Origin of the sequence: Neorhizobium sp. R1-B (assembly GCF_004368875.1) — a bacterium.
GTDB lineage: Bacteria > Pseudomonadota > Alphaproteobacteria > Rhizobiales > Rhizobiaceae > Neorhizobium > Neorhizobium huautlense.
Window position 1 is genome coordinate 1 of record NZ_SOEM01000026.1, and the last position, 54,338, is coordinate 54,338.

At 60.3% G+C, this 54,338-nt stretch carries 64 protein-coding genes; 20 read left to right on the forward strand and 44 right to left on the reverse strand.

Annotated elements, in window-relative coordinates; translation table 11 throughout:
• Positions 1-149: 149 nt before the first annotated feature.
• Positions 150-749 carry an NAD(P)H:quinone oxidoreductase type IV gene (gene wrbA, locus EDE05_RS23275; RefSeq protein WP_105374595.1) on the reverse strand — a complete coding sequence of 200 codons (600 nt, stop codon included), beginning with the start codon at positions 747-749 and terminating at the stop codon, positions 150-152.
• 249 nt (positions 750-998) lie between these two features.
• Between wrbA and EDE05_RS23280 the strand changes: the two genes are divergently transcribed.
• The 7 genes from EDE05_RS23280 (at position 999) to EDE05_RS23310 (ending at position 11,677) form a co-directional block, all read left to right on the forward strand.
• The gene (locus EDE05_RS23280; protein WP_105374567.1) at positions 999-1,778 is read left to right on the forward strand and encodes a competence/damage-inducible protein A; all 780 of its coding nucleotides are present in this window, start codon (positions 999-1,001) and stop codon (positions 1,776-1,778) included.
• 111 nt (positions 1,779-1,889) lie between these two features.
• Complete coding sequence (locus EDE05_RS23285; RefSeq protein ID WP_105374566.1) at positions 1,890-2,729, forward strand: universal stress protein; 840 nt, start codon at positions 1,890-1,892, stop codon at positions 2,727-2,729.
• A gap of 71 nt (positions 2,730-2,800) precedes the next feature.
• Complete coding sequence (gene gpt, locus EDE05_RS23290; RefSeq protein WP_105374565.1) at positions 2,801-3,298, forward strand: xanthine phosphoribosyltransferase; 498 nt, start codon at positions 2,801-2,803, stop codon at positions 3,296-3,298.
• Between the two features lie 257 nt (positions 3,299-3,555).
• Complete coding sequence (locus EDE05_RS23295) at positions 3,556-5,376, forward strand: HAMP domain-containing methyl-accepting chemotaxis protein (protein ID WP_112796743.1); 1,821 nt, start codon at positions 3,556-3,558, stop codon at positions 5,374-5,376.
• 59 nt (positions 5,377-5,435) lie between these two features.
• Positions 5,436-6,017: a hypothetical protein gene (locus EDE05_RS23300; protein WP_112796741.1), complete on the forward strand. Its 582-nt coding sequence runs from the start codon at positions 5,436-5,438 to the stop codon at positions 6,015-6,017.
• A 794-nt stretch (positions 6,018-6,811) separates the two neighbouring features.
• Entirely contained in the window at positions 6,812-10,633 is a 3,822-nt protein-coding gene (locus tag EDE05_RS23305; protein ID WP_112796739.1) for a vitamin B12-dependent ribonucleotide reductase, read from the forward strand.
• Between the two features lie 108 nt (positions 10,634-10,741).
• The gene (locus EDE05_RS23310; protein WP_162712218.1) at positions 10,742-11,677 is read left to right on the forward strand and encodes a DUF4238 domain-containing protein; all 936 of its coding nucleotides are present in this window, start codon (positions 10,742-10,744) and stop codon (positions 11,675-11,677) included.
• 680 nt (positions 11,678-12,357) lie between these two features.
• Here the strand turns inward: EDE05_RS23310 and EDE05_RS23315 are convergent.
• The 3 genes from EDE05_RS23315 to EDE05_RS23325 all read right to left on the reverse strand — a co-directional run bounded on the left by EDE05_RS23315 (position 12,358) and on the right by EDE05_RS23325 (position 13,773).
• Positions 12,358-12,756 (reverse strand): hypothetical protein, encoded by a 399-nt coding sequence (locus EDE05_RS23315; RefSeq protein WP_245423012.1) that lies wholly within the window; start codon positions 12,754-12,756, stop codon positions 12,358-12,360.
• A 59-nt stretch (positions 12,757-12,815) separates the two neighbouring features.
• Complete coding sequence (locus tag EDE05_RS23320) at positions 12,816-13,187, reverse strand: hypothetical protein (RefSeq protein WP_112796794.1); 372 nt, start codon at positions 13,185-13,187, stop codon at positions 12,816-12,818.
• A gap of 76 nt (positions 13,188-13,263) precedes the next feature.
• Positions 13,264-13,773 (reverse strand): hypothetical protein, encoded by a 510-nt coding sequence (locus tag EDE05_RS23325; RefSeq protein WP_105374558.1) that lies wholly within the window; start codon positions 13,771-13,773, stop codon positions 13,264-13,266.
• A 333-nt stretch (positions 13,774-14,106) separates the two neighbouring features.
• On the opposite strand from EDE05_RS23325, the gene phnC reads away from it, so the two are divergent.
• The 4 genes from phnC to phnE (EDE05_RS23345) all read left to right on the forward strand — a co-directional run bounded on the left by phnC (position 14,107) and on the right by phnE (EDE05_RS23345) (position 18,502).
• Positions 14,107-14,958 carry a phosphonate ABC transporter ATP-binding protein gene (gene phnC, locus EDE05_RS23330; RefSeq protein WP_112796735.1) on the forward strand — a complete coding sequence of 284 codons (852 nt, stop codon included), beginning with the start codon at positions 14,107-14,109 and terminating at the stop codon, positions 14,956-14,958.
• A gap of 83 nt (positions 14,959-15,041) precedes the next feature.
• Positions 15,042-15,947 (forward strand): phosphonate ABC transporter substrate-binding protein, encoded by a 906-nt coding sequence (phnD, locus tag EDE05_RS23335; RefSeq protein WP_112796732.1) that lies wholly within the window; start codon positions 15,042-15,044, stop codon positions 15,945-15,947.
• 78 nt (positions 15,948-16,025) lie between these two features.
• Positions 16,026-16,985 (forward strand): phosphonate ABC transporter, permease protein PhnE, encoded by a 960-nt coding sequence (gene phnE, locus EDE05_RS23340; protein WP_112796730.1) that lies wholly within the window; start codon positions 16,026-16,028, stop codon positions 16,983-16,985.
• Positions 16,986-16,996: 11 nt separating this feature from the next.
• Complete coding sequence (gene phnE / locus EDE05_RS23345) at positions 16,997-18,502, forward strand: phosphonate ABC transporter, permease protein PhnE (protein ID WP_134102979.1); 1,506 nt, start codon at positions 16,997-16,999, stop codon at positions 18,500-18,502.
• A 19-nt stretch (positions 18,503-18,521) separates the two neighbouring features.
• Here phnE (EDE05_RS23345) and arsB read toward each other — a convergent pair whose 3' ends face one another.
• The 5 genes from arsB to EDE05_RS23370 form a co-directional block, all read right to left on the reverse strand.
• Positions 18,522-19,595, reverse strand: a complete 1,074-nt coding sequence (gene arsB / locus EDE05_RS23350; protein ID WP_112796726.1) for an ACR3 family arsenite efflux transporter — start codon at positions 19,593-19,595, stop codon at positions 18,522-18,524.
• Positions 19,596-19,654: 59 nt separating this feature from the next.
• Complete coding sequence (arsC, locus tag EDE05_RS23355) at positions 19,655-20,089, reverse strand: arsenate reductase (glutaredoxin) (protein WP_132413033.1); 435 nt, start codon at positions 20,087-20,089, stop codon at positions 19,655-19,657.
• Positions 20,086-20,613, reverse strand: a complete 528-nt coding sequence (locus tag EDE05_RS23360; RefSeq protein ID WP_112796722.1) for an arsenate reductase ArsC — start codon at positions 20,611-20,613, stop codon at positions 20,086-20,088. Before EDE05_RS23360 ends, arsC begins: the two co-directional genes overlap by 4 nt.
• The gene (locus tag EDE05_RS23365) at positions 20,610-20,963 is read right to left on the reverse strand and encodes a metalloregulator ArsR/SmtB family transcription factor (protein WP_112796720.1); all 354 of its coding nucleotides are present in this window, start codon (positions 20,961-20,963) and stop codon (positions 20,610-20,612) included. Before EDE05_RS23365 ends, EDE05_RS23360 begins: the two co-directional genes overlap by 4 nt.
• Positions 20,964-21,188: 225 nt before the next feature.
• On the reverse strand, positions 21,189-21,839 hold the full coding sequence (locus tag EDE05_RS23370; RefSeq protein ID WP_112796718.1) for an outer membrane protein: 651 nt from the start codon (positions 21,837-21,839) through the stop codon (positions 21,189-21,191).
• 356 nt (positions 21,840-22,195) lie between these two features.
• On the opposite strand from EDE05_RS23370, the gene EDE05_RS23375 reads away from it, so the two are divergent.
• A complete protein-coding gene (locus tag EDE05_RS23375) occupies positions 22,196-23,383 on the forward strand; it encodes an MFS transporter (RefSeq protein WP_134102982.1) in 1,188 nt (395 codons plus the stop codon).
• A 218-nt stretch (positions 23,384-23,601) separates the two neighbouring features.
• On the opposite strand, the gene EDE05_RS23380 is transcribed toward EDE05_RS23375, so the two are convergent.
• Positions 23,602-23,805, reverse strand: a complete 204-nt coding sequence (locus tag EDE05_RS23380; RefSeq protein WP_112796716.1) for a DUF1059 domain-containing protein — start codon at positions 23,803-23,805, stop codon at positions 23,602-23,604.
• 1,060 nt (positions 23,806-24,865) lie between these two features.
• Between EDE05_RS23380 and EDE05_RS23385 the strand changes: the two genes are divergently transcribed.
• On the forward strand, positions 24,866-25,777 hold the full coding sequence (locus tag EDE05_RS23385) for a hypothetical protein (protein ID WP_132413037.1): 912 nt from the start codon (positions 24,866-24,868) through the stop codon (positions 25,775-25,777).
• A 72-nt stretch (positions 25,778-25,849) separates the two neighbouring features.
• On the opposite strand, the gene ftsZ is transcribed toward EDE05_RS23385, so the two are convergent.
• Positions 25,850-26,875 (reverse strand): cell division protein FtsZ, encoded by a 1,026-nt coding sequence (gene ftsZ, locus EDE05_RS23390; RefSeq protein WP_105374430.1) that lies wholly within the window; start codon positions 26,873-26,875, stop codon positions 25,850-25,852.
• A gap of 229 nt (positions 26,876-27,104) precedes the next feature.
• On the opposite strand from ftsZ, the gene EDE05_RS23395 reads away from it, so the two are divergent.
• Complete coding sequence (locus EDE05_RS23395) at positions 27,105-27,323, forward strand: hypothetical protein (RefSeq protein ID WP_112796712.1); 219 nt, start codon at positions 27,105-27,107, stop codon at positions 27,321-27,323.
• Between the two features lie 81 nt (positions 27,324-27,404).
• A complete protein-coding gene (locus EDE05_RS23400; RefSeq protein ID WP_132413039.1) occupies positions 27,405-28,406 on the forward strand; it encodes a 2-dehydropantoate 2-reductase in 1,002 nt (333 codons plus the stop codon).
• Between the two features lie 96 nt (positions 28,407-28,502).
• On the opposite strand, the gene EDE05_RS23405 is transcribed toward EDE05_RS23400, so the two are convergent.
• Positions 28,503-29,444 carry an alpha/beta hydrolase gene (locus EDE05_RS23405; protein ID WP_132413041.1) on the reverse strand — a complete coding sequence of 314 codons (942 nt, stop codon included), beginning with the start codon at positions 29,442-29,444 and terminating at the stop codon, positions 28,503-28,505.
• 330 nt (positions 29,445-29,774) lie between these two features.
• Here EDE05_RS23405 and EDE05_RS23410 point away from each other — a divergent pair, with 330 nt between their 5' ends.
• Positions 29,775-30,089, forward strand: coding sequence for a DUF1883 domain-containing protein (locus EDE05_RS23410; RefSeq protein ID WP_105374426.1), 315 nt, complete (start codon positions 29,775-29,777; stop codon positions 30,087-30,089).
• A 15-nt stretch (positions 30,090-30,104) separates the two neighbouring features.
• Here EDE05_RS23410 and EDE05_RS23415 read toward each other — a convergent pair whose 3' ends face one another.
• Together EDE05_RS23415 and EDE05_RS23420 are read right to left on the reverse strand one after the other, a co-directional pair.
• On the reverse strand, positions 30,105-31,421 hold the full coding sequence (locus EDE05_RS23415) for a replication-associated recombination protein A (protein ID WP_105374425.1): 1,317 nt from the start codon (positions 31,419-31,421) through the stop codon (positions 30,105-30,107).
• Positions 31,418-32,821, reverse strand: a complete 1,404-nt coding sequence (locus EDE05_RS23420) for a DegQ family serine endoprotease (protein ID WP_112796706.1) — start codon at positions 32,819-32,821, stop codon at positions 31,418-31,420. Before EDE05_RS23420 ends, EDE05_RS23415 begins: the two co-directional genes overlap by 4 nt.
• A 240-nt stretch (positions 32,822-33,061) precedes the next feature.
• On the opposite strand from EDE05_RS23420, the gene EDE05_RS23425 reads away from it, so the two are divergent.
• On the forward strand, positions 33,062-33,421 hold the full coding sequence (locus EDE05_RS23425; protein ID WP_207914883.1) for a hypothetical protein: 360 nt from the start codon (positions 33,062-33,064) through the stop codon (positions 33,419-33,421).
• Between the two features lie 21 nt (positions 33,422-33,442).
• On the opposite strand, the gene ilvD is transcribed toward EDE05_RS23425, so the two are convergent.
• Positions 33,443-35,278 carry a dihydroxy-acid dehydratase gene (gene ilvD / locus EDE05_RS23430; protein WP_112796704.1) on the reverse strand — a complete coding sequence of 612 codons (1,836 nt, stop codon included), beginning with the start codon at positions 35,276-35,278 and terminating at the stop codon, positions 33,443-33,445.
• Positions 35,279-35,427: 149 nt separating this feature from the next.
• Positions 35,428-35,838 carry a DUF4112 domain-containing protein gene (locus tag EDE05_RS23435; RefSeq protein WP_112796702.1) on the reverse strand — a complete coding sequence of 137 codons (411 nt, stop codon included), beginning with the start codon at positions 35,836-35,838 and terminating at the stop codon, positions 35,428-35,430.
• A 208-nt stretch (positions 35,839-36,046) separates the two neighbouring features.
• Between EDE05_RS23435 and msrP the strand changes: the two genes are divergently transcribed.
• From msrP to EDE05_RS23450, 3 genes are all read left to right on the forward strand, one after another.
• Positions 36,047-36,988 (forward strand): protein-methionine-sulfoxide reductase catalytic subunit MsrP, encoded by a 942-nt coding sequence (gene msrP, locus EDE05_RS23440; RefSeq protein WP_112796699.1) that lies wholly within the window; start codon positions 36,047-36,049, stop codon positions 36,986-36,988.
• A gap of 2 nt (positions 36,989-36,990) precedes the next feature.
• On the forward strand, positions 36,991-37,629 hold the full coding sequence (gene msrQ, locus EDE05_RS23445) for a protein-methionine-sulfoxide reductase heme-binding subunit MsrQ (protein WP_132413043.1): 639 nt from the start codon (positions 36,991-36,993) through the stop codon (positions 37,627-37,629).
• A 78-nt stretch (positions 37,630-37,707) separates the two neighbouring features.
• The gene (locus EDE05_RS23450; RefSeq protein ID WP_245505224.1) at positions 37,708-38,079 is read left to right on the forward strand and encodes a hypothetical protein; all 372 of its coding nucleotides are present in this window, start codon (positions 37,708-37,710) and stop codon (positions 38,077-38,079) included.
• A 277-nt stretch (positions 38,080-38,356) separates the two neighbouring features.
• Here the strand turns inward: EDE05_RS23450 and rplQ are convergent, their stop codons facing one another.
• The 28 genes from rplQ to EDE05_RS23590 form a co-directional block, all read right to left on the reverse strand.
• A complete protein-coding gene (rplQ, locus tag EDE05_RS23455; RefSeq protein WP_038585860.1) occupies positions 38,357-38,782 on the reverse strand; it encodes a 50S ribosomal protein L17 in 426 nt (141 codons plus the stop codon).
• Positions 38,783-38,917: 135 nt separating this feature from the next.
• Entirely contained in the window at positions 38,918-39,928 is a 1,011-nt protein-coding gene (locus EDE05_RS23460; RefSeq protein WP_105374417.1) for a DNA-directed RNA polymerase subunit alpha, read from the reverse strand.
• A 185-nt stretch (positions 39,929-40,113) separates the two neighbouring features.
• A complete protein-coding gene (gene rpsK, locus EDE05_RS23465) occupies positions 40,114-40,503 on the reverse strand; it encodes a 30S ribosomal protein S11 (protein ID WP_007766864.1) in 390 nt (129 codons plus the stop codon).
• Positions 40,504-40,623: 120 nt separating this feature from the next.
• Positions 40,624-40,992 carry a 30S ribosomal protein S13 gene (gene rpsM, locus EDE05_RS23470; protein WP_105374416.1) on the reverse strand — a complete coding sequence of 123 codons (369 nt, stop codon included), beginning with the start codon at positions 40,990-40,992 and terminating at the stop codon, positions 40,624-40,626.
• 244 nt (positions 40,993-41,236) lie between these two features.
• Positions 41,237-41,887: an adenylate kinase gene (locus EDE05_RS23475; RefSeq protein ID WP_105374415.1), complete on the reverse strand. Its 651-nt coding sequence runs from the start codon at positions 41,885-41,887 to the stop codon at positions 41,237-41,239.
• Positions 41,884-43,224: a preprotein translocase subunit SecY gene (secY, locus tag EDE05_RS23480; protein WP_105374414.1), complete on the reverse strand. Its 1,341-nt coding sequence runs from the start codon at positions 43,222-43,224 to the stop codon at positions 41,884-41,886. The genes EDE05_RS23475 and secY overlap by 4 nt, the downstream gene beginning before the upstream one ends.
• 239 nt (positions 43,225-43,463) lie before the next feature.
• A complete protein-coding gene (rplO, locus tag EDE05_RS23485) occupies positions 43,464-43,943 on the reverse strand; it encodes a 50S ribosomal protein L15 (RefSeq protein ID WP_105374413.1) in 480 nt (159 codons plus the stop codon).
• Between the two features lie 16 nt (positions 43,944-43,959).
• Positions 43,960-44,169 carry a 50S ribosomal protein L30 gene (gene rpmD / locus EDE05_RS23490; RefSeq protein WP_006728669.1) on the reverse strand — a complete coding sequence of 70 codons (210 nt, stop codon included), beginning with the start codon at positions 44,167-44,169 and terminating at the stop codon, positions 43,960-43,962.
• 14 nt (positions 44,170-44,183) lie between these two features.
• Complete coding sequence (gene rpsE, locus EDE05_RS23495) at positions 44,184-44,753, reverse strand: 30S ribosomal protein S5 (protein WP_105374412.1); 570 nt, start codon at positions 44,751-44,753, stop codon at positions 44,184-44,186.
• A gap of 154 nt (positions 44,754-44,907) precedes the next feature.
• The gene (gene rplR / locus EDE05_RS23500) at positions 44,908-45,270 is read right to left on the reverse strand and encodes a 50S ribosomal protein L18 (protein WP_105374411.1); all 363 of its coding nucleotides are present in this window, start codon (positions 45,268-45,270) and stop codon (positions 44,908-44,910) included.
• Positions 45,271-45,282: 12 nt separating this feature from the next.
• Positions 45,283-45,816, reverse strand: coding sequence for a 50S ribosomal protein L6 (gene rplF, locus EDE05_RS23505; protein ID WP_134102985.1), 534 nt, complete (start codon positions 45,814-45,816; stop codon positions 45,283-45,285).
• A gap of 44 nt (positions 45,817-45,860) precedes the next feature.
• Entirely contained in the window at positions 45,861-46,259 is a 399-nt protein-coding gene (gene rpsH, locus EDE05_RS23510; RefSeq protein ID WP_105374409.1) for a 30S ribosomal protein S8, read from the reverse strand.
• Between the two features lie 12 nt (positions 46,260-46,271).
• Positions 46,272-46,577 (reverse strand): 30S ribosomal protein S14, encoded by a 306-nt coding sequence (rpsN, locus tag EDE05_RS23515; RefSeq protein WP_105374408.1) that lies wholly within the window; start codon positions 46,575-46,577, stop codon positions 46,272-46,274.
• 34 nt (positions 46,578-46,611) lie between these two features.
• Positions 46,612-47,169: a 50S ribosomal protein L5 gene (gene rplE, locus EDE05_RS23520; protein ID WP_105374407.1), complete on the reverse strand. Its 558-nt coding sequence runs from the start codon at positions 47,167-47,169 to the stop codon at positions 46,612-46,614.
• Positions 47,162-47,470: a 50S ribosomal protein L24 gene (gene rplX, locus EDE05_RS23525; protein WP_105374406.1), complete on the reverse strand. Its 309-nt coding sequence runs from the start codon at positions 47,468-47,470 to the stop codon at positions 47,162-47,164. Before rplX ends, rplE begins: the two co-directional genes overlap by 8 nt.
• A 13-nt stretch (positions 47,471-47,483) precedes the next feature.
• Positions 47,484-47,852: a 50S ribosomal protein L14 gene (gene rplN / locus EDE05_RS23530; protein ID WP_105374405.1), complete on the reverse strand. Its 369-nt coding sequence runs from the start codon at positions 47,850-47,852 to the stop codon at positions 47,484-47,486.
• A 235-nt stretch (positions 47,853-48,087) separates the two neighbouring features.
• Complete coding sequence (gene rpsQ, locus EDE05_RS23535) at positions 48,088-48,324, reverse strand: 30S ribosomal protein S17 (protein ID WP_071008864.1); 237 nt, start codon at positions 48,322-48,324, stop codon at positions 48,088-48,090.
• Between the two features lie 11 nt (positions 48,325-48,335).
• A complete protein-coding gene (gene rpmC / locus EDE05_RS23540; protein WP_037151107.1) occupies positions 48,336-48,536 on the reverse strand; it encodes a 50S ribosomal protein L29 in 201 nt (66 codons plus the stop codon).
• Between the two features lie 12 nt (positions 48,537-48,548).
• A complete protein-coding gene (rplP, locus tag EDE05_RS23545; RefSeq protein WP_105374404.1) occupies positions 48,549-48,962 on the reverse strand; it encodes a 50S ribosomal protein L16 in 414 nt (137 codons plus the stop codon).
• Between the two features lie 38 nt (positions 48,963-49,000).
• Positions 49,001-49,744 carry a 30S ribosomal protein S3 gene (rpsC, locus tag EDE05_RS23550; protein ID WP_105374403.1) on the reverse strand — a complete coding sequence of 248 codons (744 nt, stop codon included), beginning with the start codon at positions 49,742-49,744 and terminating at the stop codon, positions 49,001-49,003.
• Positions 49,744-50,133, reverse strand: a complete 390-nt coding sequence (gene rplV, locus EDE05_RS23555) for a 50S ribosomal protein L22 (protein ID WP_093000487.1) — start codon at positions 50,131-50,133, stop codon at positions 49,744-49,746. The genes rpsC and rplV overlap by 1 nt, the downstream gene beginning before the upstream one ends.
• A gap of 2 nt (positions 50,134-50,135) precedes the next feature.
• Positions 50,136-50,414 carry a 30S ribosomal protein S19 gene (gene rpsS / locus EDE05_RS23560; protein ID WP_029620128.1) on the reverse strand — a complete coding sequence of 93 codons (279 nt, stop codon included), beginning with the start codon at positions 50,412-50,414 and terminating at the stop codon, positions 50,136-50,138.
• An 18-nt stretch (positions 50,415-50,432) separates the two neighbouring features.
• Complete coding sequence (gene rplB / locus EDE05_RS23565) at positions 50,433-51,269, reverse strand: 50S ribosomal protein L2 (RefSeq protein ID WP_105374402.1); 837 nt, start codon at positions 51,267-51,269, stop codon at positions 50,433-50,435.
• Between the two features lie 11 nt (positions 51,270-51,280).
• Positions 51,281-51,574 (reverse strand): 50S ribosomal protein L23, encoded by a 294-nt coding sequence (locus EDE05_RS23570; protein ID WP_037151093.1) that lies wholly within the window; start codon positions 51,572-51,574, stop codon positions 51,281-51,283.
• The gene (rplD, locus tag EDE05_RS23575; protein WP_105374401.1) at positions 51,571-52,191 is read right to left on the reverse strand and encodes a 50S ribosomal protein L4; all 621 of its coding nucleotides are present in this window, start codon (positions 52,189-52,191) and stop codon (positions 51,571-51,573) included. Before rplD ends, EDE05_RS23570 begins: the two co-directional genes overlap by 4 nt.
• A gap of 14 nt (positions 52,192-52,205) precedes the next feature.
• Complete coding sequence (gene rplC, locus EDE05_RS23580; RefSeq protein WP_105374400.1) at positions 52,206-52,847, reverse strand: 50S ribosomal protein L3; 642 nt, start codon at positions 52,845-52,847, stop codon at positions 52,206-52,208.
• A gap of 37 nt (positions 52,848-52,884) precedes the next feature.
• The gene (rpsJ, locus tag EDE05_RS23585) at positions 52,885-53,193 is read right to left on the reverse strand and encodes a 30S ribosomal protein S10 (protein ID WP_003547547.1); all 309 of its coding nucleotides are present in this window, start codon (positions 53,191-53,193) and stop codon (positions 52,885-52,887) included.
• A 305-nt stretch (positions 53,194-53,498) separates the two neighbouring features.
• A partial coding sequence (locus EDE05_RS23590) for an elongation factor Tu (RefSeq protein ID WP_134102988.1) occupies positions 53,499-54,338 on the reverse strand: 840 nt, incomplete at its 5' end.

Below are 54,338 nucleotides of genomic sequence, written 5' to 3' on the forward strand. Positions count from 1 at the left end.
CGCCCTTCCGCAGTTGCGCTTCACTTCGCTCGCCATGACCAGCTTACGGTGGGACTTCCACCCACAAGAATGCGCCCATGCTGGGCGCACAACAGGAAAAGCGCGGTGATCGCTCACCGCGCTTTTTTTTGTCGTTGTCTTCGCGCGAATCAGGCGGCGAGCTTGGCCGCCAGTTTTGCGACATGCGCGCCCTGATACTTGGCGCCTTCGAGTTCGATTGCCGACGGCTGGCGGGAGCCGTCGCCATCGGTGATGGTGCTCGCACCATAAGGCGAGCCGCCCTTGATCTCATCGACACCCATCTGTCCGGCAAATGCATAGGGCAGGCCTGCCACGGCCATGCCGTGGTGAAGCAGCGTCGGGATGAAGCCGAGGATGGTCGATTCCTGTCCACCGTGCTGGGTTGCGGAGGACGTGAAGACGGAGCCGAGCTTGCCGACAAGCTTGCCCTGTGCCCACAGACCGCCGGTCTGGTCCCAGAAATTGCGCATCTGCGACGTGACGGTCCCGAAACGGGTGCCGGAACCGACGATGATCGCGTCGTAATTTGCAAGTTCGTCGACAGTTGCGATCGGCGCTTCCTGGTCCATTTTGTAATAGGACGCCTTGGCGACATCTTCCGGCACGAGTTCGGGCACGCGCTTCACTGTCACCTCCGCGCCTGCGGACCTGGCACCCTCCGCAACGGCATAAGCCATCTTCTCGATATGGCCATATGCGGAATAGTAGAGGACGAGAACCTTCGGCATGATCTTCTCCAATTGCGTTATCTTCTGAACGGGGCCGGATCCGGCCGGAAACCAAGCCGACATGTAGCGGCTCCGGAAACCGGATGCCAACCCCCGTCGAGGCAACGCACTGTTCAGTATTCGGAGACGCTTTTTCCCTTGCGGGTCATAAATTCGTGACGGTCGGCATTTCTTTGTCGATCCCCCAACAATTTGCTTCTGCCTCGAAGATTTTGGGCTTAGGAGTTTTCGCACCTGCAGAGGAATGCCATGCCTGAAATTTCGTCCTCGATCGTTACCGCCGCCATGCTCGCCATCGGCGACGAACTGCTGTCCGGCCGCACCAAGGACAAGAATATCGGTCATCTTGCCGATCTGCTGACGCTCTCCGGCATCGACCTGAAGGAGGTACGAATCGTCGCCGATGAAGAGGGCGCGATTGTCGAAGCGCTGGATGCGCTGCGCAGCCGGTACGATTACGTCTTCACCTCGGGCGGCATCGGGCCGACCCATGACGACATCACCGCGGATGCGGTCTCGGCCGCGTTCGGCGTCCCCTGCATCCATGATCCCGCTGCGATGAAGCTGCTTGCCGAGATGTACGAACGGCGCGGAATGGAATTCACCGAGGCCCGCCAGCGCATGGCGCGCATGCCGCAGGGAGCAACGCACATTCCCAATCCGGTCTCCACAGCACCCGGCTTCGTCATCGGCAACGTCTATGTCATGGCCGGCGTGCCGCAGGTCTTCCAGGCCATGGTCGACAACGTATTGCCGATGTTGCGCACCGGCGCGAAAATGTTGTCCCGGGCCATTCCCTGCCCCTATGGCGAAGGCGATATCGGAACGCCTCTCGCCGCCGTGCAAAAGGCGCATCCGGAGACAAGCATCGGCTCCTACCCGAAATATGACGGGCAGCGCTTTTCGACAGAGATCGTCGTGCGCGCGCGTGAGCCGCAGGCCCTCGATGCCGCCTCTGAGGCCGTCTCGGCAATGATTGCCGCAATCCGGAAGGCGAAAATCCCGACCAACCCGACGGCGGACGCCTGATCCGATTTCTCTTCATCTTGCAGATGCTTGACCAAGGTCAATGAGGACACCACCTTATCAATAGAGACTGGTTCCAACGCACGGACACCAGCCGATGAGGAGGTAACCGCCATGGCCTACAAGACCATTCTCGCCGTTCTCGACACTCCGCAGAATGCTCCTCAGATAACGGGTTTTGCGATGGCTCTCGCCGAGCAGTTCTCGGCTCACATCATCGGCGTGCATGCCGAAACGCTCGCCGCGGTTCCCCTCATTGCTCCGATGGAAATTCCCGATCCCGCCGCCGTGCAGGTGTTGCAGGAAGTGGCGCAGAAGGAAACCGCCGAAGTTGAACGGATCTTCAAGGAGCGGACGGCGCGCGAGGGTCTGTCGACCGAATGCCGCAGTTTCATCTCGACCGCCGGCTACAGCTCCACCTCGGTTCTTGAAACGGCGCGCGCCGTCGATCTGATCGTCGCGAGCCAGAGCGATCCCGCTCATGCCGATCATCGCGCCGATCTGGAGACCTTCCTTTTCGAGAGCGGCCGGCCGATGCTGTTCGTACCCTATACGATAAACGAACCCCCACCGATCCGTCGCGTGCTGGTCGCCTGGAACGGCTCACGCGAGGCTGCGCGAGCGACCTTCGATTCGCTTCCTTTCCTGAAAGCGGCGGAGAGCGTCGAAATTCTGGTGATCGATCCGCCTGACCGCGGCCATCATACGCACGAACTCGCCGGAAGCCAGATCGCGGCCACGCTCGCCCGCCACGGGATCAACGTGACGCTGACGCAGGAAACCGGCGGCGGAACGCCCACGGCAGCCGCAATCGAAAATCGCCTGGCCGATAACAGCATCGACCTCCTCGTCATGGGCGGCTACGGGCATGCCCGCTGGTGGGAATTCCTGTTCGGCGGCGTCACGCGCAGTATGCTCGACTCGATGACGGCCCTGACGCTGCTGTCGCGCTGACAATCTTGCCTTCCGGGGTGGAATACCGCTATTAGCGAGAGCCAACGCAGCTCTCGCTAACGGCAGAAAACATGTCCCTTCCCGAAAAAGCATTCCCCGTCTCCTGGGATCAGTTCCACCGCGACGCCCGTGCGCTTGCCTGGCGGCTCGCCGGCCTCAACGAGGATTTCCGCGCCATCGTCTGCATCACGCGTGGCGGCCTGGTCCCCGCGGCGATCATTTCGCGCGAGCTCAATATCCGGCTCATCGAGACGGTCTGCATTGCCTCCTACCACGACTACGTCAACCAGGGGGAAATGAACCTTCTCAAGGGTATTACTCCCGAGCTCGCCACCGACGGCGGATCGGGCGTGCTGGTGGTCGACGACCTGACCGACACCGGCAAGACGGCGTCGGAAGTGCGCGTCATGTTGCCCAAGGCCCATTTCGCCTGCGTATACGCCAAACCCAAGGGCGTTCCGACCGTGGATACTTTCGTCACGGAAGTCAGCCAGGACACCTGGATCTATTTTCCCTGGGACATGGGCTTCACCTATCAGGAGCCGATCGCCAAGGGATCGCGCGCTTAGCTGTCGATACGGCTCCCGCAAGGCACTCTCTTGTCTTCGCCAGCAGGTCGTCCCGGACAAACTGCACCCCCTATTTTTACTAGGGGGCGCTTACTTTATTATTTCTTCACATAATGAAGGAACACTGTCCCGCGTATGCTTGGCTTTGCAACGGCCACGCGGGTATGACGCCTGCCCACCAACACTCCGCATACGATGCCCAGTGATGTCAGCGGGCCGGACTCGTCCGGCAGCTCCTGATTGCGTCGAGGCCGGGAATGCGTAACTTTTTGAAGAAGATGCCGCTGACTGCGAAGCTCGCGGCGCTGATCGTTGCCGTCAACATCTGTGGCATCTCCGTGTTGGCGACCTACACCTGGATATCCGGAACGCGTCTTTTGACCAAAACGGCCACGACCCAGTGGCTGAACGACACCGAACAGCTCGCCTCATTGGTCTCGGGCGGGGTGAAATGGGGTAAGACCGCGGCGGTTCGAGAGGCCTATGCCCTGCAGCGCGAGAAGCCTGAACTGGGACTTGTTCAGTTCGCGGCCTTCAACGCCGAGCTTGCGGCCGTCGATACCTGGACACAAGACGGTCTTACCGTCGCTCTCGCCCCTGCGGAGATCGCCCAGATCATCGGCCAGAAAGCGCAGAGCGCGATTGCCGATGCGACCCGATCGTCGGATGGCTTGATCACCATTGTCGCCCCCCTCCCGCCGGATAAATCCGGCAAGATCGGCGGCTATCTATTCACGGCATGGTCGATCGCCGACATTACAGCCGACGCGCAGAACGAAGTTCTGAAATCATTGCTGATCCAGCTGCTCGTCATCACCGTAGCGGTTCTCGCTTTTCTTTTTGCGATGCGACGCCTGGTCGGCCGCCCTATCCGAACCTTGAGCGCGCGCATCAGCGATCTGCAGGCAGGAGATCTCGATTCTCCGGTCGATCATCAGCACAATGGCGACGAGATCGGCGTCCTCGCACGCGCCTTGGAAGTTTTCCGGAACGAAGCGATTACCAAGGTGGAGAAAGATCGCCTCGCTTCGGAACAGCGCCAGTCGCTTGACGAGGAGCGCGCCCGCAACGCCCGGATGGCCGAAGAGACCAGCGGTGTGCAGCGAACCGTGATGGCTCAACTCGGCCAGGCGCTCGAAAAACTCGCAGGCGGCGATTTCTCGTGCAAACTCAACGGCCTCGGGCCGGATTTTGAAAAGCTGCAACGAGACTTCAACAATATGGTCGAGGCGGTTGCTGCCGCGCTCACCGAGATCAAGTTAGCATCGCACGCCGTGGAGGATCGCTCCAGCGAACTTGCCAACGCCGCCGATCAGTTGGCGAAACGCACCGAGCAACAGGCTGCCTCGCTGGAACAGACCGCCGCAGCCCTTGACGAAGTGACAACAACAGTCAGGGCCTCCTCGCAGAAAGCCGAGACTGCTGGACAACTGGTCGAGGAAGCCCAGAAAGGCGCCCATTCTTCCGCAACGGTCGTCCGCAACGCGATCGGCGCCATGGATCGGATCCAGACGTCATCCAGCCAGATCGGCCACATCATCGGCGTCATCGACGAAATCGCCTTCCAGACCAATCTCCTGGCGCTCAACGCCGGCGTCGAGGCGGCGCGTGCCGGCGAGGCCGGCAAGGGTTTTGCCGTTGTCGCGCAGGAAGTGCGGGAACTCGCGCAAAGGTCGGCTCAGGCGGCCAAGGAAATCAAGGGGCTGGTCAATGCCTCCAATCAGGAGGTTGCCGCTGGCGTCGGGCTCGTGAACGACACCGGGGATGCGCTTTTGAAGATCGGCGACCAGATCAACCGCATCAGCGACAGCATCGTCTCGATCGTCCACTCCTCCCGCGAACAGGCCACCGGTCTGCAGGAGATCAACGGCGCGATCAACCAGATGGATCAGACCACGCAGCAGAACGCGGCGATGGTGGAAGAAACCAATGCCGCCTGCCAGGAGCTGCTCTCTCAAGGCCGCCTCCTGTTGAATTCGGCGAGCAGGTTCACAGTCGCGGAACCGGCCGCAAGCGATTTCCGGTCCTTCGCGGGTGGAAATACCGGCGCTGCCGGCCAAACCAGACGAGCGTCGTGAAAGGCGCCGCGTCCGCAGCATCCCCAACAACCGTCAACAATCCACGGAAGGGAATACTCATGCAGAAGATCATCATCGCGCTTCTCCTCGGCAGCACGATTGCGGCCATGCCCGGGTTAAGCGCCCAGGCAGAGGAAGCCCATGTCGCGCCGATTACGGACTACGTCACCGGCAAGGTAAAACCCTGGCTCAGCGACCCGGTCGTCATTTCCGCCATCAAGGCTCAGAATGCCGCCAATGCGAAGCTCGGCGAAGCCGATATCCTGGCGCTCGACAAGAAATGGCGGGCGGAGGTGGACGGCTCCGATCATTCCACGATCGATGGCGTGCTCAACAACGCACTGTCTAAATTCCTGCTGGAAAAGAAGGAAAAGTCGGACGGCACGATCACGGAAATCTTCGTGATGGATGCCAACGGCCTCAATGTCGGCCAGAGCGACGTGACCTCCGACTACTGGCAGGGTGACGAAGCCAAGTTCAAGAAATCCTTCGGCGCCGGCAAGGAAGCCCTGTTCGTCGATGAGGTGGAAAAGGACGAATCATCCCAGACGCTTCAGTCTCAGGCGAGCCTGACAATCTCGGACGAAAGCGGAACGCCGATCGGCGCCGTCACGATCGGGATCAACATCGATTCACTTTAATTCACCTCGACACCCCTCCCCGCTGCGGCTTCTACGACACAGCGGGGAGAGCCGGAGGTTCCGCCGGTCGCCTTCATATCGGGGGCTTTCGCTCCACGTCAGCCGAGAGATGTCGGCCCTTACCGGCGTCCTTGCTTCCCGCTAAAACTGCGACCCGGTGCTCCGGACGATCTGCTGCCGGCAGAGAATCAGTTGCCAGTCACGCTTGCCGACGTTTCGCAACGGGCAGCAGCTATATTTTGCCAAACTTCCTGAAATTGGCTCCCCGTTGATGGATTTCGTCGGCCGCTCCTGCCGCGGCGCCAACGCCTCTTCCGCCAAGACACTGAATTTGCGGGCTTATCCATCTTTCCCCATTTTCCACAGCCGGCATACACAAGATGTTGTGGTTAAAAATCTGTCAAAAACCACCCCTTGACGGAATCGCTCAATTCAAACTTAATAGGCTCGATGTTGCGGCGGCGACTGGACCGGACATAACGAGGCCGGCTCCTCACGAAAATCGACTGTAGAATCAGGGTTCTGCGCCTCATGATGAGGCTCTGCCCCGAGGGCTGGTTGTGCGATTTTTCCCTCCAAAAAAGCGACATCCGGGGCTGGCTATAATAAGCTGTTAATACTATATTTAGTGTTTGCAGCCACGATCGCCACAAGATACAGGAAATAACATCTCCGGATGACACTCCTGTCACAATGGGACGAACGGACTGGCTGCGCGAACACCCGCGCCGTCGGATGAGAACTTTTGCGCCTCGTGCACGAGGCCGGGCGCATCAAAAATGAGGTAAGGGACCATGCGCATCGAACGCCGTTTCACCAAGCCCGCCACGGGCGCCTATGGAGAGATCGAATTCCGCAAGGCGGTCAGCGAGATCCGCAATCCCGACGGTTCCGTCGTCTTCCGGCTTGCCGACATTGACGTGCCGGCGCAGTTCTCCCAGGTCGCGACCGACGTTCTCGCGCAGAAATATTTTCGCAAAGCCGGCGTTCCGAAGGTCCTGAAAAAGGTCGAGGAAAACGACGTCCCCTCCTTCCTGTGGCGCTCGGTCGCCGACACAGAAGCGATGAAGGCGCTGCCTAAGGAAGAGCAGTACGGTTCCGAAACCGATGCGCGCCAGGTCTTTTCCCGCCTTGCCGGCACCTGGACCTATTGGGGCTGGAAGGGCGGCTACTTCACCTCGGAAGAAGACGCGGCAGCCTTCATGGACGAGCTTGCCTATATGCTCGCCACCCAGCGCGTCGCACCGAATAGCCCACAGTGGTTCAACACCGGCCTGCATTGGGCCTATGGCATCGACGGCCCCGGCCAGGGCCATTTCTACATGGACCCGTTCACCGGCAAGCTGACCAAGTCCAAGTCTGCCTATGAGCATCCGCAGCCGCATGCCTGCTTCATTCAGTCGGTCGAGGACGACCTCGTCAACGAGGGCGGCATCATGGACCTCTGGGTTCGCGAAGCGCGCCTGTTCAAATACGGTTCCGGCACCGGTTCCAACTTCTCCATGCTGCGCGGAGAAGGCGAAAAACTTTCCGGCGGCGGCAAGTCCTCCGGCCTCATGAGCTTCCTGAAGATCGGCGACCGGGCAGCGGGCGCGATCAAGTCGGGCGGCACGACGCGCCGCGCCGCCAAGATGGTCGTCGTCGACATCGACCATCCGGATATTGAGGAATACATCAACTGGAAGGTCAAGGAAGAGCAGAAGGTGGCAGCCCTCGTCACCGGCTCCAAGATCGTCAATCGTCACCTGAAGGCAATCATGAAGGCCTGCGTCAACTGCGACGGCGGCAGTGGCGACGATTGCTTCGACCCCAACAAGAATCCGGCGCTGAAGCGCGAGATCAAGGCCGCCAAGAAGGACCAGGTTCCGGAAAACTACGTCGGCCGCGTCATCCAGTTTGCCCGCCAGGGCTACAAGGACCTCGAGTTCAAGACCTACGACACCGACTGGGATTCGGAAGCCTATCTCACCGTGTCGGGCCAGAACTCCAACAACTCCGTCTCGCTAAAGGACGACTTCCTGCGGGCGGTCGAGAACGACGGCGACTGGAATCTGACCGCCCGCAAGGACGGCCGGGTCATGAAGACGCTGAAGGCCCGCGACCTCTGGGAGCAGATCTCCTACGCCGCCTGGGCGTCGGCCGATCCCGGCATCCACTTCAACACGACGATGAACGACTGGCACACTTCGCCAGCCGGCGGCCCGATCCGCGGCTCGAACCCGTGCTCGGAATACATGTTCCTCGACGACACGGCCTGCAACCTTGCCTCGCTCAACCTCCTGCAGTTCAAGGACAAGGCGACGAAGAACATCAACATCGCCGACTACGAACATGCCGTCCGCCTGTGGACCGTCGTGCTCGAAGTCTCGGTCATGATGGCACAGTTCCCGTCGAAGCGGATCGCCGAACTCTCCTACGAATACCGCACGCTCGGCCTCGGCTACGCCAATATCGGCGGCCTCCTGATGTCGTCAGGCATCCCCTACGATTCGCCGGAAGGCCGTGCGATCGCCGGCTCGCTGACCGCGATCATGACCGGTATCGCCTATGCGACGTCAGCCGAAATGGCCTCCGAGCTCGGCCCCTTCCCGAACTTTGAGCCGAACCGCGAGAGCATGCTGCGCGTCATGCGCAACCATCGCCGCGCCGCTTACGGCGAAGCCACCGGCTACGAGGCGCTGGCCGTCAACCCGGTTCCGCTCATCCATTCGGAAAATCCGGACCAGGATCTTAGCCGCCATGCCAAGGCTGCTTGGGACAAGGCGCTCGAGCTCGGCGAAAAGCACGGCTACCGCAACGCCCAGACGACCGTGATCGCGCCGACCGGCACGATCGGCCTCGTGATGGATTGCGACACGACCGGCATCGAACCCGATTTCGCACTCGTCAAGTTCAAGAAGCTCGCCGGCGGCGGTTACTTCAAGATCATCAACCGCGCCGTTCCGGACGCGCTGCGCACCCTCGGTTATTCGGAAAGCCAGATCGCCGAGATCGAGGCCTATGCGGTTGGTCACGGCAACCTCAACCAGGCGCCCGGCATCAACCCCGGCTCGCTGCGCGCCAAGGGCTTCACTGACGAGAAGATCGAAGCCGTCAACGGCGCGCTGAAGGCTGCCTTCGACATCAAGTTCGTCTTCAACCAATGGACGCTCGGCGCCGACTTCCTGAAGAACACGCTGAAGGTCACTGACGAACAGCTCGCCGACATGAGCTTCAACCTCTTGGAGCATATCGGCTTTTCGAAAAGGGATATCGAAGCCGCCAATATCCATGTCTGCGGTGCGATGACGCTGGAAGGTGCGCCCTTCCTGAAGGCCGAACATCTGGCCGTCTTCGATTGCGCCAATCCCTGCGGCAAGATCGGCAAGCGTTATCTCTCGGTGGAAAGCCACATCCGCATGATGGCGGCCGCCCAGCCGTTCATCTCGGGTGCGATCTCCAAGACGATCAACATGCCGAACGACGCGACCGTGGAAGATTGCGGTTCCGCCTACATGCTCTCCTGGAAGCTCGGCCTCAAGGCAAACGCGCTTTACCGCGACGGTTCCAAGCTGTCCCAGCCGCTCAACGCCTCGCTGATCGACGAGGACGATGCCGATGACGCGCTCGAAGAACTGATGCAGAGCCCGGTTGCGGCACAGGCCGTGACGATCACCGAAAAGATCGTCGAGCGGGTCATCGAACGCGTCACCCGCGAGCGGGAAAAACTGCCGAACCGTCGCCAGGGTTATACCCAGAAGGCCAATGTCGGCGGCCACAAGGTCTATCTGCGCACCGGCGAATTCGGTGACGGGCGTCTCGGCGAAATCTTCATCGACATGCACAAGGAAGGGGCTGCCTTCCGCGCAATGATGAACAATTTTGCCATCGCCATCTCGCTCGGCCTGCAATACGGCGTGCCGCTGGAAGAATATGTGGAGGCCTTCACCTTCACCAAGTTCGAGCCGGCCGGCATCGTCACCGGAAACGACGCGATCAAGAACGCGACCTCGATCCTCGACTACGTGTTCCGCGAACTCGCCGTCTCCTATCTCGGCCGTCACGATCTCGCTCATGTCGATACGTCGGACTTTTCCAATACCGCGCTCGGCAAGGGCATTCAGGAAGGCAAGACCAACCTGATCTCGACCGGCTGGACCCGCGGCTACAAGCCGACGCTGGTGGCAAACACCGGTTCCGACCGGGCCGCAGGCGAACCCAAGGGAGCTGCGACCGCCGCCCCTGCCCGGGCATCGGCCACCGTCACCTCCTTTGCGGGCTCCGCCGCCCGCAAGCTGGAGCCGACGACGGCGATCTCCACCTCCGAAATCGTCGCCTTCAAGCGCGACTACGAGGAGCGCGCCAAGGAACTGGCCGAAGAGATTGCCGAGGAAGTGCTGGAAGAGGTTGTCAGCGAAAGCCAGCAGGTCGCCACCGCCCTCTTCTCCGACAAGGCCGAAGCCGACGCCGCCGCCGCCAAGACGGAAGCCAAGAAGGTCGAAAACGAACGCCGCATGCGCTCGATCGCCCAGGGCTACACCGGCAACATGTGCTCCGAGTGCCAGAACTTCACGATGGTGAGGAACGGCACCTGCGAGAAGTGCGACACGTGCGGCGCGACGAGCGGGTGCAGCTGAGCAGGATAGAACCTCGTTGCATATCTACTACTCCGCTTTTTTTAGCAGCTAGTTGAGACTGCCGCCGCCGCGAATAACTCGTGGCGGCTCTTTTAACGTGAGATGCAGGTGACCACAGAACAAAAGCAACAACACTATATTCCCTGTTGCTACTCAAAGTTTTTCTGCAACTCAGAAGGTTATCTCTACCTAAAAGATACTTGGGATGGCCGAGTTTTCCCTGGAAAGCCGCAGAATGTTTTAAAGCAAAGCTACCTCTATCGTCAGCCCGTACATGCGGAAAAGCGATTCGACAACGCGATTGAGAACTTCTTTTCCCGGCATTTAGAGTCGAGATGGCCGGATTTAATTAAAAAGATCTCCGCTCGCGAAGATCTGACCAGAGAGGAATGGAGCAGTGTTATCGAGTTCTACCTCTCAATGAGAGTTAGAGTTCCAAACACTATTAAGTCTGTGATATTTCTACTAAGGGAGTCTGTGATTAAGGCATCAAACGCGGTTGATCAGCCTGTTCCCGATGTCTTTAGAGATGTTTTCCTAAAAAAGAGGCCAGGATTTTCCTCAAAAATTAGGTTTGGTGACCTTGTGAGGGCTGGAATAATCGATGTTCAAATTGACCCTCACACCGCCATTCTATCTTTTGAAAAATTAATACGAACGAACGACGGAGTTCATGGAATAAATTCCGGCCCTCAATTCTTGCACAATGAAACCGGAGTCAGCTTTATAAGTTCCGACAATCCCTCAATATCTCATATATTTTCAAACAATATCGACGAGATCCGACCGTATTCGTTTTCTTCACACCAAAATGTCGAGTTCATACTCCCCTTAACGTCCCGAATTGCTCTTTTGTTACACAGCAAGGGCACATCCGAAACCCAACATCGACGTATTTTCAGCGAAAAAACAATTAAAAAGATTAATTCCAAGATATACGCTTATTCGGATCGCTATATATTTTCCGACAATCCAGCCACACTGTATCCCGACATCCCACCCAAAACGCTATTTCCTGTTCCTGATCCTCCACATCATGGGTAGCAGATGGCGTGGTAAACAAAATATACTACAAATTCGGCCCGCCATTAATTGTAAGGAACAAATGGCGCTATGAATTTGAAACCTCCTTAAATGATCCGGAATAAGCCGAGGCTCGTTGTGAGTCACATATGGCGCTTCAGCTCTCTGGGTAATGGGAGCAGGCGTTGAGAGTAATACGCAGAACTTCATCATGCCGGGCAATCGGCTTCAACGCTCCACAGCCACACGCGACCGTAAGAGACGGCACTACTCCAGGATGTACAAGGTTCGTGGAAGAAGCCGGCGAATCTTCCTAGCTTGGTCCGGTCGAACCAACGGAGGACGGAGATGGCGTATCGAAAACGTAACGGCAAGGACACTTGGCATTGGTGCCGCAATTGCGGCAACTGGCCGACGTCGGACTATGAGGAGAAACCCTCGAAACCCGCGCAGGGTGAGTTGTGCAACGAGTGTCTGTCCAAGGACAAAGCTGGTACCTGCACGAAATAAACCTTGATCCCCTCACTTGCGATTTCTCGCTTAAGTCTTGAGCGAGATGTCGAAATTGCCTTCTCCCGCAGGGAAGAGAAGCCGGTGCGGACTCTTGGCGCCGTCCTCTCCCTCACGGGAGAGGACGCAAAATCACGATCCTGGTATCGGTAACTCGTGTAAGAGACCGCGACGGCCACCCCGGCCCCGCCTCACTGCGGCGGCAGGATCACGTTGCTGTCCGTCCTGCTCTTGACCGGCTTCTGTCCCGGCACATGCGACATGGTCCGCGTCGTGCTTTCCAGTTCGCCATCCCTCACGCGCGTCTTGGTCTGCGATTTGCTGAATGTGCCCTGGTCCATGGCCTGCGCCTTGGACTGTGCCTTGAGCTGGTTGTCGTTCTCGTTGATCTTTGTGCGGCTCTGGGCCTTGCCATCGGCGGTGGCAGCACTGCCGCCCGAACCGATGGACGAGGTCGTGCCGTCGTCGGTTGCGCAGGTGCCGGCCGTTCCGAGCGTGCTCGCCGAAGTGCCGCCGGCAGATGCGCTGCCTGCCGAACCGACCGTCCCGGCCGCCTTGCAGTCCTGCGCAAGCGATTGTGTGCCGGCCATCGCCGTGGCGATTGCAAGGGCCGCTGCCAAGGAAACCAGTTTCGTCATGGTCTTGCTCCTCATTTGTTCGGTTTGGTGATGTCGCAGGTGCCGTCGGACCGGCGCGTTACCACCGAACCGTCGGGACGGGTGACGCTTGCGGTCGAAAATGCTTGGGCGCCTGCCGTGCCCGAGACGGACGATCCGGCGCTCGACGAAGCCGAGCCGCCGCCCGAATGCATCGTGGTCGTCTTGCCGTCGACCGTCGTCGATGAGGTCACGCTGCCGCCGCCGGCCGTCACCGAGGAGGAGGTTCCGCCTCCAGCCGAACTGGTGCTTTCGATCACGGTGCAGGTGGTGCCGTCCTCAAGCTTGATCGTCTCCGCCGACAAGGCCTCGCATGCGATGCAGAGAGCCATGATCAGCGGCAGAGCGAACGCGCTTTTGGTAATCAAAGATGCCGAGGTCATATCCTGTCCTCCTGAAGGAAGGCCGGCCGCCTGTCGGCAACCGGCCCATGTGTCTGCCTTAGCACTTGCCGTCGCTCTTCTTGGTCTGGCCCGGAGGGCATTCCTTGTTGCTGACGTCGTCCTGTGCCGCGCCTGCTGCACTGTTGGCCGTGCCGACCGAGCTGCCGGACGTGCCGCCGCCTGCGGCGCTGCCGCCGGTGCCGACCGAGCTGCTGGAGGTGCCGCCACCTGCCGAGGAGCCACCGGTGCCAAGCGTCGAGGCAGATCCCGATCCGCTACCGGAACCGGCTGCCGATCCACCCGTGCCGACCGAGCTGCTGGAGGTGCCGCCGCCTGCCGAGGAACCACCGGTCCCAAGCGTCGAGGCCGAGCCGCCGTCGCAGTTGGTGGTGCCCGGAGTACAGTTGGTGCCGGCCGACGAGCCGCCGGTTCCGACGGTGCTGCTGGAAGTGCCGCCTCCGGCACTCGTTCCACCGGTTCCGACAGTGCTGCTGGACTGCGCATAGGCAGTCAGCGTAGTGCCGGCAAGAAGGGCCGCTGCAAGGGCCGCACGTTTGACGATCTTCATCTCTATCTCCTTGATTTTCCTCTATGCTTCTGACCCGTTGCGATTGTCGAAGCTGAAGATTGAACAGGTGAGCGGTCACGATGTTCCGCCCCAGAGACTTCAGTCGGATGCGGCATCCGACTTTGGATCCAGCCGATATCGGCCAGAGGTCCCGAACCGCGGGTATTTGGTCCGACAGCGGGAACTATCGCGGATTTTCAAACCCTCAATCTCACCGCCCGGCCTCGCGGGAATATCGGGGTTTGGCCGCAATTTCATAAAAGCTACATGGAATCGACATCGGGCCTTCATGCGCCGCCGCTAATGAGGCCCCCATAAAACAGGGGGCTTGGCATGCGTCTGGAAAAGCTGACGAAGACTTTCGGCAATCGCGCCGCCGTGGACTCGATAAGCCTGGAGATTCCGCAGGGGCAGATGGTCGGCGTCATCGGGCGGTCGGGCGCGGGCAAATCGACGCTTCTTCGAATGATCAACCGGCTGACGACACCGTCCTCGGGCGCCATTCATTTTGGCGATCTGGAAGTTTCGGCTCTGCGGGGCGCGGCGCTGCGCCGATGGCAGCGCGACTGCGCCATGATCTTTCAGCAGTTCAATCTCGTGCCGCGCCTCGACGTACTCACCAACGTCCTGCTTGGACGGCTCAATCACCGCTCGACGGCGATGAGCCTGCTCAACGTCTTCACCCGCGAGGAGCGGATCGCCGCGATTGCAGCTCTTGAGCGGCTCGGCATCGAGCAGACGGCGCTGCAGAGGGCTGGCACACTGTCCGGCGGCCAGCAGCAGCGCGTGGCGATCGCCCGCGCGCTCATGCAGCAGCCAAGGATCGTGCTCGCCGACGAGCCCATTGCCTCGCTCGATCCCCTCAATGCCAAGATCGTCATGGATGCGCTCCGCGACATCAACGAGCGCGACGGCATCACCGTCGTCACCAACCTGCACACGCTTGATACCGCCCGCTCCTATTGCGAGCGCATCGTCGGCATGGCGGGCGGGCGCGTGGTTTTCGACGGACCTCCTTCGGAACTGACGGCGACGGCCGTCCGGGAAATCTACGGGTCCGACAAGGAAGGCGCAGGCATCGACGAATCCCTGACATCCACCAGCATCAACGTCCGCAGCCCGGACCTGGAGCACGAATCCTCCCGGTCTGCGCCTTCCAGGGTTCTCACACCCGCAACGGCGTGAGCCGGACCAAGATCGTATGTACGCCCGCGTAAAGGGCCAGCCTCAACACATGTTCCGAATCCGGACAGACAGGAGATGATCTCATGTTGAAGAAAGCTTTGCTTGCTGCCGTCGCATTTGCGGCACTTGCCACCTCGGCGGCTGCGGAAGACCTGAAGGTATTCCGCATCGGCATCCTGGGCGGGGAAAACGAGGCCGACCGCCTGCGCAACTACCAGTGCATGACCGAGAAGCTTCCCGCCGTACTCGGCGTCGAAAAGGTGTCGCTCTTCCCGGCCTCCGACTATGACGGCGTCATCCAGGGTCTGCTCGGCGGCACGCTCGACTACGCCGAACTCGGCGCATCGGGTTATGCGAAGGTCTACCTGGCAAAATCCGACGCTGTCGAACCGATCCTCACGACGGTCCAGACCGACGGCTCGATGGGCTATCATTCGATCATGGTCGCCCGCAAGGATAGCGGCATCACGAAGATCTCCGACCTGAAGGGCAAGAAGCTCGGCTTTGCCGATCCGGATTCGACCTCCGGCTACCTGGTGCCGCTCGTCACGCTTCCGGAAGCGATCGGCGGCCCGGTCAAGGGTTATTTCGGCTCCACCGGCTTTGGCGGCGGTCACGAAAACCTTGTGCTCGAAGTGCTGAAGGGCAATTTCGATGCCGGCACCACCTTCGGTTCGGGCGTTGGCAATTTCAAGGACGGCTACACCTCCGGCAACCTGCGCAAGATGGTCGACAAGGGCATCCTCAACATGGATGACCTGGTCGAGCTGTGGAAGTCGCCGCTCATCCCGAATGGCCCAGTCGTCGTCCGCACGTCGATGAACGCGGACATGAAGACGAAGTTCAAGCAGTTCATGCTGGACCTGCCGAAGACCGACGCGGCCTGCTTCTCCGCCATCCAGGGCGGCGACTTCAAGGGCTTCGCCGAGGTCAATGTCGATTTCTACAAGCCGATCATCGACGCCCGCAAGGCAACCATCGGCGGCTGATCGCAGCCTCGAACAGGACGGCCGCCTGGAGACGTCTCCGGCGGCCTTTTTCTCGACCGTCGCAACCGGGGGCAAGCGATGTCCATTTCCAACGCCAGGCCAATCCTCGGCGAGAGCGGCCGGATGATAGAGCTCCACTCGCGGCAGCTGGCCGCCCAGCGGGGGTTCTACACGCTTTTGGGCGTCATCCTGCTGCTGTGCGTGGTGTCCGGATCGCTCTGGTTCGCCAACGAGACGAATTCCGGCAAGTTCTTCGAGCGGCTTCCCCATCTCTTCGACTTCGTCGAGGATCTCGTTCCGCGGGACGGGATGGAGATCTGGCGAGCGCTGTTCGACCTCCCGTCCCCCTATAACGACGGCAGCTTCAAGTACAACTATCCAGAAGGGCGGGCCTATCTCGGCGAGACCTTCTATATCCCCGAATACTTCCACAAGATGGTCGAGACGCTGAATATCGCGCTCGTCTCCACCGGCATCGGCCTGCTGTTCGGCTTCGTGCTGGCATTCCTCGCGGCGCGGAACACCATGCCCAATTCCTGGGTGCGGGGGCCGGTGCGCCGCGTCATGGAGATCCTGCGCGCCTTTCCGGAAGTGGTGATTGCCGGCTTCTTCCTGGCGATCCTTTCGCTCGGCCCGATCCCGGCCGTCATCGCCGTATCGATCCATACCGTCGGCGCGCTCGGCAAGATGTTCTACGAGGTCATCGAAAATGCCGACATGAAGGCTGAGGAAGGGTTGCGTGCGGTCGGCGCCACCTGGCTCGAACGGATCTGGTTCGGTATCGTTCCGCAGGTCATGCCGAACTTCATGAGCTATTTCCTGCTGCGTCTCGAAATCAACGTGCGCGCCTCGACGATTATCGGCGCCGTCGGCGGCGGCGGCATAGGCGAACTCCTGCGCCTGTCGATCGGCCAGGGTCACGAAGCCAAGACGCTCGCCATCGTCCTCCTTCTGCTGCTGACCATCGTGGCCGTCGACCAGTTTTCCGCATGGCTTCGCCAGAAGCTTTCGGGCGACCAGGCATTCAACGCGATCTGACCGGAGGCACCATGACGATCCTCAACACCTCCGAAATGGAAGCCATCGCGGCGCGCCATCCTGATCTCCTGAGGCCAGGCTTCTGGCAGCGCTTCAGGGTGCCGGCCATCGCCCTCGCGTGCACCCTCTATCTCCTCTTTGCCTGGTGGTATTTCGCCGTCGGCAAGGTTTTGGGCGAAGCGAACTGGAGCATCGCCGGAAACTACCTCGCAGACTGGGTCTCCTACGAAATCCGGCCGCAGATCGAGATCGACGCCGACGGCGCAATGAGGATCGAATATCCGCGTTTCGACCCGATCGGCCCGAACCCCAACCCGGACTGGCTTCAAACGCGGCGCGAGACGGTGACGAGGACGATCGAAATCCCCGCGCCCAACTCAGCGAACGGAGCGGCCGCCAAGCCCTCGTCCAGCTTCATGGCGCCTGCGCCCCAGGCCGAGCAGCAGGCCGCCCAGGCAAGTCCTATCCGGGAAACCCGCACCGAGGAGATCCTCACCGAGGCGGTCGTAGAGATCGGCAGCGCTAGAACGATCGAGGTTCATCCCGACCGGGTGGTGCTTACCCGAGGCTCGGAGAGCGTCGCCCTCCGCCTCGACAGGAGATCCGGCGAGGTCCGGGCGGATGGAGCACTACCCTCGTGGATCGAACAAAGACTGCCGGGCGGCCGCGCCCTCGCCTATTTCGGCGTGTCCGGCTGGGCGGAAATCAGTGCGGAGCGGGTTCGCATCCGCAAGCGCTTCCTCGGCTGGGCGAACTTCCTCTTCGATACGAATTCTCCGTTCTTCGGCAAACCGGCTGGCGAGGTCGCAACGCTGATTGTCTCGGGCGAGCGTATCCAGCCCGACAGGTCGAACCTCTCGCTCGCCTGGAACAACATCCTCTACAATTCCGAATGGCAGCATCTCGACGTGTGGGAAAAACTCCTGCAGACCATCGTGATGGCGTTCATCGGAACCCTGTTCGCGATGCTGGTCGCCTTCCCGCTGTCGTTCATCGCAGCGCGCAACATCTTCCGAAACCGTCCCGCAAACCAGATCGCCAAGCGGCTCTTCGACTTTCTCCGCTCCGTCGATATGCTGATCTGGGCGCTCTTTTTTACCCGTGCCTTCGGCCCCGGTCCGCTGGCGGGGATTTCCGCGATCTTCCTCACGGACACCGGCACGCTCGGCAAGCTCTATTCGGAAGCGCTGGAAAATATCGACGAGAAGCAGCGCGAGGGAGTGCGCTCCGTCGGTGCCTCACCGGTAGCGGTGCAGCGCTATGGCACGGTGCCGCAGGTTATGCCGGTGTTCCTGTCGCAGGCACTCTACTTCTGGGAATCGAATACCCGTTCGGCCACGATCATCGGCGCCGTCGGCGCGGGCGGCATCGGGCTTAAACTCTGGGAGGCCATGCGCACCAATTACGACTGGGAGAACGTCGCCTATATGGTGCTGCTGATCCTTCTGGTGGTGTTCATTTTCGACGGGATTTCGAACGCGCTGCGCTCGCGGCTGATCGGCAAGGAACGCGGCTGATACATCCCCTGAACCTCGATCACTCGGCCGGCGCGCGCTCCCTCTCGGCGCCGTAGTAGCGGCGTCCCATCCAGAGCGCGAACTGCACCAGGATGATCAGCACGGGCACCTCGACAAGCGGACCGATGACGGCGGCGAAGGCAACAGGCGAAGCAAGACCAAAGGCGGCGATCGCCACCGCGATGGCGAGCTCGAAATTGTTTCCCGCTGCCGTGAATGCCACCGCCGTCGTGCGCGGATAGTCGGTGTCGATCATCTTCGCCATCACGAAACTCATGGTGAACATGACGAGGAAGTAGATGGTGAGCGGGATCGCGATCAGCACCACGTCGAACGGCAGCCTGACGACATCGCCACCCTTCAGGCTGAACATTGCGACGATGGTAAAAAGCAGCGCGGCCAGCGTGATCGGGCTGATCTTCGGCAGGAATGTCTTCTCGTACCAGTCCCTGCCCCTGGTTCTTGTCAGGATCGTTCGCGACAGATAGCCGGCGAGGAACGGGATGCCGAGGTAGATGAAAACCGCTTCTGCAATCGTCCAGAAGGACACGTCGACGACGCTGCCTTCGAGGCCGAACAGCGGCGGCAGAAACGTCAGGAAGATCCAGGCATAGACGCTGAAGAAGAGGATCTGGAAGATCGAATTGAACGCCACCAGCCCGGCCACGTACTGGTTGTCGCCGCGTGCGAGCTGATTCCATACGAGGACCATCGCGATACAGCGCGCAAGACCGATCAGGATCAGGCCCGTCATATATTCCGGATAGCCGCGGAGGAAGATCACGGCGAGCGCAAACATCAGCGTCGGGCCGATGATCCAGTTCTGGACGAGCGAAAGCAGCAGCACTCGCTTGTCGGCAAAGACCTGATGCAGTTCCTCGTAACGGACCTTCGCAAGCGGCGGATACATCATCAGGATGAGGCCGATCGCGATCGGGATGTTGGTGGTGCCGATCGACATGCTGTTGAGCAACTCCGGCAAGCCGCCAAAGACCGTGCCGAGGATGAGGCCCAGCGCCATGGCAGCGAAGATCCATACCGTCAGGTAGCGATCCAGAAATGACAAACGGACTGCAGGTTTGGCAGGCTGCATTGAAGTGTTCCTTTAACGAAGATATGCCGGAGGGGCAGCGTGGCGGATCGGCAGCGGTCTCAGGCGATCCGCCGGCCGTCGGCATCGACGACGATCTCGCCGTCCTCCTTTGCGAAGGCACCCCTTTGGGGCACGGGAAGAATGTCGAGAACGGCTTCGGAAGGACGACAAAGCTTGACGCCCATCGGAGATACGACGATCGGTCGGTTGATCAGGATCGGATGCTCCATCATCGCATCCAGGAGCTGATCATCGGTCAGGCTCTCGTCCTGAAGACCAAGTTCGGCGTAAGGGGTGCCCTTCTCGCGGAGCAGTTCCCGCAGGCTGACACCCATGCGGTCCACCAACTGCACGAGCAATTCCCTCGACGGCGGGGTCTTCAGGTATTCGACGACATGCGGCTCAATGCCGGCGTTGCGGATCATCGCAAGAGTGTTCCGCGACGTGCCGCAGTCGGGATTGTGATAGATGACGATATCGATCGGCTCGCTCATGCGACATCTTCCCTCTTTACGGAGGAACCTTCCATTTGCCCGATCTCGCGAAGTTTCGCGGTGAGGCTCAAACGCTCGAGGCTTTCCACCGGAAGCGCTGCAAACGCTGCGATCCGAAGCTTCATGTAACGCAGCGCCTGGCCGAAGGCGACGCGCTTTTCCGCATCCGTACCTTCCACGGCGGCCGGATCCTCCAGGCCCCAATGGGCCGTCATCGGCTGCCCCGGCCAAACCGGGCAGGCCTCCCCGGCGGCGTTGTCGCAGACGGTAAATACGAAGTCGAGTTCGGGTGCACCCTCCGTGGCGAACTCCTCCCAGCTCTTTGACCGGAGGCCGTCCACAGGGTAGCCATGGCCCCGCAGCGCCTCGACGGCCAGCGGATGGACTTCGCCCTTCGGATGGCTCCCGGCGGAATAGGCGTTGAACTTGCCGGCGCCGTCCTTTCTGAGAACGCTTTCGGCTATGATCGAGCGGGCGGAATTTCCCGTGCAGAGGAACAGCACGTTGAAGGTCGTCTTTGTCATTGCGACACCTTTTGCGGGGAACAACAGGGTGAGAGTTCGGCAATCAGCGGCTCGCAGAGCTCCGCCCTTCCCCCGCAACAGTCCTTGACGAGATAGAGTGTGAGTTCGCGGAGCGCGGCGATTTCGGCACGGTAGACCATCAGGCGGCTCCTGCGCTCAGCCTGGATGAGGCCAGCGCGGGCGAGAACCGCCAGATGCGAGGACATGGTGTTTTGCGGCACCGCCAGCATCCTTGCGACGTCGCCGGCAGGCAGACCATCCGGTTCATGCCGCACGAGCAGATTGAAGGCCTGCAGCCTGGTGGGCTGGGCCAATGCGGCCAGAGCGAGAATTACTTTTTCCTGATCCATATATCGAGATTACTCGATATATGGATATTGTCAACAGATCCGGATAAGGAAGAACCTGTTTCCCTTCACTGAAGATGGCGGCGTCCTGCCTTGACGGGCCCGAACCGAGGACATCCCGTCGCCATGAACAGCAACAGCCCCGTATGCTTCAGAGCATACGGGGCTGTCGATTGGTGGTCCAAAAAACGTCGCCTCTTCAGATCCGGCGGATCCAGGGGCCGTTTATCAGAAGCGGTAGTTCACGCCGGCCTTGAGCACCTGGTCGCGCACATCTGTGCGCGAGGTGACGCCGGCGGTGGTGCTGCGCACATCGTTGGTCATGGTGTAGTTGTATTCGACGCGAGCCGAAAGATTGTCGGAGAGCTTCTGCTCGACGCCCGCGCCCACGACCCAACCGGGTTTCCAGCCATCCGGACCGGAGGTGCCGCCATTGTCCTTGAAGCTGGTGAGGGCAACCCCTGCGGTGCCATAGACGAGCGTATCGTTGAAACCGACACCGGCCTTCGCCTTGGCGGCCACGCGACCCTGTTCCTTGATATTGCCGCCGGGAACGCGGCTCTTCACGTTGCCGAGATGCGAAGCTTCGATTTCCGCACCGACGACGCCGGAATCCAAGTCCATGTTGTAGCCCGCGTGAGCGCCGACGACGAGGCCCTTGTCGCCGTCGAAGGGGTTCAGCTTGCGGGATGCCATGCCGAGATCGGCGCCGACATAGGCGCCGCCCCAGCCGGCCTTCGGGCCGGCGGCCGGCTCATTGTAGGTCGGCGGCTCGGAATAGCTGGTCAGGTCGGCGGCGAGGACAGCCGTTGAAGAGACAGAGGTGGTGGAAACTGCGGCGACGATCGCCAGGGCGAAAGGCTTTGCTTTCATGGTCATGTTACTCCGTACAGCACCTGCATCGGGAGATAGGCAGGCAATTACTCAGGTTACAACTGCACGGCGGTCCGAGCCATCCCACCAGGCCCTCGTGGCCGCACCACCGGCAAGTTTCCATTAACTTTCACGAATTTATAAACACTCCCTTAACCGCGAGACTCCAGGGACGCGGATTGCGAAAAACAAACGGAATCGTGAAGTGGATGCCATCCGCCGATATTGATGCGGCACGGGCAGGTTTGGGCCGCAGGAGACTCGGCCGCTTCGCGCCAGAAGCGGTCATGCAAACGTCATAGACTCATCTTATGATTGTATCTAGTATCGCTACCGCGCGACCTGATTGATATCATTTTCAGATGACCACATTTTCTCGCACCGCTTCAGTAGTTGCTATCCTTTCGCTTACTCAACTTTTAGGATGGGGTGCGACTTTCTGGATGATCGCCGTGACCGGTCCTTCAACGGCCGACGATCTCCAGCTTCCGCTGTCCATCGTTATGAGTGGACCTACAGCTATGCTCATGGTGATGGCTATCGTCTCATGGCCGCTCGGCACTGCATTCGAGCGCTTCGGAGCGAGCCCGATCATGACGATTGGAGCGCCTCTGGCGTCGGTCGGCTTAATCATTATGGGCATGGCAGGCGGCCCTATAGCCTACTTCCTGTCCTGGACCATGCTCGGCGTCGCTGGTTCTTGCATGCTGTCCACACCCGCACAGATCGCCGTTACCGAGATCGCGGGCGAAAAATCACGAAATGCTCTCAGCGTTCTCATTCTTGTAGGCGGACTCACTTCAACGATCATGTGGCCCGTGACCGATATCCTGCAGGCGCACTGGGGTTGGCGGACAACGACGCTCATCTACGCTGCTCTGCTACTCCTCGTCTGCATGCCCCTTCATTGGTACGGATTGGCCAGAAATGTGGGCAACAAGACTAAGGGAGGGAAGTCAGTCGGCTCCACATCCGCAGACCTCAGAAGATTCATCCTTCTCGCGGCCAGCTTCGCCGCCAACGGTTTTTTCACATGGGGTTTTGCCCTCACCATCATCATCTTGTTCGAAGCCAAGGGCCTGGACCACACGTCAGCGCTTGCGGCTGCGGCATTCATCGGCATCGCGCAATGGGCTGGCCGCATGACTGACCTAGCTGGCGGACACCGCTGGTCGGGACTAGCCATGGGTCTTGCGGGCGCGGCTCTTTTTCCGGCAAGCTTTATCGTCTTGCTTGTCACCAACAGCTTTGGCGGCGCAGTTGTGTTTGCTATCCTATATGGGATCGCAAGCGGCATTACCGCAGTCGCCCGCGCCACCCTTCCGCTAGAACTCTTTCCTCCCGGTGCCTATGCGCGGTCTTCCGCCAGGATGTCAGTGCCGCTGAATTTCGCGTTTGCGACCGCGCCACCTGCATTCACGGCGATCATGACCTTAACCAGTCCGCAAGGAACCCTCTGGTTGGCCCTGATCGTATCAATCTTTGCCTTTGCCACCCTGGTATATCTTGCGGTGGTTCATAGAAGGGTGACGAGCGCAATTGCTGCTTAGGGCCGGAAGCGGACATGGGTGGCATTTGCTATATTGTCCGATAGTAAAGCGGTGACATTCGTCGCCACGTGTTTCCCGCACAGCGAAAAAATCGAGAGGCGACGAAAGGTCCGCCTCGTTCGGGGATAACCAGCGCCATACGAGATCGAACGCCGCCCCTTTCGCAGGAGACGGCGTTCGACCTCGGTCCAACATTTCATCAAAAACAGCGGAGCTCGTTACGCAACACTGCGCGAGGGTTCCATGTCGTGAATTGCTTTGCGGATTTCCGTGCGGAATTCCGGCGTGTCAGTGTGACCATGGACGGCAACCGCGTGCTGGACGGCGGCATTGACGAGTTCGTCCGTATTGTCTGCCGATATGGCTACGGTGCATTTCATCTCGCTCGGAAACTCCCGGCAGTCGATAAATTTGCGTCCCATTTTCGCCTCCTCAGAAAACCCTCCGGCGGAGCCGAAGGATCGGAAATTCTACTCCCATCCCAGCCGGGCAACAAACGGAAGGCGACGGGATCGGAACGCCAAAGGCTCATCAATTCGGGGTAGCCGCGACGATCTAGACACGGTCGCAAACGGGCCGGTCAGCGCCGATCTCCGGTCGGCCGCGCCCGCTCATCGGCACTCCACGCCTTGACCGCGACGGGGACGCGCCAACTTACCAGATCTTCAAAAATCAATCGGTTACAAAAAACTTCGCCCCCCTTCATCCCCGCCCCTCGCCCCATGCCTACAATTTCCCGGTCCTGCATCGGATACACCAGGAGGCGTTCTGGCGAGGCGGGGCCGGCGCCGGGTACAAGGAAACGACGTAAGTCCTTGTATCTGGGGTTCGCGGAAAATGGTCTCCCTCCGGCGACACGGGGAGAGATGAAGGGTTACGGACCGGCCCTCGTCTCTTGATGCCCGAAACAGCGCGCCGGGCGTGCCTGTGCGGCACACATGGTGGTCCGAAGGATGGTTTCGCCGGACTATTTGAAGTCCGTCCGCTTCCTCGGATTTAATCCGAGGATCCGGAAGTCCGGCGGCGGTTCCTGGTTGCCCTTGCCGGTAAGTTGGTCCGGACGAGCGCCAGAGGTCAGACGAACACCATCCGGAAAGGCCACGGCAGAGAGATCGAAGTCGCGGATAAAAACCGCTGAACGGGGCGCTGAGAGGTGTCACCTATAAACTAACTTACGAGGCAGCTCCCAGCGCCCCGTCCGACCACCCTTCGTCCCCGGGATGGCTAAGCCAGGTCCGGTCCGTCGGCATGGCGAAAATTGGTGCACAGACTGGCCGGGGAAGAAACGGGCGCGGCAGGCGCGGGAAAAACCCCGACCCCAGGAACCAAAAGGAGCACCGGCGTGTTGAAAGGGCACTTCGATAGACAAACCATGATATTACAGGAGATTCACCATGGGACGCGGTATTCTGCTCTGGCTCCTCGGCATTCCGCTGCCGATCGTCATCCTTCTCGTCCTCTTCATGCGCTGAGGAGACGGAAATGCCAATTTCATCGACAGGCTCCACGGCGCTAACTCCGGTCGAGTCGTCAAAATCCGCAATTGCCTGGGGTCCGATCATCGGCGGTGCGGTTGCGGCAACCGGCATCAGCCTCATCCTCATCCTTTTCGGCTCCGGCCTTGGCCTGACCATGGTCTCGCCCTGGTCGGGGGAAAGCAGTTCGGCTGCAACGGTCGGCGTCACCGCCGCAATTTGGCTAGTGGTCGTACAATGGCTGTCGGCCGCGCTCGGCGGCTATCTGACCGGGAGGCTCAGGACCAAATGGGCGGCGGTCCATACGGATGAAGTCTTCTTCCGGGATACCGCGCATGGCTTCGTTTCCTGGGCATTGGCGACGATCTTCGTAGCCGGCTTCCTCGCCTCGTCGGTGACCTCGCTGGCGGGCGCCGGGGCTCAGGCCGTCGGAACTGCGGCAGCGACCGCCGGTGTTGCCGGTTCCGCAGCGGCGGCATCGTCTGCGGATGACGCGGATACCAATGCCGCGACCTCCTATTTCACCGATGCGTTGCTGCGTCCGCAGCAGGCGCAGCAGCGTGCGGAAACCGATAATACGGCAGCAACTGCCGAGGTCTCGCGCATTCTCGTGAATGGAGCCGTTCAAGGCGGCGTTCCGGAAGATGACAAGGCTTATCTTGCCACCATCGTCTCCGCCCGCACCGGCCTCTCGCCGGAGGAAGCCCGTGCCCGTGTCGATTCCGTCCTGAAAAGGATCGAAGATGCCAAGGTGGCCGCCCAGCAGGCAACCGACGAAGCCCGCAAGGCGGCAGCAACGACGGCCCTTGTCGGATCTCTTTCATTGCTCGTCGGCGCGTTTATCTCCTCTGCAGCCGCGGCACTCGGCGGCCGGCAACGCGATGAGGAGGAAGACCTGCTGGTCGCCTCCCGCTTCTGAGCGCTCAAGATCAAAGACGACAACGCCCTCCGAAAGGTTCCCGGAGGGCGTTACTGCGTCGGTTCGAGCAGCTTACTGCAGCGTGCGGGGCATGGCCTGCAGGTCGGCCGGAGCCCCGGCGGCTGCGCCCGCCTGATCGCCGTCGAGGCCGGTCGCCACGACCGAGACGCGGAACTTGCCGTCCAGATTGCGGTCGAAGATTGCGCCGACGACGATATCGGCGTCGTCCATGACTTCGTCGCGGATGCGGCTCGCCGCCTCGTCCACTTCGAAAAGCGTCATATCGGAACCGCCGGAGATCGATATGAGCACGCCCTTGGCACCCTTCATCGAGATGTCGTCGAGCAGCGGGTTGGCGATCGCGCCTTCCGCGGCAAGCAGAGCGCGTCCGTCACCGGAAGCTTCGCCCGTGCCCATCATTGCCCGGCCCATGCCCTTCATCACCGACTTCACGTCGGCGAAGTCGAGATTGATCAGGCCTTCCTTGACGATCAGGTCGGTGATGCAGCCGACGCCTGCGAACAGGACTCGGTCGGCGGTCATAAAGGCGTCGGCGAAGGTCGTCTTGGCGTCGGCGATGCGGAAGAGGTTCTGGTTCGGGATGACGATCACCGTATCGGCTGCCCGGCGCAGTTCCTCGATGCCGGCTTCTGCCGTCTTCATGCGGCGATTGCCTTCGAAGGTGAAGGGTTTCGTCACGACGCCGACCGTCAGGATGCCGGCACTGCGTGCCGCCTGGGCGATCACCGGTGCAGCACCCGTGCCCGTGCCGCCGCCCATGCCGGCCGTTACGAAGCACATATGCGAACCGGAAAGGTGATCCATGATCTCGTCGATCGACTCTTCGGCGGCCGCCCGGCCAATCTCCGGCAGCGACCCCGCCCCGAGCCCTTCCGTCACATGTGCGCCAAGCTGGATGCGGCGGGAGGCCTTGGAGGTGGCAAGCACCTGAGCATCCGTATTGGCGGCAACGAAATCGACCCCTTCGAGCTCTTCCGCAATCATGTTGTTGATCGCATTGCCGCCACCGCCACCGACGCCGATCACGGTGATCTTCGGCCGCATCTCGGTAATCTGGTATTTCTTGCCGTCCGTCATCGCAATCTCCTTGGCATCGGCTCCGCCGCCCGAGCGGCCCCGTCGGCCGTCCGAATCACATGTATTTTAGCTGTGCAACAAGGCAGAGGCTTGGCGAAAGAACAAGCTCTGAAACGGAGCGGCGGAAAACCGAGAATTTTCCACATGCACACGGAACATTTTGCGCATCCGATTATTGTGAAGAGTCTGATCACAAAAATGAGAAAACGAGAGAGGAGCATCGCGTATCATGCCTACGTCTGCCGCACGCGCGTCCGTCCCATCCCCGGATGAACATATTCTTACCGTGCAGGAGGCGCTCGAGCCGCTCTTCCTGGCGCTCGAAGAAGAAGCCGAGATCAAAATGGTCGCCGCCGCAGTCAAGGCCGGATGGTCGGTCGAAGATGCCGTCGCGGCCATCGATGAACTGCGCCGGACAGAACTGCTGCCTGGCGATTTGACGCATTGACCCATCACAAAAACTCGTTCGCCTGCTCCGTCAGGATGCCCTAGATCTACCGCATTGCACGCAAGCGGAGACAGAAAGCTCATGGCGATCAGGAATATCTGCATCTATGGCGCCGGCGCCCTCGGCGGAGCCTTTGCCGCAAAGCTCGCAAACACGCTTGGCGACGAGGTCAATGTTTCGGTCATCGCCCGCGGTGCACATCTGGCGGCGATCCAGGAAAACGGCCTCACCGTGGTGAAGACCGGTGAAGGAGGTTCGCTCAACGTCAGGCTTGCCGCCACCAGCGATCCCAAGGAACTGCCGAAACAAGATCTCGTCATCACCGGCATGAAGGGCCATCAGCTCGCGGATGCGGCCGAAGGCCTTGCCAGTCTGCTCAAGGACGGAACACGCATCGTGCCGGTCGTCAACGGCATTCCCTGGTGGTACTTCCACCGGGATGAGGAAAGCGGCCACGCGGAACGCCAATTGCCGGAGCTTGACCCCGATGGCAAGCTCTGGCGGCTCGTCGGACCCGAACGGGTGATCGGTTGCGTCGCCTATCAGGGCGGAGAAGTGGTTGAGCCCGGCATGGTCCGCCTCTACGGGGACGGTCGTTTCTTCCTCGGCGAGCCTTCGGGCGAGCTTTCACAAGACCTTGTGTCCGTCTCCGAACTTCTCGGCCGCGCCGGCATCACGATCGTGCCGACACAACGCATCCGTGATGCGATCTGGACGAAGCTGATGGGGAATGCCGCCTACAATCCGATCAGCGCGCTTACCCGTGCCCGGATGGACAGGATGATGGAGAATAGGCTCCTCGTCGAGCAGATCAGCAAGGTCATGACCGAAACGAGAGCGGTTGGCGAAGCGCTTGGCGCGGTCTTCAACGGCAGCGTCGATGAACAGTTGAACCGTTCCGGCGGCTTCGGCCCGGTGAAAACCTCGATGCTTCAGGATTTGATCGCCGGCAAACCTCTCGAAATCGGCCCGCTGACCGGCATGGTCGTTGCACTCGGAAAACTTACCGGCGTCGCCACGCCGACCTGCGAGACGGTGCTGGCGCTCACCACTCAGCTCGACCACGAGAACCTAAGAGATTGATTCATCGTATTGAGGATGTGAATCCGAAAACGCCGGCAAGCGTCTGAAAGCCATTGAAGATGCCAGCGCTTACCGGCATCTTCTTGGGCGAAACGATCACTTCTTGACCTGCTCTGCCCAGTTGGGAGCATTGCTCTTGCCGTCGAGAAATGGCAGCACGGTCGCGGTCATGGCGGGAGACGCAAAGGCCTCGTAGTGCGTCAGGTCGGGCAGGATCGCCAGCCGGTACTTCGACATGTTTTCCCGCATCCATCCGGCATCCCTCAGACCGCCGCCAAGCTTTTGATAAAACTCCACGATATGTTCCGGGCGAACCATATCGCTGTCGCCGAAAACCAGCATGACCGGCATCGTCAGCTTCGGGATCGCATCGGAATAGTCATAATCACGGCGCATCAGATCGCCCATCGCGTCAAGCAGCCTTGGGAATTCCGAAACGTCCGGCGCAACGGCCTTGTAGGAGATGAACATCGGCGTGTCCTTCATCATCTCCGCCATGCCAGCCCCAACCGATTCCTGCTGCGGAATCATCTCGGGGAAGAAGCCTTTCCTCGCGAAGGGAGCGGACGCTATCACGAGCCTCCGCACCTTATCCGGCGATTGAGCCGCCATCTGGAGCGCGACGCCGCCGCCCATGGAATAACCCAGCACGTCGACCTGCTTGTAACCGAGTTCGGAAACCAGTTTGCCCATGTCGGCGCCCATGGCTTCCAGAGAAATAGGCCGCTTGCCGAGCGGCGTGCGGCCGTGCCCCTGAAGATCGACGCCGATCACCTGACGGTGTCCAGTGAGCATGGGCATGACCGGGGCAAACATATCGATCGAGCCGAGACCGCCGTGCAGAAGGAGGAGCGGTTCGCCCTCACCCCGGATCTCATAATAATAGCGAATGCCACCCGTCTCGATATGGCCCTTCCTGGAGGGTTCGGTCGCTACCGGTTGGTTCACCGAGGGCGCGGATTGTTCCGCCTTGACAACGGTCGGCGTGACCGATGCAGCGATGGCAGCAATTACAACCGCAAATATCCTGCTCGACATGGCTTCCTCCTCTAAGGATCATTTGATGATGCCCCAAGGACGGGGAAGCGGAAAGAAAGCCGACAGGCGCCGACAAAAAATCGCGCAAAAAGAAATCCCGCCGCGAGGAGACGACGGGATATTCAGTCGGAGGTCAAATATTATTGTTGTTTTACGGCGGCTGCAGGGGACGAAAGCCGCCTTGTTGAACTCCCGGCGACATATTACTGGATCGCCTGCGAGTTCGAAGTTCACGGGACTAACCCATAAGTAACCGCGAGGTTCCATAATTCGTTAAGGGCGGTACATTAGAATAGTCAAACTTTCCATATTGGCATCAGCGAGGCAGTGATGACCGCTCCCGGCTTCCGTTTTACCCACTACGATCTGAAACTGCAGCGGGCAGGTACCGTGATCGAAGTGACGTTGAACGCGGTCAACAACGTGCGGCTGCTGACCGCCGTCAACTTCCAGCGCTTCACAGAGAAGCTGGATTTTAAATATGTGGGCGGCATCGCCAAGAAATCGCCGATCCGGCTTGTCATCCCGGAAAACGGCCATTGGCATCTGGTGGTCGATATGGAAGGCCATCACGGCCTGGCTGACTCTTCCGTCAAACTTGTCGCCGCGCCGGGAGCGGCTGCCACTCACAAGCAGGCATCCTGATCGCCTCTGCGAAAATCACCCGGCATTCCGCTCCTTGCGAAGCTTGGCCCACCAGTCGAGCCTTTTTCTGATCTCGCGCTCGAAACCTCGTTCCGGAGGGTCGTAGAACGTTTGCCGCCCCATCTTTTCCGGAAAATAGTCCTGACCGGAAAAGGCGTCCGGCTCGTCGTGGTCGTAGCGATAGCCTTCTCCATATCCCTCGCCTTTCATGAGCTTTGTCGGCGCATTGAGGATATGTTTCGGCGGCAGAAGCGAGCCATTTTCCTTTGCAGCGCGGGTTGCCGCCTTGAACGCCGTGTAGACCGCGTTCGATTTCGGTGCGGTCGCCAGATAGACGCAGGCCTCGGCGAGGGCCAACTCTCCCTCCGGCGAACCAAGATAGTCGTAAGCATCCTTGGCGGCATTGCAGATGACCAGCGCCTGGGGATCGGCTAGGCCGATATCTTCCACCGCCATCCTGACTAAGCGGCGCCCAAGATAAAGCGGGTCCTCGCCGGCATCGAACATGCGAGCCAGATAATAAAGTGCGGCATCGGGATCCGAACCACGCACCGATTTATGCAGTGCCGAAATGAGGTTGTAGTGACCGTCCTGAGCCTTGTCATAAACGGGAGCACGACGTTGAACGATCCGGATGAGGCCTTCGGTATCGAATACCTCTCCTTCCCGCGCTGCCCGCCAGACCTCTTCGGCCAGTGTCAGCACCGCTCGGCCATCTCCGTCGGCCATGCGGATCAGGCTGGCCCGCGCATCTGGATCGAGCGGCAGCGGTCTTCCCTCCACCTGCTCGGCGCGCTGCAGCAGTTCCATCAGGCTCTCTTCGTCATGCGGCCGGAAGGTCAGAACCCTGGCGCGCGACAGGAGAGCCGCATTCAGCTCGAAGCTTGGATTTTCCGTCGTCGCGCCAACGAGAATGACCGTGCCATCTTCCATGACCGGCAGAAAACTGTCCTGCTGGGCACGATTGAAGCGATGGATCTCATCAACAAAGAGCAGAGTCTGCCGGCCGTCCATGCGGCGCATCCGCGCCGCCTCGAAGACCTTTTTCAGGTCCGCCACGCCGGAAAAGATCGCGGAAATCTGTTCGAAGGCGAGCCCCGCCTCTCCCGAGAGCAGCCGCGCCACCGTCGTCTTGCCCGTTCCCGGAGGTCCCCAGAAAATCATCGAACCGAGCGAGCCCGAAGCGATCATCCGGCGCAGGACGCCGTCATCACCCGTCAGATGCGGCTGGCCCGTCACCTCATCCAGCGTCTTCGGCCGCAGACGATCCGCGAGAGGCCGCCGGCTGGCGACCTCGTCTGGAACCCGCGACGCGAAAAGATCGCCGCTCATCTGAAGAACTGCCGGATACGCTGGCCCTTGCGCTCGATCTCGACCCGCCAGAACCCAGGATCCTCATCCAGCATGCCTTCCAGAGCCTTGGTCGAGGTGACGGTCGTGCCGTTCAGAGAGATCACGATATCACCTGGCTCGAAGCCGTAACGGGCAGCAGGCGAGCCGCGCGCCACATCCGTGACGACGACACCCGCCTTTTCTGCCGGGATGCGAAGTTCCGTCGCAAGTTTCGGCGAAAGATTGGCGACATGCAGGCCCGCGAAGGGATGACGGCCTTCGAGCAGGCGATCATCCGGCGGCGTGGTCTCCGGAGCGGTGTTGAGGGCGATCGTCACCTGCCGGTGGCCGTCCGCAGTCTGGACATCAAGCATCGCCTGCTTGCCGAGTCCTGCCGTCGTCAGACGGTAGCCCAGCGCATCCGGATGTTCGACGGCGATGCCGTTGACGGCGGTCACCACCTCGCCCGGTTTCAAGCCGGCCCGATCGGCGGGTCCGCCTTCGACCAGGCGCACCACCAGAGCGCCACGGGCCGTCTTCAGTCCAAGGGCTTCGGCGACATCGGAGGTGACGGCATCGAATGTCGCGCCGACATAAGGCCGCTCGAAGCTGGTCTTTCCTTCGGCGGCCGAAGCAAGGAACACTTTGACGAGATTGGCGGGGATTGCAAAACCGACGCCGTTCGAGCCGCCGCCGCGGGAGAAGATGGCCGTATTGATCCCGATCAGTTCGCCGTTCATGTTTATCAGCGCGCCGCCGGAGTTGCCGGGGTTGATGGACGCGTCGGTCTGAATAAAGAACCCGAAATCGCCCGTGGTGACCTGGTTGCGTGCCAGTGCCGAAACGATGCCGCTCGTGACGGTTTGACCGACGCCGAACGGGTTGCCAATGGCCAGCACCAGATCGCCGACCTCCACGTGGTCGGAATCGGCGACCGGCAGAACCGGGAACTGCTCCTTCGCCTTGATGCGCAGCACGGCCAGATCGACCCTTTCGTCCTTCAGCATCACGTCGCAGGCGAACTCGCGGCCGTCGGCGAGCGCGATCTTGATGTCGTCGGCGCCTTCGATGACGTGGTTATTGGTCACCACCAGACCATCTGCCGAAAGAATGACGCCCGAACCGAGGGACGACTGCTTCTCTGTGCGGTTCGGCATGCGCTGTCCGAAGAACTGCTCGAAGAAGGGATCGCCCGCAAACGGATTGACGCGCTGCACGACCCGCTCGGCGTAGACATTCACGACGGCACCCGCCCTCTGCTTGACCAGAGGCGCGAAGGAAAGCTGCATCTCCTGGCGGCTTTGCGGAACCGTCTTCTGTTCCTGCGCCATTGCCGGGACAGGACATAGAAGCGCCAGGACGAAAAGGCCGGTCGAAACGCGTTTGAAAACGCTCAGCATGTGATTCCTCACTTTATGAAACCCGTTCGATTTGTAGCGCGGAAGGCTGGAAAAGAAAGGTGGCCGAATCACGGAGAGATCGGCGGAAACGGTAAGGTTACCCGGTACTATATAAAGCCTGCCGCAGCGGAAGCCATGGCGTCCGGCGAGAGACCTCCGTCCTTGTTGTCCGGCTTTAGCGCATCCTTTGGTGTTGTGGAACGTTCCTGGATTTCTCCAGTCAGCATCAGGAGTGCAAGCATGAGATATATTTCGATCGCAACCGCGCCGGCCGGGCTTTTTATCGGCTTTGCCTTGTGGGCGGCGCCGACAGCCTCCGCGGCAAGCTTCGACTGCGACCGCGCCAATCTCGCGGTAGATGAAAAGGTGATCTGCGATACGAGGTCGCTCAACGACGCGGACGTGAAGATGGTGACCACCTTCGACATTCTCGTAAACCTGCTGCCCATGGGCAACCGCGACAAGCTTCAAGAGGAACAGAGCGCCTGGCTCAAGAAGCGTCAGTCCTGCGGCGAAGACATCGAATGCATCCGAACCGCCTATGCCGAGCGGATGAAGCAGCTCGACGAAGCCTACAGGAACTTGAGCAGGCCGCTGTGACGACGACCCAGCTTCAATCTCCTATTCAGGCAATATCCGCACGGCGCCCTTATCGGCGCTGGCGGCGAAGGCGGCATAGGCTTTCAGCGCGGTCGTGACGTTGCGCTTGCGGGGAACCGCCGGCTTCCAGCCAAGCGCTTCCTGCTCATGGCGGCGGGCGGCAAGTTCGGCATCGGAAACCGCAAGATGGATGGTGCGGTTCGGAATGTCGATCTCGATGATGTCCCCCTGACGGACCAGACCGATCGCGCCACCCTGGGCGGCTTCCGGCGAAGCATGGCCGATCGAAAGGCCGGACGTACCGCCCGAAAAGCGGCCGTCGGTGATCAGCGCGCAAGCCTTGCCGAGCCCCTTCGACTTCAGGTAGCTCGTCGGATAGAGCATTTCCTGCATGCCCGGTCCGCCCTTTGGCCCTTCGTAACGGATGACGACGACGTCGCCTGCCTTCACCTCATTGCCGAGAATACCTTTTACCGCGGCGTCCTGGCTTTCGAAAACGACGGCCGGGCCGCTGAACTTCAAGATGCTCTCGTCGACACCGGCGGTCTTCACGATGCAGCCGTCCAAGGCAATATTGCCGTAAAGGACTGCAAGCCCCCCATCCTTCGAGAACGGATGTTCGACCGAGCGGATGACGCCCTTCTCGCCGTCGGCATCCAGATCGTCCCAGCGCGAGGACTGGCTGAAGGCGACCTGGGTGGGGACGCCGCCAGGTGCCGCGCGGAAGAACTCGCGCACCGTTTCGCTGTTAGTGCGGGTGATATCCCAGCGGTCGATCGCATCTCCCAGCGTGGTCGCATGGACCGTGCCGCAGTCGCGATTGAGCAGGCCTCCGCGATCCAGTTCGCCCAGAATGCGCATGATGCCGCCGGCGCGGTGGACGTCCTCCATATGCACGTCGCTCTTGGCCGGTGCGACCTTGGAGAGGCACGGAACCTTGCGCGACAGCCGGTCAATATCCTCCATGCCGAAGTCGATGCCGCCTTCATAGGCAGCGGCGAGAATATGCAGCACGGTATTGGTCGAACCGCCCATGGCGATGTCGAGCGACATGGCGTTTTCGAAAGCCTCCTTGGTGGCGATCGAACGCGGCAGAACGCTTTCGTCCTCCTGTTCGTAGTAGCGGCGGGCGAGATCGACGATCAAATGGCCGGCTTCGACGAAAAGGCGCTTGCGGTCGGAATGGGTGGCGAGCGTGGAGCCGTTGCCCGGCAGCGACAGGCCGAGCGCTTCGGTCAGGCAGTTCATGGAATTGGCGGTGAACATGCCGGAGCACGAGCCGCAGGTCGGACAGGCCGAACGTTCGATCGCCTGGACATCAGCGTCGGAAACAGCCTCGTCGGCGGCGGCAACCATCGCGTCGACCAGGTCCAGCGCTACAGTCTTGCCATGCAGGACAACCTTGCCGGCTTCCATCGGGCCGCCGGACACGAAGACCGCCGGAATGTTGAGGCGCATGGCGGCATTCAGCATGCCGGGGGTGATCTTGTCGCAGTTGGAAATGCAGACCATGGCGTCGGCGCAGTGGGCATTGACCATGTATTCCACCGAGTCGGCGATGATTTCGCGCGACGGCAGCGAATAGAGCATACCGTCGTGGCCCATGGCGATGCCGTCATCGACGGCGATCGTGTTGAATTCCTTGGCGACGCCTCCGGCAGCCTCTATCTCGCGGGCGACGAGCTGGCCGAGATCCTTGAGATGCACATGGCCTGGGACGAACTGGGTGAAGGAGTTGACGACGGCGATGATCGGTTTGCCGAAATCGCTGTCTTTCATCCCGGTGGCACGCCAGAGCCCGCGCGCGCCAGCCATGTTGCGGCCATGGGTCGTGGTTCTGGAGCGATAAGCAGGCATGGTGTTGTCCTCGATGTCTTTCGGGTGTGCAACAGTCTACCGCTTTCCCGGCGGCCGCGCAAAAACCCTTAGTTTTGCGGCTTTCCTACCGCAAAGGGCAATGAGTGTCACTATCATGACAGGCCAAAGCGGTACGGTTGCCCGCTAGCCTATCTCTGCCGAAGCTCGTCCGGATGTATGCCGAAGTGATCGAGGATCACATGCAGGTTCCGGCGATGCGACTTGAAGAAGAGGTCGAAGACATCGCCCGCCAGAGGCACGCTGCCGAGGATGGAATCGGCTGCGACATTGCCGAGCATCCGCGCGAGCTTCGCCGGCGGCAGGCCGAGCCTGCGGGCTTCATTGACGATATAAAGACCGACCAGGGCGCCGCCGGCATCGCCGACGAGTGGAACGAGGCCGAGGACCGAATCCGCGCCGAAGCGGATTCCGGTCCCGGGAATGCGGATTGCCGTATCCATCAGCCGCGCGATCGCCGCCAATCGGCGCAGGCGCCGCAGATGTTCTGCGCGATCGGTGAATTCGCCGTCCGTCCTCGCGTCCCAGCTGCGTGTCGTCATCCGCCATCTCCTATCGCAGGCTTTGTCACCCTACGGTGAGAACCCTTAAACCGGAGATGGGGTTCCCGGCATGCCTTTTCCATACCGAAAGCGATCGTTTCCTCACGCAAACGTGGTCCGCCGCAATCTTTGCGATGCTGTGAAACCTTTCCGTTCCGCGTTACGTATAGGAAGAAAAGGCACCTGTGCCTTGAGAGGAGATTTCGTCATGTCCGCCCATCGTCCGCCGCATATTCCGGCCTCGGAAATCACACCGCGCGAGATCTACATGTCCCGCCGAAGCTTCATGGGGACGGCGGCTGCCGGCCTCCTCATCGGCGGCACCGGCGGTGCGCTGGCGGCACCACTTACCGCCTCGCCCAGCGCTTTCAAAGTGGACGAACCACTGACGCCCAAGGAAGCCGTGACCGCCTACAACAATTTCTACGAATTCGGCGTCAACAAGGAGGATCCGTCGCAGAATGCAGGGGAATTCAAGCCGACCCCGTGGACCGTCAAGGTCGACGGCTTGGTCGGCAAGCCGAAGGAGTTCGGTCTCGAAGAACTCATGAAGATACCGCTCGAAGACCGCACCTATCGGATGCGCTGCGTCGAAGGCTGGTCGATGGTCATTCCCTGGATCGGCTTCCCTCTTTCGGCCCTGCTCGATCAGGTGGAACCGCTCGGCAGCGCCAAATATGTCGCTTTCGAAACGGTCGTGCGGCCGGAGGAGATGCCCGGCCAGAAAGGCTTCTTCCAACCTCTGCCCTGGCCCTATATCGAAGGCCTGCGGCTTGACGAAGCCCGGCATCCCCTGACTATTCTTGCGGTCGGCCTCTATGGCGAAACGCTGCCGAACCAAAACGGTGCCCCGATCCGTCTCGTCGTGCCATGGAAATATGGCTTCAAGAGCATCAAATCGATCGTCAAGATCTCGCTGGTCGAACAGCAGCCGCAGACGACCTGGAAGAACGCCAATGCGCGTGAATACGGCTTCTATTCCAACGTCAATCCGGCGGTCGACCACCCCCGGTGGAGTCAGGCGACCGAACAGCGGATCGGCGAAGGCGGCTTCTTCGGCGCAGGGCGCCGGCCGACCCTGCCGTTCAACGGCTATGCAGAGCAGGTGGCAAGCCTCTATGCAGGCCTCGACCTCAAGGCGAACTATTGAGAATGGCGGTCCTCCCCACCCTGCCCCGCCGATATCACTCCGCCAGCATCTGGATGCTCTATGTGATCGGACTCTGTCCCGCCGCCTGGTATTTCTACCTGGCGGCCACCGGCGGGCTGGGCTTCAACCCCGTCAAGGAATTCGAGCATCTCCTTGGCATCTGGGCGCTGCGCTTCATCATCGCGACGCTCGCGATCACCCCGCTGCGCGATCTCGCCGGCATCAACTGGATCCGCTACCGGCGCGCACTTGGGCTTCTCGCCTTCTATTACGTCCTGATGCATTTTTCGGTCTATGCACTGCTCGACCTCAGGCTCGACCTCGGGGCGGTCGGCGGCGACATTGCGAAGAGGCCTTACATCACCATCGGATTTGCTTGCCTCCTGCTCCTCCTCCCGCTCGCACTCACCTCCAACAACTGGTCTATCCGTAAGCTCCAGCAGGGCTGGAACAAGCTTCACAAGCTCGTCTACCTGATCGCGGCCGGCGGTGCGTTCCACTATGTGCTCGCGGTCAAATCGGTTACACTGGTGCCGTTCATCCACGTTGCGCTCGTCGTCCTGTTGCTCGCTTACCGCCCGCTGCGGCGACCGGTTCTCAACTGGAGGCGCGGCAAGCCTGCCTTACGGCCAGCACGTTAAACGGAGGAATACGACAGAGTTGACGTTTCACGGGGCCGTGACGACTATCCCGCGATGGGAAGAAATGCCGGTAACCAAGTGGAGCCGACAGCGGTCCTCGACCCCGACGGTCTGGGCCAGGGCTGGTGGATAGACTTGCTTTGGTGGTGGCGTTTCCGGCAAAGTCGGCGGAGTGCCATTTCCTGGTTCAAGCCGACGCCGGCCGATGAGGACCGGATAGGACGCCATCCGCAAATCCAACGTTTCGGCGACGTCACAATCGCCACCGCACAATTTGACGGCAAACAGTGGATCGCCCGGGAGCGCGACTGGTTCGGTTGGCCGGATCCCCCGCGTTACGCGTTGTTCGCCCTTCAGGGAGAGGCGATCTGGATGGCGAGGGACTTCGATCGCTGGCCACCCTCCTGGTCCGGACCGCCGACGGCAGACCAGCAACCGCCGGCGACATGATGCGAGCGCCCATCCGATGCAAAGACTGGGCCTCACCGGCGAAATGGTTGTCCCGATAATGGCAAAGGCCGGGCTCGCGCCCGGCCTTTCTTCGGACCGCGGGAAATCGGCCCTGCTGCGCCCTTGGGGGAGGAAGCGCAGATACTAGTATTGAACACCGATGGGAAACGCCGTTCATTGATGCAGCTCAAACATCGGCACAACAACGTCAGTGCTGACGCAGAAAAGCCGGGCGTTGCCACCCGGCTTTTTCTAAATTCCGACTATGCGGACAGGATTATGCGGCTTCGGCAGCTTCTGCTTCAGCAGCAACACGAGCCTTGTCGGCTGCGCCCTTGGCGTCGACATCGCGCTCGACGAACTCGATGACGGCCATGGCAGCGTTGTCGCCCTGGCGGAAGCCAGCCTTCATGATACGCAGGTAACCGCCGTTGCGGGTTGCGTAACGCGAGGCAATGGCGTCGAACAGCTTCTTGACGGCGTCCTGATCCTGGATCTGCGAGATCGCCTGGCGGCGAGCGTGCAGGTCGCCGCGCTTGCCGAGGGTGACGAGCTTTTCGACGATCGGACGGATTTCCTTCGCCTTCGGCAGGGTCGTCACGATCTGCTCGTGAGTGATGAGCGAAGCCGCCATGTTGGCGAACATCGCCTTGCGGTGGCTTGCGGTACGATTGAGCTTGCGGCCGGCTACTCCGTGGCGCATGGCTATTCTCCTTTAATGCAGGGACCCACTCTTCTTAGGGCCTGCCGTTTCCTGGCACATACAGACATCCGGATCTTTGGACAAGGTGCCTGCTGTTTGACGGGGAAAGGCAGTCAAAACCTGCCTTTGCTAATTTCAGTACTGGTCTTCGTAGCGCTTGGCGAGATCTTCGATATTTTCCGGCGGCCAGGCGGGAACTTCCATACCAAGATGGAGGCCCATGGATGCCAGAACTTCCTTGATCTCGTTCAGCGACTTGCGACCGAAATTCGGAGTGCGCAGCATTTCCGCCTCGGTCTTCTGGATGAGGTCGCCGATATAAACGATGTTGTCGTTCTTCAGGCAGTTGGCCGAACGGACAGAGAGTTCCAGTTCGTCCACCTTCTTGAGGAGCGCCGGGTTGAACGCCAACTCGGTGACGGATTCTTCTTCGGCTTCCTTCTGCGGTTCGTCGAAATTGACGAACACGCCGAGCTGGTCCTGAAGGATCCGGGCGGCGAAGGCAACAGCGTCTTCGCCTGTGACCGAGCCGTCAGTTTCGATCGTCATGGTCAGCTTGTCATAGTCGAGAACCTGTCCTTCACGGGTGTTTTCCACCTTGTAGGACACCTTCTTGACCGGGGAATAGAGGCTGTCGACCGGGATAAGCCCGATCGGAGCGTCTTCCGCGCGGTTGCGATCGGCCGGGACATAGCCCTTGCCGTTGTTGACCGTGAACTCCATGCGGATTTCTGCGCCCTCGTCGAGTGTGCAGATCACGTGGTCGGGGTTCAGGATCTCAATATCGCCGACCGTCTGAATGTCGCCGGCGGTGACAGCGCCTGGGCCCTGCTTGCGCACAACCATGCGCTTGGCATCGTCGCCATCCATCTTGATGGCGATTTCCTTGATGTTGAGCACGATGTCCGTCACATCTTCCCGGACGCCCGGGATGGAGGAGAACTCATGCAATACGCCGTCGATCTGCACTGCGGTAACAGCAGCACCGCGCAGAGACGACAGAAGCACGCGGCGAAGCGCGTTGCCGAGCGTCAGACCGAAGCCGCGCTCCAGGGGTTCGGCAACCAGCGTTGCCTTGGTACGGCCGGAGGAGGAGAATTCCACCTTGTTCGGCTTGATCAGTTCCTGCCAGTTCTTCTGGATCATGACTAAATACCTTCCGTTCGTTGCCACCATTCAATCGTGGCAACCGAGCATGAGGAACACCGAGAGGAACAGAGATGTTCATCGGCTATATGGGTAAAGCCGCCGAACCTCCGAGAGAGGATCAGGCGGCTATGCCCGAGTTCACGAGAGAGGCCGCCCTTCGGCAGCCCCTTCCATTCCGACGATCAGACGCGGCGCTTCTTACGCGGGCGGCAGCCGTTGTGCGGGATCGGGGTCACATCGCGGATCGAGGTGATCATGAAGCCGGCAGCCTGCAGAGCGCGCAGAGCCGATTCACGGCCGGAGCCCGGACCGCAAACTTCGACTTCCAGCGACTTCATGCCATGCTCCTGAGCCTTCTTGGCGCAGTCTTCGGCAGCGATCTGAGCCGCGAACGGGGTCGACTTGCGCGAACCCTTGAAGCCCTTGGCACCAGCAGACGACCAGGCAATGGCATTGCCCTGCGCGTCAGTGATGGTGATCATCGTATTGTTGAAGGTTGAATTGACGTGAGCTACGCCCGACGTGATATTCTTGCGTTCGCGGCGGCGAACGCGGGTGGCTTCCTTGGCCATATTATCCCTTTCGTTGATCTCTGCACCGCCGTAATTCCAGCGGCTCCACCTTGGAGTGATCCATAAACGTCACGGCGAGCAGCGGCAACGCCCCTACCCACCAAGACCGATCACCCAAAATTACTTCTTCTTGCCAGCAATCGCCTTAGCCGGACCCTTGCGGGTACGGGCGTTGGTGTGCGTGCGCTGACCGCGAACCGGAAGGCCGCGGCGATGACGCAGGCCGCGGTAGCAGCCGAGGTCCATCAAGCGCTTGATGTTCATCGAGGTTTCGCGACGAAGGTCACCTTCGACCTGATAGTCGCGGTCGATGGTTTCGCGGATCTGGAGGACTTCCGAGTCCGTCAGCTGATGGACGCGCTTCTCAGCCGGAATACCGACCTTTTCCACGATTTCCTGCGCAAATTTCGTGCCGATCCCGTGAATGTAGGTCAGCGCGATAACGACGCGCTTCGCAGTCGGGATGTTGACGCCAGCGATACGTGCCACGCCTATTCTCCTTGGTTCCAGTTGCCATCCGGCAAGTGGTACTTCTTCTATGAGAGCAGCCACTCAGCGGCCGCCAGTTCAAACGCCATACGGAACAGGTCAAAACGACCGGTCCCGGATGTCCTTGCGGGAAATCCGCGCCGATCGCTCAATAGCTGTCGCGAGTTGGCGCGGTGTTTAGCGGAATCAGCGCCGAAATGCAACCGCTCCGCCCAAGATTCTTTAACAGATCGATGACGGCCTCCTAGAGAGCCGCCAGGATTGCCTCGATATCAGCCGTGACCTCGTCGATCTCGGCCATGCCATCCACAACCTTGAGCTTGCCCTTGGCGTGGTAATAACCGATCAGCGGCGAGGTCTCCTTGTAATAGACCTCGAGACGCTTGGTCATGGTCTCGGCATTGTCGTCCGGCCGGCGCTTGAAATGCGTCGAGCCGCACTTGTCGCAGACGCCCTCGCTTGCCGGCTTCTTGTCCGTATCGTGATAGACCGTACCGCACTGGGCGCAGGAATACCGGCCCGAGACGCGGCGAACGAGCTCTTTGTCGTCCACACGCAGCTCGATGACCACGGAAAGATCGAGGCCCTTCGACCGCAACATTTCCTCGGTCGCATCGGCCTGGACGAGCGTGCGGGGGAAACCGTCGAGGATAAAGCCGTTGGCGGCATCCGCCTGGTCGATTCGCTCGGAGACGATCGCGTTGACGATGTCGTCGGAGACGAGGTTGCCTGCGTCCATAACCGCCTTGGCGCGCTTGCCGACTTCCGTCTCGGCGGCCACCGCGGCCCGAAGCATGTCCCCCGTGGAGAGCTGCGGTATGCCGTGCTTCTCCACGATCCGCTGGGCCTGGGTTCCCTTACCCGCGCCCGGCGGCCCCAAAAGAATCAATCTCATCGTCCCCTCTTTCCTCCGCGCAGTTTCGACTTCTTGATCAGACCCTCATACTGCTGCGCAATGAGATGTCCCTGAATCTGTGCAACCGTATCGAGGGTTACACTGACAACGATCAAAAGCGAAGTACCACCAAGGGCTAATGGCACGCCCGTGCGGGCAACCAGGAACTCCGGCAGGATGCAGACGAAGACGAGGTAAATCGCGCCGACCACCGTGATGCGGGTCAGCACGTAATCGATGTATTCGGCTGTGCGCTCGCCCGGACGGATGCCGGGAATGAAGCCGCCATGCTTCTTCAGATTGTCCGCCGTATCCTTCGGATTGAAGACGATCGCGGTATAGAAGAAGGCGAAGAAGGCGATCAGCATGCCGTAGAAGAGCATGAACAGCGGCTGGCCGTGACCGAGCGCAGAAATGATCATGGTCGCCCAGTTCGGGAGCTGGCTGTTGCCTGCAAAGCCTGCCGCCGTCGCCGGCAGAAGCAGCAGCGACGAGGCAAAGATCGCCGGGATGACGCCCGAGGTATTGAGCTTCAACGGCAGGTGCGACGTATCGCCCTGGAACATGCGGTTGCCGACCTGGCGCTTCGGATACTGGATCAGAAGGCGGCGCTGGGCGCGCTCGACAAACACGATCAGGGCGATGACCCCGATGGCCACCACGATGACAGTGAGAATCAGCGCCGTCGGAAGGGCGCCGGTGCGGCCGAGTTCCAGTGTGCCGGCCAGTGCGGTCGGAAGACCTGCGGCAATGCCAGCGAAGATGATCAGCGAAATGCCGTTGCCGATGCCGCGCGAGGTGATCTGCTCGCCGAGCCACATCAGGAACATGGTTCCGCCAAGGAGCGTCACAACGGTGGAAATGCGGAAGAACCAGCCTGGATCCGCGACGATCCCCTGCCCGCTCTCGAGGCCGACGGCGATACCATAGGCCTGCAAGGTGCCGAGCAGGACGGTGCCGTAACGGGTGTACTGGTTGATGATCTTGCGGCCTGCCTCGCCTTCCTTCTTGAGGTTCTCAAGCGAAGGCACGACCGAGGTCATCAGCTGCACGATGATCGACGCGGAAATATACGGCATGATGCCGAGGGCGAAGATCGCCATGCGCTCGACGGCGCCGCCGGCAAACATGTTGAAGAGGCCGAGAATGCCGCCAGCCTGGCCGCGGAAAGCCTGAGCGTAGGCTTCGGGGTTCAGGCCCGGAAGCGGGATATGCGTGCCGAGGCGATAAACCAGCAATGCTGCAAGGGTAAACCACAGCCGCTTTTTGAGGTCCTCCGCCTTGGCGAAGGTGGAAAAATTCAGATTGGAGGCAAGTTGTTCCGCTGCAGAAGCCATGCAATTCTCCGCCCGACCAAATCTCCGGCGGCGGGGGAAATGCCGTACCCGGAAAGCAGTCTAAAAATTCTGGTTCAAAAAAACCGGGCGCGGAGATTGCGGACGCAATCGGATGCCTCACCCTGTTTTCCGTATGATCCCGGTCAGGCGACCAACAGGATCGCTTCGGGATCGTGAGGCTCACATATGGAGATAAAATCGCCCGGTGTGAAGCTCAAACCGGGCGACTTTCAAACGATTTATTCCGCCGCAGCTTCAGCTACAGCGAGAAGCTTCACCGAACCGCCGGCCTTTTCGATCTTTTCGACGGCAGCTTTGGAAGCGCCGGCAACTTCGATCGATACCTTAGCCTTAAGTTCGCCGTCGGACAGGATGCGCACGCCGTCCTTCGGGCGACGGATGACACCGGCAGCCTTGAGGGCAGCCGCGTCGATCGTGGCCTTCGGGTCGAGCTTCTTAGCATCGATCGCGGTCTGGATACGGCCGAGCGAAACGACGACGTAGTCAGAGGCGAAGATGTTGTTGAAGCCGCGCTTCGGCAGGCGGCGATAGATCGGCATCTGGCCGCCTTCGAAGCCGTTGATCGCAACGCCGGAACGGGCCTTCTGACCCTTCACGCCCCGACCACCGGTCTTGCCCTTGCCGGAACCGATACCGCGACCGACGCGGATACGATCCTTGGTGGCGCCTTCGTTGTCCTTGATCTCATTCAGTTTCATGGTCAATTCCTCCGTCTCACTTCTCGTCGACAACGCGAACGAGATGCTGGACAGCCCGGATCATGCCACGAACGGAAGGAGTGTCTTCCAGGGTGCGGACCCGGTGCATCTTGTTGAGGCCCAAACCAACCAGCGTTGCGCGCTGGACAGCCGGACGGCGAATAGGCGAGCCGATCTGTTCGACCGTGATCGTCTTTGCTTCAGTCTTCTTCGTAGCCTTGGCCATGGATCAGACTCCTCTTATTCTTCAGACGCGTTGCCGGAAGCGGCGCGGCGAGCCTGCAGCGTGGCGTATTTGAGACCACGCTGAGCTGCAACGTCCTTCGGATGCACCTGATGCTTCAGGGCGTCGAACGTGGCGCGAACCATGTTATAAGGGTTCGACGAACCGGTCGACTTGGCGACAACATCGTGCATGCCAAGGGTTTCGAAAACGGCGCGCATCGGGCCGCCGGCGATGATGCCGGTACCGGCCTTAGCGGAGCGCAGCAGAACCTTGCCGGCGCCGTGACGGCCGTTGACGTCGTGATGCAGCGTACGGCCATCGCGCAGCGGTACGAAGATCAGTTCGCGCTTGGCAGCTTCAGTTGCCTTGCGGATGGCTTCCGGCACTTCGCGTGCCTTGCCATGGCCAAAGCCAACGCGGCCCTTCTGGTCGCCAACGACGACGAGGGCTGCGAAACCAAAACGACGGCCGCCCTTGACGACCTTGGCGACGCGGTTGATCGCGACCAGCTTGTCGACGAATTCGCTATCGCGCTCTTCGCGGCTCTGGCGATCTTCGCGCTGGCCTCTTCTTTCTTGTGCCATTGTCCTTTTCCTTTTTCTTTTCCGGGTGCAACGGGCAATTTCCGGGAGCCAACCATCCCCTGTCCGTGAAGGACTAGGATGGAACGACTGATGATTGCGGCAGAACCGCGTTTCGCCCGGCCTCCCCTCTTTGAAGGAAACCGGGCGAAAATTCTTAGAAGCTCAGACCGCCTTCGCGGGCAGCTTCGGCGAGCGCCTTGATGCGGCCGTGATAGATGAAGGCGCCGCGATCGAACACGACTTCCTTGACACCGGCCTTGGCGGCACGTTCGGCTACCAGCTTGCCGACGGCGGCAGCAGCCGCGACGTCAGCGCCGGTCTTCAGCGCCGAGCGCAGATCAGCGTCGAGCGTGGAAGCGGCAGCAAGAGTGCGGCCGGCCACGTCATCGATGACCTGGACATATATGTTCTTCGACGAGCGATGAACCGACAGGCGCGGACGGCCGTTGGCAACCGCCTTGATCTGGCGGCGCACGCGGCTCGCGCGCTTTGCAAGTGCTTGTTTCCTGCTAGCCATTTCGCGTGATCCTTACTTCTTCTTGCCTTCCTTGCGGACGATCCGTTCCTCGGCGTACTTGACGCCTTTGCCCTTGTAGGGCTCCGGACCGCGGTATTCGCGGATTTCCGCGGCAACCTGACCGACCTGCTGCTTATCGATGCCGGTCACGACGATTTCCGTCGGCTTCGGAACGGCAATGGTGATGCCCTGCGGCGGTTCATAGACCACGTCGTGGGAGAAACCGAGCGCCAGCTGCAGGTTCTTGCCCTGCATGGACGCGCGGTAACCAACGCCGTTGATCTCGAGCTTGCGCTCAAAACCGTCCTTCACGCCTTTGAAGATGTTTTCGATCATCGTGCGGGACATGCCCCACTTGGAACGAGCATCCTTCGAATCGTTGACCGGGGTCACCGAAACGGCATTGTCTTCGAGTGCCAGCTTGATCTCGTCGTTTGCGACGAAGAACAGCTCGCCCTTCGGGCCCTTGGCAGTCACTTTCTGGCCATCAACAGTGGCCGTGATCCCTGCAGGAACCTGAACGGGCTTTTTACCGATACGAGACATGTTTCAATCCTGTCTGTTCGTTATGGAGTTCCCCTGCTCAAGTCTTAGAAGACCGAGCAGAGAACCTCGCCACCAACGTTCTGTTCGCGAGCCTGGTGATCGGCCATCACGCCCTTCGGGGTCGAAAGGATGGTGATGCCGAGGCCGTTCGCGACCTGCGGAATGGACTTTACCGAGACATAGACCCGGCGGCCCGGCTTGGAGACGCGCCCGATCTCACGGATCACCGACGCACCTTCGTAGTACTTGAGTTCGATTTCGATTTCGGACTTGCCGTTACCGTAATCGATTTCCGAATAACCGCGGATGTAGCCTTCCGCCTGCAGAACGTCGAGGACGCGAGCGCGCAGCTTGGAAGCCGGCGTGCTTACGGTCGACTTGCGGCGAGCGGCACCATTGCGGATACGGGTGAGCATATCGCCCAAGGGATCAGTCATGGTCATCTAACGATCTCCTTACCAGCTCGACTTGACGATGCCCGGCACTTTGCCGAGGTTGCCAAGCTCACGAAGCGCGATACGCGACATCTTGAGCTTGCGATAGAAAGCGCGCGGGCGACCGGTGACTTCGCAACGGTTGCGGATACGCGTCTTCGAGCCATCGCGCGGCAGCGAAGCGAGCTTGATAGTTGCTTTGAACCGCTCTTCGATCGGAAGGTCCTGGTTCATGATGGTCGCCTTCAGAACAGCGCGCTTGGCAGCGTGCTGAGCGACGGTCTTGCGGCGGCGCTTGTTCTTTTCAACTGCGCTGGTTTTCGCCATATCGGGAGTTCCTTTTTAACGCTCGTCGTTACGGTTACTGACGGAACGGGAAGTTGAACTCTTTCAGAAGAGCCCGCGCTTCGTCGTCGTTGGTCGCCGTCGTGCAAACGATGATGTCCATGCCCCACATCTGATCAACCTTGTCGTAGTTGATCTCAGGGAACACAATGTGTTCCTTGATGCCCATGGCGAAGTTGCCACGGCCGTCAAAGCTTTTTGGATTCAGGCCGCGGAAGTCGCGAACGCGCGGAAGCGCGATGTTGACCAGGCGATCCAGGAATTCATACATGCGGGCGCCGCGCAAAGTGACCTTCGCGCCGATCGGCATCTGTTCGCGGACCTTGAAGCCTGCGATCGAGTTGCGAGCGCGCGTGATGACCGGCTTCTGACCGGCGATCGCTGCGAGGTCTGCAGCAGCAACGGTTGGCTTCTTCGAGTCAGCCGTCGCTTCGCCAACGCCCATGTTGATCACGATCTTGTCCAGCTTCGGGATCATCATCTCGTTTGCGTAGGAGAACTGCTCCTTCAGCGCGCCGCGGATGCGGGAAACATATTCCTTCTTGAGCCGCGGCTCATATTTTGCCTCAGCCATCGATCACATCTCCCGTACGCTTGGCCACACGCACCTTCTTGCCGTCGACAACGGAGAAGCCAACACGGGTCGGCTTGCCGTCTTTCGCGGCGATCGCGATGTTCGACAGGTGAATGGAAGCTTCCTTGTTGATGATGCCAGCTTCCTGCGTCTGAGACTGACGCTGGTGGCGCTTCACCATGTTGATGCCACGCACGACGGCGCGGTCTTCCTTCGGCAGAACCTGAAGCACTTCGCCAGTGCGGCCCTTGTCCTTGCCGGTCAATACGACGACGTTGTCGCCCTTCTTAATCTTCTGCATGTCTCGCGCTCCCTTACAGTACTTCCGGAGCCAGCGAGATGATCTTCATGTGGTTCTTGGCGCGAAGTTCGCGCGGAACCGGTCCGAAGATACGGGTGCCGATCGGCTCTTTCTTGTTGTCGATGAGGACCGCTGCGTTGTTGTCGAAGCGGATGACGCTGCCGTCCGGACGACGGATGTCCTTGGCGGTACGCACAACAACCGCCTTCATCACATCACCCTTCTTGACGCGGCCGCGCGGGATGGCTTCCTTGATCGAAACGACGATGACGTCGCCGATGGAAGCATACTTACGCTTCGAGCCGCCCAGCACCTTGATGCACATGACACGACGTGCGCCGGAATTGTCCGCCACGTCGAGGTTTGTTTGCATCTGAATCATGTCAGGTCGCCTTTTTCTAATGACCGGCGCTACCGAACGCTGAAAACGTACGGAGCCGGCTTTGGACAGAATTTCGATGTGCGCGGGATGGGTCTTGCCAAGGTGGTTTCCCTGAAAGGGACCTTCCCTGCGCTCAAAGCAAAAGAACGCCCGTTACCGAGCGTCCTGCGCCAATGCGCTGCTTCATACAGATATTTCAGCCAGACGCAAGGGCCTGGCCGAAATCTCTGTAAAATTAAGCCTGGGCGGCAACCACCGTCCAGCGCTTATCCTTGGAGATCGGCGCGCATTCCTCGATGGAAACAACGTCACCAACCTTGTACTGATTGTTCTCGTCATGCGCCTTGTACTTCTTGGAACGGCGGACCGTCTTTTGAAGCAGCGGATGCGCGAATCGGCGCTCTACCCGGACAACAACGGTCTTCTCGTTCTTGTCGGAAACGACTACGCCCTGCAGAATGCGTTTCGGCATATTATTCTTCCTTAAGCCTTGGCTTCTGCCGCCTTCTGGCGGGCAATGGTTTTCACGCGGGCGATATCCTTGCGGACTTCGTTGATGCGCGAGGACTTTTCCAACTGACCGGTGGCCTTCTGGAAGCGCAGGTTGAACTGCTCCTTCTTGAGGTCGGCGAGCTTGTCCTTGAGCTGATCGGCCGTGAGGCCGCGTACGTCTTCGGCTTTCATCGTGCCTTCTCCTTACTCTGCGATGCGCTGTACGAAGCGCGTCTTGACCGAGAGCTTGGCGGCGCCGAGACGAAGCGCCTCGCGGGCGAGCTCCTCCGAAACACCATCGATCTCGAACATCATGCGGCCGGGCTTGACCTTGCAGGCCCAGTATTCGACAGAGCCCTTGCCCTTACCCATACGCACTTCGGTCGGCTTCGCGGTCACCGGAACGTCCGGGAATACGCGGATCCACACACGGCCGGCGCGCTTCATGGCACGCGTGATCGCGCGGCGGGCCGCCTCGATCTCGCGGGCATTGACGCGGTTGGGTTCCTGGGACTTCAGGCCGAATTCGCCGAAGGCCAGATCGAAGCCGCCCTTGGCCACACCCTTGATGCGACCCTTGAACTGCTTGCGGTACTTGGTACGCTTTGGCTGCAACATTTTCTTACTTCTCCGAGCTTATCTTTCGCCAGCGTTGATCAAGCGTTTTCGCGTTCGCGGCGACGATCACCACGATCGCCACGGTCACGTTCACGGCTTGCCGGACCCTGCGCGTCGCCTTCCAGCGCGCGACGTTCGGAAGCCATCGGATCGTGCTCAAGGATCTCGCCCTTGAAGATCCAGACCTTGATGCCGCAGATGCCGAATGCGGTTTCGGCTTCAGCCGTACCGTAATCGATGTCAGCGCGCAGCGTGTGAAGCGGAACGCGACCTTCGCGGTACCATTCCGTACGGGCGATTTCGGCACCGCCGAGACGGCCGGCGCAGGTGATCTTGATGCCTTCGGCGCCAAGACGCATGGCGGACTGAACAGCACGCTTCATCGCACGGCGGAAAGCCACGCGGCGCTCGAGCTGCTGAGCGATCGACTGGGCGACGAGCGTCGAGTCGATTTCCGGCTTGCGCACTTCGACGATGTTGAGGTGCGTTTCCGAATTGGTCATCGTGGCGATCTTCTTGCGAAGCTTCTCGATGTCCGCACCCTTCTTGCCGATGATCAGACCCGGGCGAGCCGAGTGGATCGTAACGCGGCACTTCTTGTGCGGACGCTCGATGACCACCTTGGCGATACCGGCCTGCTTCAGCTCCTGCATCAGGTAGGCGCGGATCTTCAGATCCTCATGGAGGAGCTGGCCGTATTCGGCATTGTCCGCGAACCAGCGGCTGTCCCAGGTACGGTTGATGCCGAGGCGAAAACCGATCGGATTAATTTTCTGGCCCATTATGCGGCCTCCCCTTTTTCCTCGACTTCGCGAACGACGATCGTCAGGTGCGCAAACGGCTTCTCGATGCGAGATGCACGGCCGCGGCCACGAGCGTGGAAACGCTTCATCACGATCGACTTGCCGACATAAGCTTCCGAAACGATCAGCGAGTCGACGTCGAGGTCATGGTTGTTTTCGGCATTGGCGATTGCGGACTCGAGAGTCTTCTTCACTGTGCCGGCGATGCGCTTGCGCGAGAATTCAAGTTCTGCAAGCGCGCGTTCGACCTTCTTGCCGCGGATCATGGCGGCAACGAGGTTCAGCTTCTGTGGGCTGACGCGGAGGGTGCGGGCAACTGCCTGCGCCTCATTGTCCTTCAGCCGGCGTTCGGTCTTAGCCTTCGCCATGATTACTTCCTCTTCGCCTTCTTGTCCGCGCCGTGACCGTAATAGGTACGGGTGGGAGCGAATTCACCGAACTTGTGTCCGACCATGTCTTCGTTGACGCTGACCGGAATGTGCTTCGAGCCGTTGTAGACGCCAAACGTCAAACCAACGAACTGCGGCAAGATCGTGGAGCGACGGCTCCACATCTTGATCACTTCACTGCGTCCGCCTTCACGTACCTTCTCAGCCTTCTTGAGAAGATAGCCGTCAACAAACGGACCTTTCCATACTGAACGAGCCATTGAACGACTTCCCTTCTCTTACTTCTTACGGTCGTGGCGGGAGCGCATAATGAACTTGTCGGTGGACTTGTTCGAACGAGTGCGCTTGCCCTTGGTCGGCTTGCCCCACGGGGTGACCGGATGACGGCCACCGGAGGTGCGGCCTTCACCACCGCCGTGCGGGTGGTCGACCGGGTTCATGACGACGCCGCGGTTATGCGGACGCTTGCCGCGCCAGACGGTGCGACCAGCCTTGCCGTCGTTGATGTTGCCGTGGTCCGGGTTGGAAACGGCGCCGACGGTTGCAAGGCACGAGCCCGGCACCAGGCGCTGTTCACCCGAGTTCAGGCGGAGGATCGCCATGCCGGCATCGCGGCCGACGAGCTGCACGTAGGTGCCTGCCGAACGGGCGATCTGACCGCCCTTGCCCGGCTTCATTTCGACGTTGTGAACGATCGAGCCGACCGGGATGTACTGCAGCGGCATGGTGTTGCCCGGCTTTACGTCGACAGCCTTGTCGGATGCGATGACCTTGTCGCCCGCAGCAAGGCGCTGCGGTGCGAGGATGTAGGCCAATTCGCCGTCCTCGTACTTGACGAGCGCGATGAACGCGGTGCGGTTCGGGTCGTATTCCAGACGCTCGACCGTGCCTTCGACGTCGAACTTGCGACGCTTGAAGTCGACCAGGCGGTAAGTACGCTTGTGACCGCCGCCGATGAAGCGGGCGGTGATGCGACCGAGGTTGTTACGGCCGCCACTCTTGGAGAGACCTTCCGTCAGCGTCTTGACAGGCTTGCCCTTCCAAAGGCCGGACCGGTCGACGATGACCAGCTGACGCTGGCTCGGGGTCGTCGGGTTGAAGCTTTTCAATGCCATTATCTTATACCTCAGAGACCGGTGGAGACGTCGATCGTCTGACCTTCGGCCAGGGTCACGACAGCCTTCTTTACGTCCTTCTGCTTGCCGATGAAGCCGCGGAACCGCTTCACCTTGCCCTTGCGGACAAGCGTGTTGACGGCCGTGACCTTCACGCCGAACAGCGCCTCTACGGCAGCCTTGATCTCCGGCTTGGAAGCAGTCTTGGCAACGTTGAAGACGACCTGGTTCTGCTCGGATGCCAGCGTCGACTTTTCGGTGATCGCCGGCGAGACGATCACATCATAGTGGCGAAGATCCGTCATTTGAACCGCTCCTCCAGAGCTTCTACCGCAGCCTTGGAAAGCACGAGCTTGCCGCGGCGCAGGATATCGTAAACATTGATGCCCTGAACCGGCAGAACATCGACGTTCGGGATGTTCTGAGCGGCGAGCTTGAAGTTGTTGTCGAGCTCGGCGCCGCCGATGAACAGCGCGTTGGTGAAACCGAGTTCGGCGAAGGAGCCGGCCAGAGCCTTGGTCTTCGCTTCAGCGGCCACCAGGTTGTCGACAATGATGAGGTCTTCCGACTTCATCTTTGCGGACAGGGCGTGACGCAGGGCGAGAGCGCGGACCTTCTTCGGAAGATCATGCTCATGGCTGCGGACGACCGGACCATGAGCACGGCCACCGCCACGGAACTGCGGAGCACGGGCCGAATGGTGACGAGCGCGGCCCGTACCCTTCTGCTTGTACATCTTCGCACCGGTGCGGGAAACTTCCGAACGGCTCTTGGTCTTGTGGCTGCCCTGCTGCTTCTTGGCGAGCTGCCAACGAACCATGCGGGCCAGAATGTCTTCGCGCGGATCGAGGCCGAAAATCTCGTCCGACAGGGAGACCTTGCCGGCGTCTTTTCCCTCGAGGGTCTTGACGTTGTATTCCATTGTAGCTGGCTCCCTTACTTCGCGGCCGACTTGACGGCGTCGCGAACGACGATCCAAGCGCCCTTGGAGCCGGGTACGGCGCCCTTGACGAGGATCAGGCCACGGTTCTCGTCGGTGGAGACGATCTCGAGGTTCTGGGTGGTGACACGCGTCTGGCCCATATGACCAGCCATGCGCTTGCCCTTCCAGACCTTGCCCGGATCCTGGTTGTTACCAGTCGAACCATGCGAACGGTGCGAAACGGACACACCGTGCGTGGCACGCAGACCACCGAAGTTGTGACGCTTCATGGCGCCGGCAAAACCCTTACCGATCGAGGTACCGGTGACGTCCACCAGCTGACCGGCCGTGAAATGATCGGCCTTCAGCTCAGTGCCGACATCGATCATGTTGTCTTCGGAAACGCGAAACTCGACGAGCTTCGCCTTCGGCTCGACATTTGCGACGGCAAAGTTGCCGCGCATCGCCTTGGAGGTGTTCTTTACCTTGGCCGTGCCGGCACCGAGCTGAACGGCGGTGTAGCCATTCTTCTCAACGGTGCGGTGTGCGACGACCTGGCAGTTCTCCAGCCGCAATACGGTTACCGGGATATGCTCGCCGGCGTCGTTGTAGACGCGGGTCATTCCCACCTTCTGTGCAATTACACCCGAACGCATCGGTTCAATCCTTCTCACTCAGTCTGAAACCGAAGTCTCAGAGCTTGATCTCAACATCGACACCAGCGGCGAGATCGAGCTTCATCAGCGCGTCTACCGTCTGCGGTGTCGGGTCAACGATATCGAGAAGGCGCTTGTGGGTGCGCATCTCGAACTGCTCGCGGCTCTTCTTGTCGATGTGGGGGGACCGGTTAACCGTAAACTTCTCGATGCGGGTCGGAAGCGGAACGGGGCCCCGGACGCTAGCACCGGTGCGCTTCGCCGTCGACACGATCTCGCGCGTGGAAGCATCGAGAATCCGGTGATCGAACGCCTTCAGGCGAATGCGGATATTTTGGCCGTTCATTCGACGTTATCCTTGTTGTCTGTTATCCACGTGCCGAACGAAAGGCACGGGTTTGTTCTTTTTCCTAAGGCGGACCACCGGTTTCAAAGATCGAAGGGGACACCGAGCCGGTATCCCTTTCCACTCTCCGGGCCTTTCGACCCACCTTATATTTTGATTGCTGCCCCGATAGCGAAGCAGGGGCAAATCGCGCTCGCGCGCCATTTGCTACATTTTTATGTCATAAGCAAGCGGCTAAACGGCCGCTTGCTTAAAAGAATTCATGCATCCGGCGCAGATCTGGTCTGCACCGGCCCCATCATCGCTTACTCGATGATGGAAGCGACGATGCCGGCGCCGACGGTGCGGCCGCCTTCGCGGATGGCGAAGCGCAGCTTTTCTTCCATCGCGATCGGTACGATCAGCTCGACGTCAACGGTGACGTTGTCGCCAGGCATGACCATTTCCGTGCCTTCCGGAAGCGTCACGATGCCCGTCACGTCCGTCGTGCGGAAGTAGAACTGCGGACGGTAGTTGGTGAAGAACGGCGTATGACGGCCGCCTTCTTCCTTCGTCAGGATGTAGGCTTCGGCCTTGAACTTCTTGTGCGGCTTGACCGAACCCGGCTTGCAGAGGATCTGGCCACGCTCGACGCCGTCACGGTTTACACCGCGGATCAGCGCGCCGATGTTGTCGCCGGCCTGGCCCTGGTCGAGCAGCTTGCGGAACATTTCAACGCCGGTCACCGTCGTCTTCGAGGTCGGGCGGATGCCGACGATCTCGACTTCTTCGCCAACCTTGACGATGCCACGCTCGACGCGGCCGGTCACGACCGTACCACGACCCGAGATCGAGAACACGTCTTCGATCGGCATCAGGAACGGCTGGTCGATCGGACGCTCAGGCGTCGGGATGTAGGCGTCAACCGCTGCCATCAGCTCGCGGATCGCGTCTTCGCCGATCTTCTTGTCCGAATCTTCAAGAGCAGCAAGCGCCGAACCCTTGATGATCGGAATGTCGTCGCCCGGGAAGTCGTAGGACGACAGGAGTTCGCGCACTTCCAGTTCGACGAGCTCGAGAAGCTCGGCATCGTCAACCTGGTCGACCTTGTTGAGGAAGACAACGATCGCGGGAACGCCAACCTGACGGGCGAGCAGGATGTGCTC

Bases quoted from the DNA above. Each gene is read 5' to 3' on its own strand.
- wrbA (WP_105374595.1), bottom strand. From the start codon at position 749: ATGCCGAAGGTTCTCGTCCTCTACTATTCCGCATATGGCCATATCGAG.
- EDE05_RS23280 (WP_105374567.1), top strand. From the start codon at position 999: ATGCCTGAAATTTCGTCCTCGATCGTTACCGCCGCCATGCTCGCCATC.
- EDE05_RS23285 (WP_105374566.1), top strand. From the start codon at position 1,890: ATGGCCTACAAGACCATTCTCGCCGTTCTCGACACTCCGCAGAATGCT.
- gpt (WP_105374565.1), top strand. From the start codon at position 2,801: ATGTCCCTTCCCGAAAAAGCATTCCCCGTCTCCTGGGATCAGTTCCAC.
- EDE05_RS23295 (WP_112796743.1), top strand. From the start codon at position 3,556: ATGCGTAACTTTTTGAAGAAGATGCCGCTGACTGCGAAGCTCGCGGCG.
- EDE05_RS23300 (WP_112796741.1), top strand. From the start codon at position 5,436: ATGCAGAAGATCATCATCGCGCTTCTCCTCGGCAGCACGATTGCGGCC.
- EDE05_RS23305 (WP_112796739.1), top strand. From the start codon at position 6,812: ATGCGCATCGAACGCCGTTTCACCAAGCCCGCCACGGGCGCCTATGGA.
- EDE05_RS23315 (WP_245423012.1), bottom strand. From the start codon at position 12,756: ATGGCCGGCACACAATCGCTTGCGCAGGACTGCAAGGCGGCCGGGACG.
- EDE05_RS23325 (WP_105374558.1), bottom strand. From the start codon at position 13,773: ATGAAGATCGTCAAACGTGCGGCCCTTGCAGCGGCCCTTCTTGCCGGC.
- phnC (WP_112796735.1), top strand. From the start codon at position 14,107: ATGCGTCTGGAAAAGCTGACGAAGACTTTCGGCAATCGCGCCGCCGTG.
- phnD (WP_112796732.1), top strand. From the start codon at position 15,042: ATGTTGAAGAAAGCTTTGCTTGCTGCCGTCGCATTTGCGGCACTTGCC.
- phnE (WP_112796730.1), top strand. From the start codon at position 16,026: ATGTCCATTTCCAACGCCAGGCCAATCCTCGGCGAGAGCGGCCGGATG.
- phnE (WP_134102979.1), top strand. From the start codon at position 16,997: ATGACGATCCTCAACACCTCCGAAATGGAAGCCATCGCGGCGCGCCAT.
- arsB (WP_112796726.1), bottom strand. From the start codon at position 19,595: ATGCAGCCTGCCAAACCTGCAGTCCGTTTGTCATTTCTGGATCGCTAC.
- arsC (WP_132413033.1), bottom strand. From the start codon at position 20,089: ATGAGCGAGCCGATCGATATCGTCATCTATCACAATCCCGACTGCGGC.
- EDE05_RS23360 (WP_112796722.1), bottom strand. From the start codon at position 20,613: ATGACAAAGACGACCTTCAACGTGCTGTTCCTCTGCACGGGAAATTCC.
- EDE05_RS23365 (WP_112796720.1), bottom strand. From the start codon at position 20,963: ATGGATCAGGAAAAAGTAATTCTCGCTCTGGCCGCATTGGCCCAGCCC.
- EDE05_RS23370 (WP_112796718.1), bottom strand. From the start codon at position 21,839: ATGACCATGAAAGCAAAGCCTTTCGCCCTGGCGATCGTCGCCGCAGTT.
- EDE05_RS23375 (WP_134102982.1), top strand. From the start codon at position 22,196: ATGACCACATTTTCTCGCACCGCTTCAGTAGTTGCTATCCTTTCGCTT.
- EDE05_RS23380 (WP_112796716.1), bottom strand. From the start codon at position 23,805: ATGGGACGCAAATTTATCGACTGCCGGGAGTTTCCGAGCGAGATGAAA.
- EDE05_RS23385 (WP_132413037.1), top strand. From the start codon at position 24,866: ATGCCAATTTCATCGACAGGCTCCACGGCGCTAACTCCGGTCGAGTCG.
- ftsZ (WP_105374430.1), bottom strand. From the start codon at position 26,875: ATGACGGACGGCAAGAAATACCAGATTACCGAGATGCGGCCGAAGATC.
- EDE05_RS23395 (WP_112796712.1), top strand. From the start codon at position 27,105: ATGCCTACGTCTGCCGCACGCGCGTCCGTCCCATCCCCGGATGAACAT.
- EDE05_RS23400 (WP_132413039.1), top strand. From the start codon at position 27,405: ATGGCGATCAGGAATATCTGCATCTATGGCGCCGGCGCCCTCGGCGGA.
- EDE05_RS23405 (WP_132413041.1), bottom strand. From the start codon at position 29,444: ATGTCGAGCAGGATATTTGCGGTTGTAATTGCTGCCATCGCTGCATCG.
- EDE05_RS23410 (WP_105374426.1), top strand. From the start codon at position 29,775: ATGACCGCTCCCGGCTTCCGTTTTACCCACTACGATCTGAAACTGCAG.
- EDE05_RS23415 (WP_105374425.1), bottom strand. From the start codon at position 31,421: ATGAGCGGCGATCTTTTCGCGTCGCGGGTTCCAGACGAGGTCGCCAGC.
- EDE05_RS23420 (WP_112796706.1), bottom strand. From the start codon at position 32,821: ATGCTGAGCGTTTTCAAACGCGTTTCGACCGGCCTTTTCGTCCTGGCG.
- EDE05_RS23425 (WP_207914883.1), top strand. From the start codon at position 33,062: ATGAGATATATTTCGATCGCAACCGCGCCGGCCGGGCTTTTTATCGGC.
- ilvD (WP_112796704.1), bottom strand. From the start codon at position 35,278: ATGCCTGCTTATCGCTCCAGAACCACGACCCATGGCCGCAACATGGCT.
- EDE05_RS23435 (WP_112796702.1), bottom strand. From the start codon at position 35,838: ATGACGACACGCAGCTGGGACGCGAGGACGGACGGCGAATTCACCGAT.
- msrP (WP_112796699.1), top strand. From the start codon at position 36,047: ATGTCCGCCCATCGTCCGCCGCATATTCCGGCCTCGGAAATCACACCG.
- msrQ (WP_132413043.1), top strand. From the start codon at position 36,991: ATGGCGGTCCTCCCCACCCTGCCCCGCCGATATCACTCCGCCAGCATC.
- rplQ (WP_038585860.1), bottom strand. From the start codon at position 38,782: ATGCGCCACGGAGTAGCCGGCCGCAAGCTCAATCGTACCGCAAGCCAC.
- EDE05_RS23460 (WP_105374417.1), bottom strand. From the start codon at position 39,928: ATGATCCAGAAGAACTGGCAGGAACTGATCAAGCCGAACAAGGTGGAA.
- rpsK (WP_007766864.1), bottom strand. From the start codon at position 40,503: ATGGCCAAGGAAGCCACCCGCGTTCGCCGCCGCGAACGCAAGAATATC.
- EDE05_RS23475 (WP_105374415.1), bottom strand. From the start codon at position 41,887: ATGAGATTGATTCTTTTGGGGCCGCCGGGCGCGGGTAAGGGAACCCAG.
- secY (WP_105374414.1), bottom strand. From the start codon at position 43,224: ATGGCTTCTGCAGCGGAACAACTTGCCTCCAATCTGAATTTTTCCACC.
- rplO (WP_105374413.1), bottom strand. From the start codon at position 43,943: ATGAAACTGAATGAGATCAAGGACAACGAAGGCGCCACCAAGGATCGT.
- rpmD (WP_006728669.1), bottom strand. From the start codon at position 44,169: ATGGCCAAGGCTACGAAGAAGACTGAAGCAAAGACGATCACGGTCGAA.
- rpsE (WP_105374412.1), bottom strand. From the start codon at position 44,753: ATGGCACAAGAAAGAAGAGGCCAGCGCGAAGATCGCCAGAGCCGCGAA.
- rplR (WP_105374411.1), bottom strand. From the start codon at position 45,270: ATGGCTAGCAGGAAACAAGCACTTGCAAAGCGCGCGAGCCGCGTGCGC.
- rplF (WP_134102985.1), bottom strand. From the start codon at position 45,816: ATGTCTCGTATCGGTAAAAAGCCCGTTCAGGTTCCTGCAGGGATCACG.
- rpsH (WP_105374409.1), bottom strand. From the start codon at position 46,259: ATGACCATGACTGATCCCTTGGGCGATATGCTCACCCGTATCCGCAAT.
- rpsN (WP_105374408.1), bottom strand. From the start codon at position 46,577: ATGGCGAAAACCAGCGCAGTTGAAAAGAACAAGCGCCGCCGCAAGACC.
- rplE (WP_105374407.1), bottom strand. From the start codon at position 47,169: ATGGCTGAGGCAAAATATGAGCCGCGGCTCAAGAAGGAATATGTTTCC.
- rplX (WP_105374406.1), bottom strand. From the start codon at position 47,470: ATGCAGAAGATTAAGAAGGGCGACAACGTCGTCGTATTGACCGGCAAG.
- rplN (WP_105374405.1), bottom strand. From the start codon at position 47,852: ATGATTCAGATGCAAACAAACCTCGACGTGGCGGACAATTCCGGCGCA.
- rpsQ (WP_071008864.1), bottom strand. From the start codon at position 48,324: ATGCCGAAACGCATTCTGCAGGGCGTAGTCGTTTCCGACAAGAACGAG.
- rpmC (WP_037151107.1), bottom strand. From the start codon at position 48,536: ATGAAAGCCGAAGACGTACGCGGCCTCACGGCCGATCAGCTCAAGGAC.
- rplP (WP_105374404.1), bottom strand. From the start codon at position 48,962: ATGTTGCAGCCAAAGCGTACCAAGTACCGCAAGCAGTTCAAGGGTCGC.
- rpsC (WP_105374403.1), bottom strand. From the start codon at position 49,744: ATGGGCCAGAAAATTAATCCGATCGGTTTTCGCCTCGGCATCAACCGT.
- rplV (WP_093000487.1), bottom strand. From the start codon at position 50,133: ATGGCGAAGGCTAAGACCGAACGCCGGCTGAAGGACAATGAGGCGCAG.
- rpsS (WP_029620128.1), bottom strand. From the start codon at position 50,414: ATGGCTCGTTCAGTATGGAAAGGTCCGTTTGTTGACGGCTATCTTCTC.
- rplB (WP_105374402.1), bottom strand. From the start codon at position 51,269: ATGGCATTGAAAAGCTTCAACCCGACGACCCCGAGCCAGCGTCAGCTG.
- EDE05_RS23570 (WP_037151093.1), bottom strand. From the start codon at position 51,574: ATGACGGATCTTCGCCACTATGATGTGATCGTCTCGCCGGCGATCACC.
- rplD (WP_105374401.1), bottom strand. From the start codon at position 52,191: ATGGAATACAACGTCAAGACCCTCGAGGGAAAAGACGCCGGCAAGGTC.
- rplC (WP_105374400.1), bottom strand. From the start codon at position 52,847: ATGCGTTCGGGTGTAATTGCACAGAAGGTGGGAATGACCCGCGTCTAC.
- rpsJ (WP_003547547.1), bottom strand. From the start codon at position 53,193: ATGAACGGCCAAAATATCCGCATTCGCCTGAAGGCGTTCGATCACCGG.